Source organism: Geodermatophilus sp. Leaf369 (assembly GCF_001424455.1).
Taxonomy (GTDB): Bacteria; Actinomycetota; Actinomycetes; order Mycobacteriales; family Geodermatophilaceae; genus Klenkia.
Window position 1 is genome coordinate 1 of sequence record NZ_LMQA01000004.1, and the last position, 56328, is coordinate 56328.

55 protein-coding genes and 1 riboswitch (1 of these 56 only partly in view) are annotated in these 56328 nt (G+C 74.8%); of the genes, 24 read left to right on the plus strand and 31 right to left on the minus strand.

What is annotated here, in order from left to right; translation table 11 throughout:
• Together ASG36_RS16355 and ASG36_RS16360 are read right to left on the minus strand one after the other, a co-directional pair.
• Positions 1-525, minus strand: a 525-nt coding sequence (locus tag ASG36_RS16355; protein WP_157498873.1) for a DUF222 domain-containing protein, incomplete at its 3' end; no start/stop codon positions are given.
• Between the two features lie 132 nt (positions 526-657).
• Complete coding sequence (locus tag ASG36_RS16360; RefSeq protein ID WP_055766374.1) at positions 658-1104, minus strand: hypothetical protein; 447 nt, start codon at positions 1102-1104, stop codon at positions 658-660.
• An 83-nt stretch (positions 1105-1187) separates the two neighbouring features.
• Here ASG36_RS16360 and ASG36_RS16365 point away from each other — a divergent pair, with 83 nt between their 5' ends.
• Together ASG36_RS16365 and ASG36_RS16370 are read left to right on the plus strand one after the other, a co-directional pair.
• The gene (locus ASG36_RS16365; RefSeq protein WP_055766377.1) at positions 1188-2651 is read left to right on the plus strand and encodes a YdiU family protein; all 1464 of its coding nucleotides are present in this window, start codon (positions 1188-1190) and stop codon (positions 2649-2651) included.
• Positions 2652-2716: 65 nt separating this feature from the next.
• A complete protein-coding gene (locus ASG36_RS16370) occupies positions 2717-3088 on the plus strand; it encodes a hypothetical protein (RefSeq protein ID WP_055766380.1) in 372 nt (123 codons plus the stop codon).
• Between the two features lie 51 nt (positions 3089-3139).
• Here the strand turns inward: ASG36_RS16370 and ASG36_RS22015 are convergent, their stop codons facing one another.
• The 3 genes from ASG36_RS22015 to ASG36_RS16385 all read right to left on the minus strand — a co-directional run bounded on the left by ASG36_RS22015 (position 3140) and on the right by ASG36_RS16385 (position 6165).
• Entirely contained in the window at positions 3140-4042 is a 903-nt protein-coding gene (locus ASG36_RS22015) for a hypothetical protein (RefSeq protein WP_235495146.1), read from the minus strand.
• Between the two features lie 24 nt (positions 4043-4066).
• A riboswitch (cyclic di-AMP (ydaO/yuaA leader) is annotated at positions 4067-4219 on the minus strand.
• 115 nt (positions 4220-4334) lie between these two features.
• The gene (locus ASG36_RS16380) at positions 4335-4934 is read right to left on the minus strand and encodes a pentapeptide repeat-containing protein (RefSeq protein WP_157498875.1); all 600 of its coding nucleotides are present in this window, start codon (positions 4932-4934) and stop codon (positions 4335-4337) included.
• A gap of 67 nt (positions 4935-5001) precedes the next feature.
• Positions 5002-6165 carry an RNA polymerase sigma factor gene (locus ASG36_RS16385; RefSeq protein ID WP_235495148.1) on the minus strand — a complete coding sequence of 388 codons (1164 nt, stop codon included), beginning with the start codon at positions 6163-6165 and terminating at the stop codon, positions 5002-5004.
• 250 nt (positions 6166-6415) lie between these two features.
• On the opposite strand from ASG36_RS16385, the gene ASG36_RS16390 reads away from it, so the two are divergent.
• Positions 6416-7786: a carboxylesterase family protein gene (locus tag ASG36_RS16390; RefSeq protein WP_200944531.1), complete on the plus strand. Its 1371-nt coding sequence runs from the start codon at positions 6416-6418 to the stop codon at positions 7784-7786.
• Here the strand turns inward: ASG36_RS16390 and ASG36_RS16395 are convergent.
• A complete protein-coding gene (locus ASG36_RS16395; RefSeq protein ID WP_055766386.1) occupies positions 7776-8696 on the minus strand; it encodes an aldose 1-epimerase family protein in 921 nt (306 codons plus the stop codon). The two genes, ASG36_RS16390 and ASG36_RS16395, sit on opposite strands and share 11 nt — an antisense overlap.
• A 94-nt stretch (positions 8697-8790) precedes the next feature.
• Here ASG36_RS16395 and ASG36_RS16400 point away from each other — a divergent pair, with 94 nt between their 5' ends.
• From ASG36_RS16400 to ASG36_RS16410, 3 genes are all read left to right on the plus strand, one after another.
• Positions 8791-9816 carry a LacI family DNA-binding transcriptional regulator gene (locus tag ASG36_RS16400; RefSeq protein ID WP_082523225.1) on the plus strand — a complete coding sequence of 342 codons (1026 nt, stop codon included), beginning with the start codon at positions 8791-8793 and terminating at the stop codon, positions 9814-9816.
• 82 nt (positions 9817-9898) lie between these two features.
• Positions 9899-10852: a Gfo/Idh/MocA family protein gene (locus tag ASG36_RS16405; RefSeq protein ID WP_055766389.1), complete on the plus strand. Its 954-nt coding sequence runs from the start codon at positions 9899-9901 to the stop codon at positions 10850-10852.
• A complete protein-coding gene (locus ASG36_RS16410; protein WP_055766392.1) occupies positions 10849-11931 on the plus strand; it encodes a zinc-binding alcohol dehydrogenase in 1083 nt (360 codons plus the stop codon). Before ASG36_RS16405 ends, ASG36_RS16410 begins: the two co-directional genes overlap by 4 nt.
• Here ASG36_RS16410 and ASG36_RS16415 read toward each other — a convergent pair.
• From ASG36_RS16415 to ASG36_RS16435, 5 genes are all read right to left on the minus strand, one after another.
• Positions 11876-13096 carry a glycosyltransferase gene (locus ASG36_RS16415; RefSeq protein ID WP_055766395.1) on the minus strand — a complete coding sequence of 407 codons (1221 nt, stop codon included), beginning with the start codon at positions 13094-13096 and terminating at the stop codon, positions 11876-11878. The two genes, ASG36_RS16410 and ASG36_RS16415, sit on opposite strands and share 56 nt — an antisense overlap.
• On the minus strand, positions 13093-14043 hold the full coding sequence (locus ASG36_RS16420; protein WP_055766398.1) for a glucosyl-3-phosphoglycerate synthase: 951 nt from the start codon (positions 14041-14043) through the stop codon (positions 13093-13095). The genes ASG36_RS16415 and ASG36_RS16420 overlap by 4 nt, the downstream gene beginning before the upstream one ends.
• Before the next feature lie 110 nt (positions 14044-14153).
• Entirely contained in the window at positions 14154-14900 is a 747-nt protein-coding gene (locus ASG36_RS16425) for a hypothetical protein (RefSeq protein ID WP_055766402.1), read from the minus strand.
• Positions 14901-14943: 43 nt separating this feature from the next.
• On the minus strand, positions 14944-15765 hold the full coding sequence (locus ASG36_RS16430) for an IclR family transcriptional regulator C-terminal domain-containing protein (RefSeq protein ID WP_055766404.1): 822 nt from the start codon (positions 15763-15765) through the stop codon (positions 14944-14946).
• Complete coding sequence (locus ASG36_RS16435) at positions 15765-17219, minus strand: amidohydrolase family protein (RefSeq protein ID WP_055766407.1); 1455 nt, start codon at positions 17217-17219, stop codon at positions 15765-15767. The genes ASG36_RS16430 and ASG36_RS16435 overlap by 1 nt, the downstream gene beginning before the upstream one ends.
• Positions 17220-17424: 205 nt before the next feature.
• Between ASG36_RS16435 and ASG36_RS16440 the strand changes: the two genes are divergently transcribed.
• The 4 genes from ASG36_RS16440 to ASG36_RS16455 are packed head-to-tail and all read left to right on the plus strand — an operon-like array spanning position 17425 to position 20588.
• Positions 17425-18567 (plus strand): CaiB/BaiF CoA-transferase family protein, encoded by a 1143-nt coding sequence (locus ASG36_RS16440; protein WP_055766410.1) that lies wholly within the window; start codon positions 17425-17427, stop codon positions 18565-18567.
• Complete coding sequence (locus tag ASG36_RS16445) at positions 18564-19376, plus strand: citryl-CoA lyase (RefSeq protein WP_055766414.1); 813 nt, start codon at positions 18564-18566, stop codon at positions 19374-19376. The genes ASG36_RS16440 and ASG36_RS16445 overlap by 4 nt, the downstream gene beginning before the upstream one ends.
• Complete coding sequence (locus ASG36_RS16450; RefSeq protein ID WP_055766416.1) at positions 19369-20232, plus strand: extradiol ring-cleavage dioxygenase; 864 nt, start codon at positions 19369-19371, stop codon at positions 20230-20232. Before ASG36_RS16445 ends, ASG36_RS16450 begins: the two co-directional genes overlap by 8 nt.
• Complete coding sequence (locus tag ASG36_RS16455; protein WP_055766419.1) at positions 20229-20588, plus strand: hypothetical protein; 360 nt, start codon at positions 20229-20231, stop codon at positions 20586-20588. Before ASG36_RS16450 ends, ASG36_RS16455 begins: the two co-directional genes overlap by 4 nt.
• A gap of 3 nt (positions 20589-20591) precedes the next feature.
• Here ASG36_RS16455 and ASG36_RS16460 read toward each other — a convergent pair whose 3' ends face one another.
• Positions 20592-21521, minus strand: a complete 930-nt coding sequence (locus ASG36_RS16460; RefSeq protein WP_055766422.1) for a 3,4-dioxygenase subunit beta — start codon at positions 21519-21521, stop codon at positions 20592-20594.
• A gap of 89 nt (positions 21522-21610) precedes the next feature.
• On the opposite strand from ASG36_RS16460, the gene ASG36_RS16465 reads away from it, so the two are divergent.
• A complete protein-coding gene (locus tag ASG36_RS16465) occupies positions 21611-23272 on the plus strand; it encodes a bifunctional 3'-5' exonuclease/DNA polymerase (protein WP_082523226.1) in 1662 nt (553 codons plus the stop codon).
• Positions 23273-23279: 7 nt separating this feature from the next.
• Here the strand turns inward: ASG36_RS16465 and ASG36_RS16470 are convergent, their stop codons facing one another.
• Positions 23280-23570, minus strand: a complete 291-nt coding sequence (locus ASG36_RS16470; protein ID WP_157498877.1) for a hypothetical protein — start codon at positions 23568-23570, stop codon at positions 23280-23282.
• Between the two features lie 93 nt (positions 23571-23663).
• Between ASG36_RS16470 and ASG36_RS16475 the strand changes: the two genes are divergently transcribed.
• Positions 23664-25061: a recombinase family protein gene (locus ASG36_RS16475; protein WP_055766427.1), complete on the plus strand. Its 1398-nt coding sequence runs from the start codon at positions 23664-23666 to the stop codon at positions 25059-25061.
• A 170-nt stretch (positions 25062-25231) separates the two neighbouring features.
• Here the strand turns inward: ASG36_RS16475 and ASG36_RS16480 are convergent, their stop codons facing one another.
• From ASG36_RS16480 to ASG36_RS16490, 4 genes are all read right to left on the minus strand, one after another.
• Positions 25232-25972, minus strand: a complete 741-nt coding sequence (locus ASG36_RS16480; protein WP_082523227.1) for a hypothetical protein — start codon at positions 25970-25972, stop codon at positions 25232-25234.
• 456 nt (positions 25973-26428) lie between these two features.
• Positions 26429-26800, minus strand: coding sequence for a hypothetical protein (locus tag ASG36_RS16485; protein ID WP_055766434.1), 372 nt, complete (start codon positions 26798-26800; stop codon positions 26429-26431).
• A gap of 1 nt (position 26801) precedes the next feature.
• Entirely contained in the window at positions 26802-27329 is a 528-nt protein-coding gene (locus tag ASG36_RS22020) for a hypothetical protein (protein WP_157498879.1), read from the minus strand.
• A 161-nt stretch (positions 27330-27490) separates the two neighbouring features.
• The gene (locus ASG36_RS16490) at positions 27491-28891 is read right to left on the minus strand and encodes an HNH endonuclease signature motif containing protein (RefSeq protein ID WP_162245205.1); all 1401 of its coding nucleotides are present in this window, start codon (positions 28889-28891) and stop codon (positions 27491-27493) included.
• 153 nt (positions 28892-29044) lie between these two features.
• On the opposite strand from ASG36_RS16490, the gene ASG36_RS22745 reads away from it, so the two are divergent.
• The 3 genes from ASG36_RS22745 to ASG36_RS16505 all read left to right on the plus strand — a co-directional run bounded on the left by ASG36_RS22745 (position 29045) and on the right by ASG36_RS16505 (position 32000).
• Positions 29045-30229 (plus strand): CdaR family transcriptional regulator, encoded by a 1185-nt coding sequence (locus ASG36_RS22745; RefSeq protein ID WP_055766438.1) that lies wholly within the window; start codon positions 29045-29047, stop codon positions 30227-30229.
• Between the two features lie 117 nt (positions 30230-30346).
• Positions 30347-31204: an alpha/beta fold hydrolase gene (locus ASG36_RS16500; RefSeq protein WP_055766441.1), complete on the plus strand. Its 858-nt coding sequence runs from the start codon at positions 30347-30349 to the stop codon at positions 31202-31204.
• Complete coding sequence (locus ASG36_RS16505) at positions 31197-32000, plus strand: SDR family NAD(P)-dependent oxidoreductase (protein ID WP_055766444.1); 804 nt, start codon at positions 31197-31199, stop codon at positions 31998-32000. Before ASG36_RS16500 ends, ASG36_RS16505 begins: the two co-directional genes overlap by 8 nt.
• Before the next feature lie 77 nt (positions 32001-32077).
• Here ASG36_RS16505 and ASG36_RS16510 read toward each other — a convergent pair whose 3' ends face one another.
• Complete coding sequence (locus ASG36_RS16510; protein ID WP_055766447.1) at positions 32078-32668, minus strand: hypothetical protein; 591 nt, start codon at positions 32666-32668, stop codon at positions 32078-32080.
• Positions 32665-33048 (minus strand): VOC family protein, encoded by a 384-nt coding sequence (locus ASG36_RS16515; RefSeq protein WP_055767681.1) that lies wholly within the window; start codon positions 33046-33048, stop codon positions 32665-32667. Before ASG36_RS16515 ends, ASG36_RS16510 begins: the two co-directional genes overlap by 4 nt.
• A 10-nt stretch (positions 33049-33058) precedes the next feature.
• On the opposite strand from ASG36_RS16515, the gene ASG36_RS16520 reads away from it, so the two are divergent.
• Positions 33059-33649, plus strand: a complete 591-nt coding sequence (locus ASG36_RS16520) for a DUF1349 domain-containing protein (protein ID WP_055766450.1) — start codon at positions 33059-33061, stop codon at positions 33647-33649.
• Between the two features lies 1 nt (position 33650).
• Here ASG36_RS16520 and ASG36_RS16525 read toward each other — a convergent pair whose 3' ends face one another.
• The 4 genes from ASG36_RS16525 to ASG36_RS16540 are packed head-to-tail and all read right to left on the minus strand — an operon-like array spanning position 33651 to position 40862.
• On the minus strand, positions 33651-36251 hold the full coding sequence (locus ASG36_RS16525; RefSeq protein WP_157498885.1) for an FtsX-like permease family protein: 2601 nt from the start codon (positions 36249-36251) through the stop codon (positions 33651-33653).
• The gene (locus ASG36_RS22025) at positions 36248-39286 is read right to left on the minus strand and encodes an FtsX-like permease family protein (protein WP_055766457.1); all 3039 of its coding nucleotides are present in this window, start codon (positions 39284-39286) and stop codon (positions 36248-36250) included. Before ASG36_RS22025 ends, ASG36_RS16525 begins: the two co-directional genes overlap by 4 nt.
• Positions 39283-39963 (minus strand): ABC transporter ATP-binding protein, encoded by a 681-nt coding sequence (locus tag ASG36_RS16535; protein WP_200944532.1) that lies wholly within the window; start codon positions 39961-39963, stop codon positions 39283-39285. The genes ASG36_RS22025 and ASG36_RS16535 overlap by 4 nt, the downstream gene beginning before the upstream one ends.
• The gene (locus ASG36_RS16540) at positions 39960-40862 is read right to left on the minus strand and encodes an ABC transporter ATP-binding protein (protein WP_235495150.1); all 903 of its coding nucleotides are present in this window, start codon (positions 40860-40862) and stop codon (positions 39960-39962) included. The genes ASG36_RS16535 and ASG36_RS16540 overlap by 4 nt, the downstream gene beginning before the upstream one ends.
• Before the next feature lie 212 nt (positions 40863-41074).
• Between ASG36_RS16540 and ASG36_RS16545 the strand changes: the two genes are divergently transcribed.
• From ASG36_RS16545 to ASG36_RS16550, 3 genes are all read left to right on the plus strand, one after another.
• A complete protein-coding gene (locus ASG36_RS16545; RefSeq protein WP_055766459.1) occupies positions 41075-41350 on the plus strand; it encodes an isoamylase early set domain-containing protein in 276 nt (91 codons plus the stop codon).
• A 155-nt stretch (positions 41351-41505) separates the two neighbouring features.
• A complete protein-coding gene (locus ASG36_RS22925; protein WP_255354650.1) occupies positions 41506-41637 on the plus strand; it encodes a hypothetical protein in 132 nt (43 codons plus the stop codon).
• Positions 41638-41665: 28 nt separating this feature from the next.
• Entirely contained in the window at positions 41666-41896 is a 231-nt protein-coding gene (locus ASG36_RS16550) for a hypothetical protein (protein ID WP_055766462.1), read from the plus strand.
• A gap of 60 nt (positions 41897-41956) precedes the next feature.
• On the opposite strand, the gene ASG36_RS16555 is transcribed toward ASG36_RS16550, so the two are convergent.
• Positions 41957-43183, minus strand: a complete 1227-nt coding sequence (locus ASG36_RS16555) for an acyl-CoA desaturase (protein WP_055766465.1) — start codon at positions 43181-43183, stop codon at positions 41957-41959.
• A 31-nt stretch (positions 43184-43214) separates the two neighbouring features.
• On the minus strand, positions 43215-44321 hold the full coding sequence (locus ASG36_RS16560; RefSeq protein ID WP_055766468.1) for a ferredoxin reductase: 1107 nt from the start codon (positions 44319-44321) through the stop codon (positions 43215-43217).
• A 115-nt stretch (positions 44322-44436) separates the two neighbouring features.
• Between ASG36_RS16560 and ASG36_RS16565 the strand changes: the two genes are divergently transcribed.
• The 3 genes from ASG36_RS16565 (at position 44437) to ASG36_RS16575 (ending at position 47883) form a co-directional block, all read left to right on the plus strand.
• Entirely contained in the window at positions 44437-45612 is a 1176-nt protein-coding gene (locus ASG36_RS16565) for a CdaR family transcriptional regulator (protein WP_055766471.1), read from the plus strand.
• A 168-nt stretch (positions 45613-45780) separates the two neighbouring features.
• Positions 45781-46419, plus strand: a complete 639-nt coding sequence (locus tag ASG36_RS16570; RefSeq protein ID WP_055766474.1) for a hypothetical protein — start codon at positions 45781-45783, stop codon at positions 46417-46419.
• A gap of 42 nt (positions 46420-46461) precedes the next feature.
• Positions 46462-47883, plus strand: coding sequence for a LamG-like jellyroll fold domain-containing protein (locus ASG36_RS16575; RefSeq protein ID WP_055766476.1), 1422 nt, complete (start codon positions 46462-46464; stop codon positions 47881-47883).
• Between the two features lie 15 nt (positions 47884-47898).
• Here ASG36_RS16575 and ASG36_RS16580 read toward each other — a convergent pair whose 3' ends face one another.
• From ASG36_RS16580 to ASG36_RS16605, 6 genes are read right to left on the minus strand one after another with little or no spacing between them, the layout of a single operon-like run.
• Complete coding sequence (locus tag ASG36_RS16580; protein WP_055766478.1) at positions 47899-49467, minus strand: methyltransferase; 1569 nt, start codon at positions 49465-49467, stop codon at positions 47899-47901.
• Positions 49468-49486: 19 nt separating this feature from the next.
• Positions 49487-49828 carry a glycerol dehydratase reactivase beta/small subunit family protein gene (locus ASG36_RS16585; RefSeq protein ID WP_055766481.1) on the minus strand — a complete coding sequence of 114 codons (342 nt, stop codon included), beginning with the start codon at positions 49826-49828 and terminating at the stop codon, positions 49487-49489.
• Positions 49825-51663, minus strand: coding sequence for a diol dehydratase reactivase subunit alpha (locus ASG36_RS16590; RefSeq protein WP_055766484.1), 1839 nt, complete (start codon positions 51661-51663; stop codon positions 49825-49827). Before ASG36_RS16590 ends, ASG36_RS16585 begins: the two co-directional genes overlap by 4 nt.
• A complete protein-coding gene (locus ASG36_RS16595) occupies positions 51660-52244 on the minus strand; it encodes a propanediol/glycerol family dehydratase medium subunit (RefSeq protein ID WP_235495152.1) in 585 nt (194 codons plus the stop codon). Before ASG36_RS16595 ends, ASG36_RS16590 begins: the two co-directional genes overlap by 4 nt.
• Before the next feature lie 2 nt (positions 52245-52246).
• Positions 52247-53959 (minus strand): propanediol/glycerol family dehydratase large subunit, encoded by a 1713-nt coding sequence (locus tag ASG36_RS16600; protein WP_055766488.1) that lies wholly within the window; start codon positions 53957-53959, stop codon positions 52247-52249.
• Positions 53956-54444 (minus strand): diol dehydratase small subunit, encoded by a 489-nt coding sequence (locus ASG36_RS16605; RefSeq protein WP_055766491.1) that lies wholly within the window; start codon positions 54442-54444, stop codon positions 53956-53958. Before ASG36_RS16605 ends, ASG36_RS16600 begins: the two co-directional genes overlap by 4 nt.
• Positions 54445-54580: 136 nt before the next feature.
• Between ASG36_RS16605 and ASG36_RS16610 the strand changes: the two genes are divergently transcribed.
• Together ASG36_RS16610 and ASG36_RS16615 are read left to right on the plus strand one after the other, a co-directional pair.
• Complete coding sequence (locus ASG36_RS16610) at positions 54581-54988, plus strand: heme-binding protein (RefSeq protein WP_055767693.1); 408 nt, start codon at positions 54581-54583, stop codon at positions 54986-54988.
• A 95-nt stretch (positions 54989-55083) separates the two neighbouring features.
• A protein-coding gene (locus tag ASG36_RS16615) for a GAF domain-containing protein (RefSeq protein WP_055766494.1) crosses the window boundary here: on the plus strand, positions 55084-56328 show its 5' portion. Its footprint extends 264 nt past the window's final position; the window shows 1245 of its 1509 coding nt (coding positions 1-1245); the start codon lies at positions 55084-55086; its stop codon lies off the right edge, out of view.

Genomic DNA, 56328 nt, shown 5'->3' on the forward strand with positions numbered 1-56328 from the left:
GAACCGACGCTCCTCGGTCGGGTCCGGCTCCGGGCCGTCAGGGTCCAGGGCGTTGCGGAACGCGTTCACCGCCGTCGCCAGCTTCGCGTGCGGCAGCGTGCGTGCGACCTCGGTCCAGGCCTCGTCGAAGGCATCGAGGTCGACGTCCTGCTCGGCAGCCGCCGCGATGTCACACGGCCTGAGCGCGTCGGCCACGACACCGACCTGGGCCGCGGTCACCGCTCCCTCGGCGAACGCCGCCTCCAGCCGCGGCAGGTGCTCCAGCACCCGTCCGGCCCTCACCACCGCCGAGGCGGCACCGGCCGACCAGTGGTGGTGTCCGCGCAGCAGCGACGCCATCGTCCTCAGCCCGTCGTGCTCGGCGGCGTCGACCACGTCGGCGTGCCGCACGGTGCGGGTCAGCTCGGCGTCGAGCCGGTTGATCGACTGCACGATCTCCGCCGTCCGATCGAGCAGTTGACCGGCCACCAGCGAGTGCAGATCGTCACCGGCGAGGGCGTCCAGAGCCGACCGCAGTTCGCTCACGACACCTCCCGGGCTGTTCGATCAGGTGTTCGAAGTCTACCCCGAGGCGGAGTGCTCGGACACGCGAATCCACAGCTCAGGCGCTCGTGCACAGATGCGACCGGGCCCTTGACAGCGCCCGGCAACCGAGGCTCAGCCGCGCGGCGGCCAGGGCACCAGCGGGGCCGACGAGCCGTGGCTGCCGCCGGCGTGCGCGACGGCCGCGAGCAGCAGGGAGAGGTCGCCCCGGTCCAGGCCCCCGGTGAGGTCGGCCAGGTCGACCGGGCGCCCCTCGGCCAGGGACTCCGCGGCGCGCAGCACCCGGCGCTGCCCGGAGTCACCGGCGACGTGCCCGGCGGCGAGGGCGGGATCGACCCGGGACCAGTCGACGGCGGCGAACACCTGCTCGCCCTGGCCGGGGTCGGCCTCGTACACGGTGAGGTCGACCAGGCCGGCCGCCCGCAGCTGGGGCACCCAGTGCCCGTGCACCGACAGCAGGAGCACGGCGGCCTCGGCGGCGTAGTCGCCGACGGCGGCACGGAGCAGCGCCGCCTCCACCTCGTCGAGGTCGAGGTCGCTGGCGCGCGGTTCGAAGAGCACGGTGCCTCCCTGGGTCCGCTCACCACCATGCCCCAGGGGTGTGACAGGACGCCGTCCGCCGGGGGCGGTCGTACCGTCGAGGGGTGAGCATCGCGCCGTCCCCGACCGTCGTCCTCGGGACCTCCTTCGCCCGCGAGCTGCCCGAGCTGGCCCTGCCCTGGCAAGCCGAGGCGGCCCCCGCCCCCCGGCTGCTTGCGCTGAACGACGCGCTGGCCGCCGAGCTCGGCCTGGACGCCGACGCCCTGCGCACCCCCGCCGGCGTCGAGCTGCTGCTGGGCCTGGCGGTGCCCGAGGGCGCGACCCCGGTCGCCCAGGTCTACGCCGGCCACCAGTTCGGCAACTACAGCCCGCGGCTGGGCGACGGTCGCGCGCTGCTGCTCGGCGAGCTCACCACCCCCGACGGCACCGTCCGCGACCTGCACCTCAAGGGGTCCGGGCGCACCCCGGTCGCCCGCGGCGGCGACGGCCTGGCCGCGGTCGGCCCGATGCTGCGCGAGTACGTCGTCAGCGAGGCCATGCACGCCCTGGGGATCCCCACCACCCGCGCGCTGGCCGTCACCGCCACCGGCCGGGACGTCGCCCGGGAGACGATGCTGCCCGGTGCCGTGCTCACCCGGGTCGCCAGCAGCCACCTGCGGGTGGGCAGCTTCCAGTACGCCCGCGCCCTGGACGACGTCGACCTGCTGCGCCGGCTGGCCGACCACGCCATCGCCCGGCACCACCCGGAGGCCGCCGACGCCGAGCAGCCGTACCTGGCGCTCTTCGAGGCCGTCGTCGCCGCGCAGGCCGAGCTGGTCGCGAGCTGGATGGCCGTGGGCTTCGTGCACGGGGTGATGAACACCGACAACACCACGATCTCCGGCGAGACCATCGACTACGGCCCGTGTGCGTTCATGGAGGCCCACGACGCCGACGCCTCCTTCAGCTCGATCGACTCCGGCGGCCGCTACCGGTACGGCAACCAGCCGCTGGTCCTGCAGTGGAATCTGGCCCGGCTCGCCGAGGCACTGCTCCCCCTGCTGCACGCCGACCAGGAGCAGGCGATCGCCCTGGCCGTCCCCGCCCTGGAGCGGTTCGTGCCCGCCTACGAGGCTGCCTGGGCCGGGCGCATGCGGGCCAAGACCGGGCTGCCCGCCGGCCTGGCCGACGACGTCGCCGGCCCGCTGGTCCGAGACCTCCAGGCGCTGCTCCAGGCCGCCCACCCCGATCACACCACCTTCTTCCGGGCCCTGGGGCAGGCCGCCCGCGGGGACGTGGAGCCGGTGCGCGAGCTGGTGCTCGACCTGGCCGCGATCGACGAGTGGCTGGCCCGCTGGCGCGCTGTCGGTCCGGACGCCGACGCGATGGACCGGGTCAACCCCGCGGTCGTCCCGCGCAACCACCTGGTCGAGGAGGCCCTCGTGGCAGCCACCGACGGCGACCTCGAGCCGTTCACCCGGCTGGTCGCTGCAGTGACCTCGCCGTTCGACGTCCGGCCCGGGGACGAGCGGTACACCGAGCCGGCCCCGACCGACTTCGGCGCGTACACCACCTACTGCGGCACCTGACCCCCGGCGAGGCCGGTGGGGCTGCTGCGGTTGACGGACGGGCCCCCGACCAGGACCGTTCCCCCATGACGGCCTCCCCGCAGACCCACCGTCCCGGTGGCTGGGTGCTGGACCGCCGCGGCCTGGGCCGCGGGGTCCGGGTCACCCACCACCCCGAGCTCGGGGTGGTGAACCTCAGCGTCTGGCGGGAGAGCACCTGCGTGGGCACGGTGCACCTGACCGGTGCGGCGACCGCGCAGCTCATCGGGGCGCTGTCCACCGAGCTGGCGCACCTGGGCGCCGCGCCCTCCCCCACCGTCGGGCTGGTCGCCCTCGAGGAGCGGATCACTGCTCTGGAGGGCCGCCGTCCGGCCTGGCGGCGGGCGATCGACCGGGTCACCGGCCCGCGGCGGAGACCGCTCCCGCCACCGCCGTACCCGCTGCACGTGGTGCGCTGAGACGCAGCCGGGCCCGCCCCCACGAGGAGGACGGGCCCGGGGCGCGCTGGGTCAGCGGTAGTTCACGTGCACGTGGTCGAAGTGGTTCGCGGTCGTGCCGCCGCGGTCCTCCATCATCGACCAGGAGCCGTTGGGCGACCCGAGGTAGCGCTGCTCGTAGATCAGGTAGTCCACGCCGAGCTCGTCCCAGTGCGCGATGTGGTAGGCCACGATCGCGTCACCGAGGCTCTGATCGGTCATCACCATGTAGTCCAGCGCCCTGCCCGACGGGTGGCCGCCGGGGTCGGTGGCGCTGGGCCGGGTGCCGCCCAGGGTGATGCTCCCGGCGCCGGGCACGTTGCTCACCACGGCGTCGGCGGCGGCCCGCACCGAGGAGGCCACCGGGCCGGAGGTGTTGGAGATCCGGGCGACCGAGCTGGCCGAGGTCGACGAGGACGCGGTGACCGCGCCCGACCCGGCGGAGGACGAGGACGGGGACGACGCGGCGGCCTCGGCGGCGGCAGCAGCCTCGGCCTCGGCGGCAGCGGCCGCTTCGGCCTGGGCAGCGGCGGCAGCTGCGGCCTCGGCGGCCTGCGCGTCCAGCACGGCCTGGTCGGCGGCGGCCTGGACCTGCTGCGCGGCGGTCTGCTGGTCCTCGCGGGTGCTGCGGCTGGCGGCCATGTCCTGGAGGGCGGCGATGCTGCGCTCGGTGTCCAGCGAGGCGGGGTCGGCGCTGAGGCCCAGCTGCTGGGCGACGCTGGCCGGCTGGGAGGCGGCGGCCGACGCGTCGGCCTGCTCGGCCGGAGCGGAGGAGAGCACGACGTTGGCGATCAGCGCGCCGGCAGCGACGACGCCGAGGTACAGGCTCGGGCGGCGGCGGAGGGCGGCGATCCGGAACGCGGTGCCGGTGGCGCGACCACGCCCGGAGGCGGTCGATCCCGTGCGGGTGGTGCTCGAGGTGGAGCAGGGTTCCATGGGTGCGGTGGCTCCGTGGGGCAGGTGTCTTCCGACGTGCCGCCTACCAGGTCAGCTGACGGGTTCGGGCGGAAGCAGCCCTACCTGCACACCGGACGGAGGTCCGGAGCGCGGGATTCACCCCAGTGGATCGGTGGGTCCCCGGCTCGCCCGAAGGCGACTCAGCGGCGTCCGACCGGGCTCCCCGGGTGGGGACGTGACGGTCGGTCGGACCCGGCCACGGTAGCCGGGGCACCGGCTCCTGCCAATGCCGACGCGCGTTTTCGTCAGGTGACGGTGCTCGCGCACGACGTCAGCGGACGGCGATGCCCGCCGCCGCGGCCAGCGCGGGCGCCAGCGTCGTCAGGGTCGCTGCGTCCACGACGCCGTCCCGCAGCCCGGTGACGCCCTGCACGGCCGAGAGGTCGCAGCCGGTGAACGAGGTGCGCACCAGGGTGGCCTGGGCGAACCGGGCCTGGGCGAGCCGGCAGTCGACGAACTCCACGCCGTCGAGGGAGGCGGCGGTGAGATCGGCCTCGGTGAGGTCGCAGCCGGTGAACCGGACCGCCCGCAGGGTGGCGAACCGGGCGTCGAGACGGGCGCCGCGCACCTGCGTGAACGCCACGTCGCGCAGCCCGGCGCCGGCCAGCGACACCCCGGCGAGCCGGCTCTCCCCGACCGCGACCCGCTGCCACTGCGCCTCGCCCAGGTCCAGCCCGGAGAGGTCGCAGGCCTCGACCTCCAGGTCGGTGAACCGGGCCCGGCCCAGCCGGCCCCCGATCAGCCGCAGGTCGGCGAACCGGGCCGCGACGACCTCGACGTCCTCGGCGTGCAGCTCGTCGGCGTCCCCGCGCACCGAGACGCCGGTGACCAGCTGCTCGAGGTCGACGTCGGCCAGGTCGACGGTGCCCACACGCGACGGCACCACCGGCGCCTTCGGGCCGGTGGTGCCGGAGCGGGTGGTGCGAGGTGCCAACTGCTCAGTCGAGGTAGTCGCGCAGGACCTGCGAGCGGCTGGGGTGGCGCAGCTTGGACATCGTCTTGGACTCGATCTGGCGGATCCGCTCACGCGTCACGCCGTAGACCTGACCGATCTCGTCCAGCGTGCGCGGCTGGCCGTCGGTGAGGCCGAAGCGCAGCCGGACGACGCCGGCCTCGCGCTCGGACAGGGTCTGCAGGACCCCGGTGAGCTGCTCCTGCATGAAGCCGTAGCTGACGGCGTCCACGGCCACGACGGCCTCGGAGTCCTCGATGAAGTCACCGAGCTGGCTGTCGCCCTCGTCGCCGATGGTCTGGTCCAGCGAGATGGGCTCCCGGGCGTACTGCTGGATCTCCAGCACCTTGTCCGGGGTGATGTCCATCTCCTTGGCCAGCTCCTCCGGGGTGGGCTCGCGGCCCAGCTCCTGGAGCATCTCGCGCTGTATGCGGCCCAGCTTGTTGATGACCTCGACCATGTGCACCGGGATGCGGATGGTGCGGGCCTGGTCGGCCATCGCGCGGGTGATCGCCTGGCGGATCCACCACGTCGCGTAGGTCGAGAACTTGAAGCCCTTGGTGTAGTCGAACTTCTCCACCGCGCGGATCAGGCCCAGGTTGCCCTCCTGGATCAGGTCCAGGAAGGCCATGCCGCGGCCGGTGTACCGCTTGGCGAGGGAGACCACGAGGCGCAGGTTGGCCTCGAGCAGGTGGTTCTTGGCGCGCTCGCCGTCCCGGATGATCCAGTTCAGGTCGCGCCGCATGGTCGTGGACACCTTGGTGTCGGTGTCGGCCAGCTTGTGGGTGGCGTAGAGCCCGGCCTCGATCCGGCGGGCCAGGTCCACCTCCTGCTCGGCGGTCAGCAGCGCGACGCGGCCGATCAGCTTGAGGTAGGCGCGGACGGCGTCGGTCGAGGTCGCCATCGCGGCGTCCTTGCGCGCCTTCTGCAGCGCGAGCGACTCCTCCTCGTCCCACTCGAAGGACCCGGCGGGAGCGGCGTTCTTGTCCTCCTCCTCCGGGGTGTCCGTCGAGTCGGTGTCCTCGTCGGTCTCCGTGGGGGCGATCTGGACGGCCTCGACGTGGTCGCCCGCCAGGCGGGCTCCGGCTCGACCCGCGGTGGGAGCGGGAGCGGTCTCGGGGGTGTTCTCGTCGACGACGGTCTGGGTCATCTCGCCTCTCTCGTTCAGAACATGCGGCATCGCGACGACGCGGGGCGTCTGCGCGGAGGGGCCGGCCGGGCAGGGCGGTGGGTACCGCCGGAGCTGGAGTGGGGGGCGGGAGCGGCATCGCCGTTCCTGACTCACTGGACATGGTAGTCCGCTCCGGGCCGGAGTTCGACGATGCAACCACTTCCGTCCCCGTGGACACCTGTGTCCGGACTGTGCGACGGGGCCGACGGGGCTCGTAGGGTGCCCCGTCGTGAGCTCCCCGCACCAGGACACCGGGCCGGACCAGCAGGCCGCTGAGCTGCACGTCGTCGACACCCCGGTCGGTCCGGTGCGGGCCCGGCGGGACGGTGCCGTGCTCCGGGCGACGGGCATCCGGTACGCCCGGGCCGGGCGCTTCCAGGCACCGGTCGCCGAGCCGCCGTCGACCACGCCGCTCGACGCGACCCGGCCCGCGCCCGCCTGCCCGCAGCTGCCGGTGCCGCTGCTGGACCAGGTGCTGCCCGGCCTGTCCGCCGGCCTCGGGGCCGACGAGGACTGTCTGCGGCTGTCGGTGACCGCCCCCGCCGACGTCGTCCCCGGCGAGGACCTGCCGGTGCTGGTGTGGCTGCACGGCGGGTCCTACGTGTCCGGCGCCGGCGACCTCCCGGTGTACGACCCGACCGCGATGGTGTGCGAGCAGCGGGTGGTGGTCGTGGCGGTGACGTACCGGCTCGGGGTGCTCGGCTTCGTCGGGGACGGCGGGGACCGCCCGGCCAACCTGGGCCTGCTCGACCAGCTGGAGGCGCTGCGGTGGGTGCAGCGGGCGGTCACCGGCTTCGGCGGCGACCCCGGGAACGTCACCGTCTGGGGGCACTCGGCGGGGGGCGACGCCGCTGCGCACCTGCTGGTCGCCGCCGGCTCCCGGGGGCTGGTGGCCCGGGTGATCGCCCAGAGCGCCCCGTTGGGCATCTCCCGCGGCCGGGCGGCGATGGGCGACGCGATGGCCGCCCGGGCCCGCGAGCTCGTCGACGTCGACACCCCGGTGGAGGACGCCGTCGCCGCGCAGCCGGCGGTCGCGGCCGCCGCCCGCCGGGCCGGACTGCGGGCCACCATGCCCTTCGGCACCCGGTACGGGCACGCCCCGCTGCCCGCCGAGGACGAGGTGGACGACGCCTGGCGGGCGGTGGCCCCCGGCGTCGACGTGCTGATCGGGCACACCGACCGGGAGGTGGCGCTGTTCACCGGCGCCCTGCCGCCGCTGGTGGCGCTGTCCCGGGTCCCGGTGCTGGGTCCGCTGGTGCTGCGCGGGGTGGTCGGGCTGCTGACCCGCCGGGTCTACGGCGCGGCGTCCCGGGTGTTCGCCCGTCGGCACGCCTCCGCCGGGGGCAGGGCGTTCCACTACGTCCTGGACTGGGGTCCGCCGGGCAACCCGTGGGCCGGCGCGCACACCGTGGAGCTGCCGCTGCTGTTCGGCGACCGGGACACCTGGACCGGTGTGCCGCTCGTCGATGGAGCCCCCTGGGCGGAGGTCGACCGGCAGGGCCGGGCGCTGCGGGCGCTGTGGGCCGGGTTCGCCCGTACCGGCGAGGTGCCGGTCGGGCGGCACCCGGGCCTGCTCACCGTCGAGCGGGTCAGCGGCTGAGCGCCTCGATCTCCCAGCTGGTCGCGTGCGTCTCCCCGGGGGCCAGCACCACCAGGTCGGTGCCGGAGCTGAACGCGTCCGGCGGGCAGGTCATCGGCTCGACCGCCAGGCCCACCCGGTCGTCCTCGGGGTCGGGGCGGTCGGCGGTGTGCACCTGCACCCAGGGCATCTCGGCCGGCGACCAGTGCACGGCCACCCCGGTGCCCTCCGGTGCCCACACGGTCGCGGTGGCCCGGTCGGTGGCGGCCAGCCCGGTGTAGGCGTGGTCCACCTCCAGCCCGCGCAGCGAGCGGGGACGGCGGAAGTCCAGGTCGGTGCCCTCCACCGGCACCAGCCCCGTGGGCAGCAGCCGGACGTCGTCCACGGTCAGCACCCGGTCGGCGTCCAGCTCGAGCTCCCAGTCGTCGACCCGGCCCGCCCCGGCACGCACGTAGGGGTGCACCGAGCTGCCCCAGGGGGCCGGCGTCGTCCCGGCGTTGGTGCCCGACAGGGACCAGCGCAGCCCGGTCGGCGTGAGCTCGTAGCCGACGACGAGGTCCAGCACGTGCGCCCAGCCCTGCTGCGGCCAGACGCGCACCCCGAGCCGGACGGCGGAGGCGGTGCGGTCCAGCAGCTGCCAGGGCAGCCAGCAGGCCAGCCCGTGCAGGGCGTTGCCCCGGTCGGGCTCGGTGAGCGCCAGCTGCCGGGTCACCCCGCCCTCGACGTAGCGGCCGTCGGCCACCCGGTTCGGCCAGGGGGCGAGCACCGACCCGCGGTAGTGCGGCCGGGGCTCGGCGGCGTCGAAGCCCTGCACGAGGTGCCGGCCGGCGACGGTCAGCTCGCGCAGGCCGCCGCCGACCTCGGTGACCACCGCGGCGACGTCGCCGAGCGCGAGCTCGTGCTGGGTGCCGCTGGGGTTCGGTGCAGACATGCGGTGCGCTCCTGGGTGCCGGTCGGACGGGCGGGACGGTGCACCATGCCACCACGAGCACCGGCGGCGGCCCGGGTGCGGGCGGGAGGTCGGCATGGGCGAGCGGCCCTCGCGCCCTGCGGTGATGGCCGACGTCGCCGCGCTGGCCGGTGTCTCCCACCAGACCGTCTCCCGGGTGCTCAACGACCACCCCTACGTGCGGGCGGAGACCCGGCAGCGGGTGCTGGCCGCGATGGCCGAGCTGGGCTACCGGCGGAACCTCACCGCGCGGGCACTGGCCCGCCGGCAGTCCGACACGATCGGCGTCATCGCGTTCGACACCACGCTCTACGGGCCGGCCAGCACGCTGTCCAGCCTCGAGCAGGCAGCCCGCGCCCGGGGGTACGAGGTGCAGGTGGTGACCCTGCCCGATCCCGACGAGCAGGCCTTCGCCGACGCCGTCGACCGGCTGCTCGCCCAGTCGGTGACCGGTGTGGTCGTGCTGGCCCCGCAGGCCGCGGCGGTCCGCGTGATGGCCGGGCTGCCGCCGGACCTGCCGGCCGTCGCGGTCGAGGGCGGGGCCGCCCCCGGGGTGCCCTCGGTCGTCGCCGACCAGGTGGACGGCGCCCTGCTCGCCACCGGCCACCTGATCGGGCTCGGGCACACCGAGATCGCGCACCTGCGGGGCCGGGCGGACTGGTGGGAGGCCGCCGCCCGGCTCGAGGGGTGGCAGCAGGCGATGACCGGCGCCGGGCTGACCGTGCGGGAGCCGCTGCCCGGGGACTGGAGCGCACGCTCGGGCTACGCGGCCGGCCGGGAGCTCCTGCAGCGCTGGCCGGAGGTCACCGGGCTGGTCGTGGCCAACGACCACATGGCCCTCGGGGTGCTGCGCGCGCTGGCCGAGGCCGGGGTCGACGTGCCCGGCGACGTGAGCGTGGTCGGCTTCGACGACGTCCCCGAGGCCGCGTACCTGCACCCGCCGCTGACGACGGTGCACCAGGACTTCCCCGAGCTCGGCCGCCGGTGCGTCGACCTGCTCGTCGCACGCATCGAGGACCCGGCCCGCGCGCCGGCCGGCACCACCGTCGTCGTCCCGGTGCACCTGGTCCGGCGCGCGTCCACCGCGGCGCCCCCGACCTGAGGTCCTGGGGTGCGCGCCGGGCCGCGGTGGGGAACGGTCTCCCCATGCCCCTCACGACCTCCCCCACCACCGGCCTGCCCTCGTGACGGCCCGCGTGGGCCTGATCGGCGCCGGCGGCGTCGGCGCCCGGCACGCCCGGGTGCTCGCCTCCTTCGACGACGTCGAGCTGGTCGGCATCGCCGACCCCGCCCCGGACGCCGCGACCGCGCTGGCCGGTGACCTCGGCGTCGCCGTCCGCAGCATCGACGAGCTGCTGTCCGCCGGCCTGGACGGCGTCTGGCTCTGCGTGCCCCCCTTCGCGCACGGCGAGCTCGAACGCCGCGTCGTCGCCGCCGGGCTGCCGTTCTTCGTCGAGAAGCCGATCGCCGCCGACCTCGCCGTCGCCGAGTCCGTCGCGGCCCTGGTCGCCGAGGCCGGGCTGCCGACGGCGACCGGCTACCACTGGCGGCACATGGACACCGTCACCGCGGCCCGCGAGGCGCTGGCCGGCACCACACCCCGACTGGTGCACGCCCGCTGGTGGGGCACCACCCCCCCGCCGGCCTGGTGGAGCGACAGCTCGCGCTCGGGCGGTCAGCTGGTGGAGCAGGCGACCCACGTGCTGGACCTGGTCCGGCTGGTGGCCGGCGAGGTCACCGAGGTGGTCGGCGGCTCGGCGGCCTCCACCCGGGACGGCCGGGACGTGCCCGACGCGACCGCCGCGGTGCTGCGGATGGAGTCCGGCGCGGTCGGCTCGGTGAGCACCTCCTGCGTGCTCCCGGTGCTCACCGCCGCAGGGCTGGACGTCGTCGCCGACGACCTGGTGGTGTCGCTGACCGAGACCACCCTGAGCGTGCGCGGCCGCACGGTGGACGAGCGGACCGAGCCCACCGTGGACGCCCGGGACGCCGTCGACCGGGCCTTCGTCGACGTGCTGGCCGGGAAGCCCGCCGCCCCCGGGCTGGTGGACGTCGCCGAGGCCCTGCGCACCCACCGGCTGGCGTGGGCGCTGGCCGAGTCCACCCGGACCGGCGCCGTCGTCCGGGTCGCGCCGTGATCAGCACCCTGGTGGTGCCCCGCGCGGGCGAGCTCGCGTGGGAGGAGACCGCGGAGCCCGAGCTCGCCGACGGGCTGTTCCGCGCCGAGACCGTCCACACCGGGCTGTCCGCGGGCACGGAGCTGACCTGGTACCGCGGCACCAGCCCCTACTTCGCTGCCGGCTGGGACGCCGACGTCGGCCTGTTCGAGCCGGAGAAGCCGGCGCAGTCCTTCCCGGTGCGGCGGCTGGGCTACATGGAGGTCGCCCGGGTCACCGACACCCGCACCCCCGCGGTCGCCCCCGGGGACCTGGTCGCCATGGCCTACGGGCACTCCACCGTGGTGCACGGCGACCCGCTGGGCCAGAACGTCGTCCCGCTGCCGGCCGACCTCGACCCGCTGCTGGGCGTGTACGTCGCCCACCTCGGACCGATCTGCGTCAACGGGCTGCTGCACGCCGCGGCCGACGTCGGCGGCCGGGAGCTGGCCGACGGCGTCCGGGGCCGGATGGTGCTGGTCACCGGCGGCGGCGCGATCGGGCTGCTGGTCGGGCTGCTGGCCCGGGTGCACGGTGCCGCCGAGGTGGTCGTGGTCGACCCCACCCCGGAGCGCCGGGCGGCCGCCGAGGCCCTCGGGCTGCGGGCGCTGGACGACACCCCCGACCTGGCCCGGGACCTCAAGACCCGCTGGCGGCACGCCGCCGGCGACCGCGGGGCCGACGTGGTCTTCCAGTGCCGGGGCACCGCGGCGGCGCTGGCCACCGCGCTGCGCTGCCTGCGCCCGCAGGGCACCGTCGTCGACCTGGCCTTCTACGTCGGCGGGGCCGACGACGTCCGGCTGGGCGAGGAGTTCCACCACAACGGGCTCTCGCTGGTCTGCGCGCAGATCGGCCGGGTGCCCCGCGGCCTGGCCCACCTGTGGGACCGTCGCCGGCTGTCCACCGCGACGCTGGACCTGCTCGCCGACCACGGGCCGCTGGTGCGCGACACCCTGGTCACCGACGTCGTCCCGCTGGAGACGGCCCCCCAGGTGTTCGCCGACCTCAGTGCGCGGAGACGGCACGCCCTGACGGTGGTGTTCGAGGGCCCGGCACGGTGAGCGGCCGGGTCTGGGTGCCGGCCCGGCCCAGCACCCGCTCGTAGAGCCGCTCGTAGGCCCCGGCCATCACGGCCGGGGCGAACCGCTCCCGGGCCACCGCGGCGCACTGCCCCGGGTCGATCTCCTCGACCCGGCGCAGCCCGTCGACGAAGCCGTCGAGGTCGGTGGCCAGGAAGCCGGTCACGCCGTGCTCGACGAGGGTCGGCAGGCAGCCGCGGGCCATCGCGACCACCGGGGTGCCGGCGGCCAGCGACTCGCACACCGCGGTGCCGCCGGGCTCCTCCCAGTCGATCGGGAACAGCGACACCCGGGCGGTGCGGATCAGCTCGGCCTTCTCCGCACCGGCCACGCTGCCCAACCAGCGGACCCGGTCGCCGTCCAGGTGCGGGCGGACGTGCTGGCAGAACCAGGCCACGTCGGCGTTGTCGTGCGCCCGGTGCTCGGGGTCGGCCAGGGCGGCGTCGAGGGCGGCCGCGTCGGGCAGCCCGCCGACCGGGCCGGCCAGCACCAGCGGCACCCCGGCCGCGGCGCACGCGGCGATCGCGGTGTCGGCGCCCTTGCTGGCGGTCAGCCGGGCCAGCAGGAGCGCGTGCGGTGCGCGCACGCCTGCCGGGAGCGGCGGGACCTCCGGCAGCGGCACGGCCAGCGGCACGAAGCCCAGCGCCTGGGCCTTGAGCCGCTCGGGGCCGCGGTCGAGCTGGCTGGCCGAGACCCCGACGTAGGAGACCCGGCCGTGGCCGTCGAACTGCTCGTAGAAGTCCGGGTTGCGGTGCAGGTCCCAGTGCAGGGTGTGCACGACCGGCGGGGCGGACGGGCCCAGCGCGGCGAGGACCGCGGGGCCGACGACCTCCAGGTGGGTGTGCACGACGTCGAAGGGGGTGCCGGCGGCGGCGTACCGGGTCAGGGTGTCCAGGACGACCTGGGCGTGGGCGTGCGCGACCCCCACCACCGAGGGGTAGCTGCCGGCGAGCCGGGCGAACTGGCCGGTGGGGAACGCCCACACCCGCTCCTCGGCGGCCAGCGTGGACTCCCCCACGGTCACCAACACGACCTCGTGCCCGCGGGCCCGCAGCTCGTCGGTCAGCGTGGCCACGACGTTCTCCAGCCCGCCGTACCCGACCGGGGGCACCGGCAGCCAGGGCCCGGCGTCCATCAGGACCCTCATCGGGTGGACCGGGCCAGCACCTGCGCCATCGGCGGGCGCTCGCTGACCGCGACGTCCCACCCGACGGCCTCGACGTCCTCCCCGGTGCGCACGAACTGCAGCAGCTGGTCGGTCGTCGTCGGCCCGCCGCCGGGCAGCCGGGCCAGCGCGGTCTGCAGCACCTGACCGGCCATCCGGCCCAGCGCCGCGTCGCTCTGGTGGCCGTGCCGGCGGACGCCGAGGTCCACCTGGGCCAGGGCCTCGATCCCGGCCAGCCGGGTCAGGTCGACCAGCAGGCCGAACTCCACGCCGTAGCCGGAGACGAACGGCACCCGCTCCAGCAGCGAGCGGCGTCCGGCGTACTCCCCGCCCAGCGGCTGCACGACGCCGGCCAGGTCGGGCCACAGCGCGTTCAGCAGCGGCCTGGCGAGCAGCTCGGTGACCCGGCCGCCCCCGGTGGGCACGAGGCCCTCGGTGGTGGCCAGCGGCCGGTCGTAGAAGCCCTTGACGAAGCCGACCCCGGGGTCGGTGAGCAGCGGGCCGAGCAGCCCCAGCACGAAGCCGGGGTCGACGTCGACGAGGTCGGCGTCCAGGAAGACCACGAGGTCACCGGTGGTGCAGGCCAGGGACTTCCACAACGCCTCGCCCTTGCCGGGCACCGAGCCCAGGTGCGGCAGCACGTCCTCGACGTGCACCACCCGGGCGCCGGCCGCCGCGGCGACGGCGGAGGTGGCGTCGGTGGAGTTGCTGTCCATCACGACGAGCTCGTCGACGAGCGGGACGTCGCGGGTCCAGGCCCGCAGCAGCGTCTCCACGATGGGGCCGACGGTGCGCTCCTCGTCCTTGGCGGGGAGCACGACGCTGACCGTCGTCCCCGAGGCCTGCTTGGCGGCCAGCAGGCGCTGCGGGTCGTGGTCGGCGGTGCGGGTGGTGCGCTGGGTCAGGAACTGCTGGACGTCTGCGCGCATGCGCGGGACCCCCTGTCGTCAGGTCGCGGCAGGAGCCGGGACGGTTGCCCGTGAACTACCGGAGTGCCCGCTGAGGACCGGCCGCACACCTCGTGCCGGTGCCGGGGAGGTCACCCTGCCGGCGGCCGGTACCGGTCGGCGTCGCTGAAGTCGCCCCGCTCGGCGTCGGCGACCAGGAGCGTGGCCAGGTCGTCGACCGGGGTGCGGGTGGCGCTGGCACGGGTGGCCACCGCGTCGCGGGCCTGCTCGACCGACAGCCCGAAGCGGCCCACCAGCACCCCGTGCGCCCGGGCCAGCAGGGTCTCCCGCGCCATCGTCGCCTGCATCGCGACCTGGGCCCGCTGGCACTCGTGCAGGGCGTGCATGTTGGCCAGCGGCACGCTGACCTCGCGCACCAGGGCCTCCGCGGCCGCCCGCCCGGCGGACCCCAGGCCCGAGGGACGGCTGCTGTAGACGTCCAGGGTGGCGCGGGCCCCGCGCAGCGGACCGGGGACCGGCAGCGCCAACCAGCTGAGCATCCCGAGCTCGACGGCCCTGGCCGCGAACGGCGGCCACCGGGTCTCGGCGTGCATGTCGGGGACCTCGGTGACCATCTCGATCCGCGCCGACTCGATCCGCCGCGGGTGGATCGGGCCGACCAGGTCCTCCGACAGCTGCTCGGACACGGTGCCGGTGCGTCCGAGCACGGTCTCGCCGTCCTCCCCGACGACCAGCACCGAGGCCTCGACCGCCCCGGGGACGACGTCCCGGGCGGCCTCGGCGATGCGCTGCAGCAGCTCCGGGAGGGTCTGCTCGGCCAGCCGCACCGAGGACAGCTGGGCGGAGACGGCGGCGATGGCGGGGTCCCGGTCGATCATGGACCCATGGTGTCCCATCCGGGACCGCAACGGGTCGCCGGGATCAGGCGGGTTCGGCGCGCCGGGCGGCCAGCTCCGCGTACGGGCGGCGCTGCCAGGTGGCCCACTCCCCGCTGATCTCCCCCGCCGTCCGCAGCAGGGCCGGCAGGTGCTCGGCGAGCAGCACGTCCCGGGAGGTCTCCGCGGCGTGCACGGTGACGTTGGCCGCAGCCCGCACCGCCCCCGTCCCGTCCCGCACCGGGACGGCGACCGAGCGCACCCCGGGGGCCAGCTCCTCGTCGGCCAGCGCCCAGCCGCGGGCCCGCACCTCGACCAGCTCGTCGGCCAGCTGGGTCGCCGTCCGGCCGATGTAGGGGGGCAGCCCCGACCGGCTGGGCTCGGCGAGGACGGCGGCCAGCTCGTCGGGGTCCAGCGCGGCGAGCAGCACCTTGCCCTGCGAGGTCTGTGCGGCCGGGAAACGGGTGCCGATGTCGACCCGCAGGGTGATCAGCTTGGGCACCGCGACCCGGGCGACGTAGACGATGTCGCTGCCGTCGAGCTGGGCCATCGAGGAGGACTCACCGGTGCGGGCGACCAGAGACTCCAGGTGCGGGCGGGCGATGTCCCACAGCCCCAGCGCCCCGACGTAGGCCATGCCCAGGTCGAGCACCCGGGGGGTCAGCGTGTGCGTGCCGTCCCGGGTGCGGACGTACCCCAGCTCCTCGAGGGTGAGCAGCAGCCGGCGGGCGGTGGGCCGGGCCAGGTCGGCCGCGGCGGCCACCTCGCTGAGGGTCATCGCCGGGCGGTCCGGGCCGAAGCAGGCCAGCACGTCCAGCCCGCGGGCCAGCGCCTCGACGAAGTCCGGCCCGGTCCCCCGCCCGGCCATCAGAAGAGGCTGCCGCGGGCGCCGTGCGTGTCCTCGGACTTGTACTCCGTGTAGGTGTACGGGTTGTCCAGCACGGCGGCGCCGGCCTCGGGCATGGCCGGGTTCATGCCGGCCTGCCAGGTCTCCTCGCCCATCGTCGTCCGGAGGTGCTCGACGGTGGCGTCCACCTGGGAGCGGACCGCGCGCAGGTCGGCGCCCACCAGCTTCCCGTCGCTCTTCACCACGCGGCCGTCGACCAGCACGGTGTGCACGTCGCCGCGCTGGGCCTGGAAGGCCACGTGGCCGTAGGGGTTGAGGACCGGGAAGGACACCGGGGAGTCCTCGTTCTTGAGCAGCACGACGTCGGCCTTCATCCCGGGCGCCAGGGTGCCCAGGTCGTCGCGGCCCAGGGCCTTCGCCCCGCCGCGGGTCGCCCAGTCCACGACCTGCTCGGCGCGCAGGCTCAGCTGGGTGACGGTGTTCCCCTCGACGTGGGCCTCCAGGTGCTCGCGCGAGCGGTCGGCGCCCAGCGTGGTGCGCATCGCGGAGAACAGGTCGGCCGACCACCACACGCTGGTGTCCATCGACAGCGACACCGGGATGTGGTGCTGGCGCACCTGCCAGGTGGGCGGGTAGCCCTGCCCGGCGCTCTGCTCGGACTCGGTGGAGACCGAGATGGACCCGCCGGTGGCCGCGATCCGGTGGTAGCTGTCGGTGGACAGCGAGGCCGCGTGCACGTAGACGGTCTCCGGGGTCATGAACCCGCCGTCGTGCATGAGCTGGATGCTGGCGTCGCTGGTGGCGCCCCAGACACCGGCGTGCGTGGTGACCGGCAGGCCGAGCTCGCGGGCGACCTCGAAGGCCGCCTTCTCCGGGAAGGCCGGGTCGCCGGTGACGTCGAAGGCCAGCTGAAGGCCGAGCTTGCCCTCGTCCCGCCGGCGGGTCAGGAACGCCTGGACGGCGGGGTCGGCGGTCCACTCCCAGGGCCCGGCCTGGATGTTGCCGTAGGCCAGCACGAACCGGCCGGGGACGGCGAGGAGCGCGTCGGCGGCGGCCTCGGCGTGGTCGACGGTCTGCAGCCCGTGGCTCCAGTCGACCGTCGTGGTGACGCCGGCCTCCAGGCCCTCCCAGGCCGACAGCAGGTTGCCGGCGTGCACGTCCTCCGGGCGGAAGGTCTTCCCGTGCTCGAGGTAGTACCAGACGAAGTACTGGGTGAGGGACCAGTCGGCGCCGTAGCCGCGCATCGCGGTCTGCCACATGTGCCGGTGGGTGTCGATCATCCCGGGCATGACGATCCCGCCGGTGGCGTCGACCTCCTGCGTGCCCTCGGGGACGTCGAGGTCGGTGCCGACGGCGGCGATCCGGTCACCGACGACGAGCACGTCGCCGCGGGTGAGCACGGTGTGCGCGTCGTCCATCGTGAGGACCGTCCCGCCACGGAGGACGATCGGGCGGCCGGGCTCGGGGGTGGACATCGACGTCGCCTCCTGGACTGCCGGGTGGTGTGCGGACGTCTGTCCGCTGCACGGTCACCGGTCCGGCGCCGCCACTGTGGGCGTGACCGGCGCCACCTGTCAAGAGGGCGCGGCGGCGGTTGACACGGGTGTGCGCGCGTGGTGAGACTGCGGCACCGATCACACCGGACAGGTGTCCGCATCACCCGAGGAGCGCACCGAGCCGATGGCTGAACCGAACCCCACCGGCCCGCTGGCCGGCCTGCTGGTCGCGGACTTCTCCCGCATCCTGGCCGGGCCCTACGCGACCATGCTGCTGGCCGACCTGGGCGCCGAGGTGGTCAAGGTCGAGGGCCCCGGCGGCGACGACACCCGCACCTGGGCGCCGCCCGTGCGGGACGGCGTGGCCACCTACTACCTGGGCGTCAACCGGAACAAGCGCTCGGTCGCCCTGGACCTCAAGGACGAGACCGACAACGCCGCGGCCCGCGAGCTCGCCCGCCGCGCCGACGTCGTGGTGGAGAACTTCAAGCCCGGCGGGCTGGCCCGCTTCGGCCTGGACTACGACACCGTGGCCGCCACCAACCCCCGCGTGGTCTACGCCTCGATCAGCGGCTTCGGCAGCGGCCCGGGTGGTGCAGCACTGCCCGGCTACGACCTGATCGTGCAGGCCATCTCCGGGCTCATGTCCCTGACCGGCCCCACCGACGGCGAGCCCTACCGGGCCGGCGTCGCCGTCTTCGACGTGATGGCCGGGCTGCACGCCACCATCGGCGTCCTGTCCGCGCTGAACCTGCGACACGAGACCGGGGTGGGCCAGCACGTGGAGGTCAACCTGCTGGCCTCGGCGCTGTCCGGGATGGTCAACCAGACCTCGGCCGCGGTCGCCGGGGGCCAGGTGCCCTTCCGGATGGGCAACAGCCACCCCTCGCTGTTCCCCTACGAGCCGCTGCAGTGTGCCGACGGCGAACTGATCATCACCGCCGGCAACAACGGCCAGTTCCGCAAGCTCGTCGAGGTGCTCGGCGTCCCCGAGCTCGCCGACGACCCCCGCTTCGCCCGCAACGAGGACCGCACCGCCAACCGCGACGAGCTGCGGCCGCTGCTGGTCGAGCAGCTCTCCCGCAAGGGCAAGCAGGAGTGGTTCCGGGAAATCATCGCCGCCGGCGTGCCGTGCGGGCCGATCAACACCGTCGACCAGGGCGTCGCCTTCGCCGAGGAGGTCGGGCTGGACCCCGTCGTCCAGGTGGGTGGCGTGCCCTCGATCCGCAACCCGATCACCTTCTCGGCCACCGCGGCGTCCTACCGGCTCCCCCCACCCGGCCTGGACGAGCACGGCGACGAGATCCGCACCTGGTTGCAGTCGTGACCGAGCCGCGCAGGTACGAGACGGCGCTCGGCGCCTCCAGCCGGGACTCGATCACCCTCCTCGGGCAGGACCTGGCCCGCGACGTGATGGGCTCGGTCGGCTTCGGCGAGCTGGCGTTCTGGCTGGCCACCCAGCGCAAGCCCACGTCCGGGGAGACCCGGGTCTTCGAGGCGGTGCTGGCGGCGCTGGCCGACCACGGGTTCACCCCCACGGCGATCGTCACCCGGCTGACCTACCTCTCGGCCCCGGACTCCGTGCAGGGCGCACTGGCTGCCGGCCTGTTGGGTGGCGGCTCCCGGTTCCTGGGCGTCACCGAGGACTGCGGACGGTTCCTGGACGACGTCCTGGTCGCCCAGGACTCCCTGCCCACCGACGACGCCGGCTGGGACGCCCTCGCGCTGGCCACCGTGCAGCGCGAGCGGGAAGCGAAGCGGTTCGTGCCGGGCCTGGGGCACCACGTGCACAAGGACGGCGACCCGCGCACCCCGCGGCTGATCGAGATCGCCACCGAGGAGGGCGTGTTCGGCCCGCACCTGGCGCTGTTCACCGCCATCGGCCGGGTGCACTCCCAGGTGCTCGGCAAGACCCTGCCGCTCAACGGCGCCGGCGTCTGCGGGGCGGCCCTGGCCGACCTCGGGCTGCCGCTGGAGCTGCTGCGCGGGTTCGCCCTGCTGGCCCGCACCGCCGGGCTCATCGGTCAGCTGGCCGAGGAGCTGCGGCACCCGGTGGCCAACGACGTCTTCCTGTCCGTGGACCTGAACAACCGGTCCGTCGCACCCGACCCGTACGAGAGGGGCCCCCGTGGCTGAGGTCTGCGCCGTCATCGCCTCCACCCACCACCCGTTCTACTACCGCACCTCGACCATGCCGGTCGAGGAGCGGCCGCCGTTCGCGGCGGAGTGGATCGCGAAGATCGAGTCGTTCCGGGAGACGCTGACCGCGGCCCGGCCCGACGTGCTGGTGATGGTGGGCAGCGACCACTTCCACCAGCTGTGGCTGGACAACATGCCGCAGTTCCTGGTGGGCAAGGCGCCGTTCTTCGACGCCAACTTCCACAACGAGGAGCGCGAGTTCGGGCTGCCGAAGATGCGGCTGGTCGGGCAGGAGGACCTCGCCGCGCACCTGCTGCGCGACGGGCTGGACCGAGACTTCGACCTGGCGTTCTCCAACGAGCTGCGGATCGACCACAGCATCACCTGCCCGATCATCACGCTGCGGCCCGAGGCCGACCTGCCGATCGTGCCGGTCTACACCAACATCTTCGCCCCGCCGCTCCCCCAGCCCCGCCGGTTCGTGGCGCTGGGGAAGGCGATCCGGGAGATGGTCGAGTCGTGGGAGTCCGACCTGCGGGTCGCGATCATCGGGACCGGTCACCTGTCCCTGGAGCTCGGCGGCCCGCGTCAGTTCGGGCCCACCGGCCCGGACCCCGTGTTCGACCGGCGCGCGGTGGACTGGATCGCCACCGGCGACGTGGCCGGCTGCCTGGCCGAGGTGTCGCTGGAGTCCCTGCACGCGCCCGGCAACGCCACCCACGGGTTCATGGACTTCATGCTGATGATGGGCGTGGCCGGCGAGGGCGTGGCGGCCGACTTCGTGGAGACGGTGGACCTGTTCCACACCATGGAGGCCTACTTCACCTGGTACCCGGGAGGCGACCCGCGATGAGCAAGTACCTGTTGGACAAGTTCCTGTTCTCCGTCGACCGCGACCCCGAGCTCACCGAGCGCTACCGGGAGGACCCGGTCGAGCTGGTGGCCTGGTGGGAGGCTGAGTTGGCCGGCTCGCTGTTCAACTGCATCCCCCACGAGAAGACGACCTGGCTGGCCTTCGACGAGGAGGAGCGGCGGGCGCTCCGCGAGCACGACCACGTGGCGCTGTTCGCGATGGGTGCGCACCCGTTCCTGACGCTCACCCTGTTCATCGCCCTCTTCGAGCGGGACCACGGGCCGATGGAGTACCAGCTGGCGTACGCGCGGGCGCTGGACCACGTGACCCAGCCCTACCCGGACATCTCCACGTAGCGGTCAGCCGGTGGGGCCTCCGGACGGCGGAGCCCCACCGCCCCCGGGGCCCCCGGACGGCGGGGTGCCACCCATCCCGGCCCCGCCCATCCCGCCGCCACCGGCCTCCGTCGTGGTGTCCACGGCCACCGACAGGGAGACCGCGTAGCCGGCGGCCACCGAGCCGGTGACCGTCGGGGTCTGCAGGTCGGCCCCGTCGGAGAAGACGCCGTCGGTGTCCAGGCTGACCGCGGCCAGGTTGGCCACCGAGGCGTCGTAGCCCTCTTCGGCGTAGACGGTCTCGCAGACGTCCTGCGGCAAGGCGATCTGCGAGGTGGCGATGACGTTCGCGGAGTCGGTGATCGAGTGGACGTCCGGGTACACCTCGAAGTGCACGTGCGGCCACCGCCCGTTGTAGCAGGCCGGCCAGATGCTGGTGAAGGTGACGACCCCGTCGGCATCGGCGACCTGCACCCCGCGCAGGTAGTTCTGGTCGGTGACGCCGTCGGAGTAGAGGGAGTAGCCCCCCTCCCGGGTGCAGTGCCAGACGTAGACGGCGGCGCCCTCGAACGCCCCGCCCGCGGCGAGGTCCTCGACGGTGAGCGAGAGCGTCACGGGCACGCCCTCGGCGGTGCCGGTCAGGTCACCGAAGCTGGTGGTGATGTCGCTGCGGACGACGCCGCTCTGCTCCAGCACGTCCGGGCCGTTGGACCCGTCGCCTGGGTAGGGGCCGGCGGTCTCCTCGGGGATCTCACCGGCGGACGTGCTGGCGGCTGCGGACGCCGTCGTCGAGCTGCCGGTGCCGCAGGCGGCCAGGCCCACGGTGGCCGCGCCGATGCCGAGGAAGCCGAGCACGCGGCGGCGGCTGAGGAGGGTGTCCAGGTCGAAGCGGAGGCCCTGGTCCACGACCTCGTCGTCGGGTCGGGCGAGCGGGCGGCCCTCGTAGGTCGTCATGCCGTTGATCGTGTCGGCCGCTCCCCGGCGTCCGGCCAGCGCGAGCTGTGCGTCGCCTGGGTGTCGGACCCCTCGACCACACTGGGCGGGTGCTCCGGTCGGTGGTCCTGCTGCGTCGCGGGGACGACGTCGTGGCACACGAACGGACCGACGACGACGAGACGGTGACCGTCCTGCCGCGCGCTGCCCTGCCCGGCTGGGTGAGCGAGCGGGAGCCCGCCCGGCCGCGCTGGGTCTGGGACGACGCCACCCGCTGGTACCCGGAGCTGCTGGCTGCCGGGGTGCGGGTGGAGCGCTGCACCGACCTGCGGCTGTGCCACGACCTGCTGCGCCGCAGCGCCCACGTGGACCAGGAGCTGCTGGTCGGTGCGGACACCGCGGGCTGGGACGCCCTCGCCCCCACGACCGCCACCGAGCCGGCGCTGTTCGCCCTCGACGACCCGGCCGACCGGCTCGACCCGCTGGCCGAGCTGACCCGGCAGCAGGCCGCGCTGGCCGCGAGCCCGGAGCGCGGCCGGCTGGGCCTGCTCGCGGCCGCGGAGTCGGCCGGGGCCCTGGTGGCCGCGGAGATGCAGCACGCCGGCATGCCGTGGCGGGCCGACGTGCACGACGCGATCCTCACCGGGCTGCTGGGCCCGCGGCCGGTGTCCGGGCAGCGGCCGGCGGTGCTGGAGCAGCTGCTGCCGGAGATCCGGGCGGCGTTCGGGCAGCCGGCGATGAACCCGGACTCCCCCACCGACCTGCTGGCCTCGCTGCGCGCCGCCGGGCTGCAGGTCGACGACACCCGGTCGTGGACGCTGCAGGAGATCGAGCACCCCGGGGTCGAGCCGCTGCTGCGGTACAAGAAGCTGCTGCGGCTGATGCACGCCAACGGCTGGTCGTGGCTGGACGCCTGGGTGCGGGAGGGCCGGTTCCGGCCGGTCTTCCTCCCTGCCGGGGTGGTCACCGGGCGGTGGGCCAGCCAGGGCGGGGGTGCGCTGAGCGCGCCGGTGCAGCTGCGGCCGGCTGCGGTCGCCGACGAGGGGTGGCGGTTCGTCGTCGCCGACGTCGCGCAGCTGGAGCCCCGGGTGCTGGCCGGGATGAGCCGGGACGCCGCGATGGCCGAGGCGGCCCGGGCCCGCGACCTCTACCAGGGGATGGTCGACAGCGGCGCCGTCGAGACCCGGACCCAGGCCAAGCTGGGCATCCTCGGCGCGATGTACGGCGGCACCCGCGGCGAGTCCGGCGCGATGCTGCCCCGACTGACCCGCCGCTATCCGGCCGCCGTCGGGCTGGTCGAACAGGCCGCCCGGGCCGGCGAGCGCGGCGAGGTGGTGTCCACGCTGCTGGGCCGTGGGTCGCCGCGGCCGGGCCCGTGGTCCCGCGGTGGTGTCGACGACCCGGCGGCCGGCCGCGCCGCTGACGCCCGGCGCCGTGCGTGGGGCCGGTTCACCCGCAACTTCGTCGTGCAGGGCACCGGCGCGGAGTGGGCCTCGTGCTGGCTCGCCGACCTGCGCAACCGGCTGTGGCGCCTGGGCGACGGCGTGCTCACCGAGCGCCCGCACCTGGTCTTCTTCCTGCACGACGAGGTGGTCGTGCACACCCCGCGGGCGCTGACCGACGAGGTGGCCGAGGCCGTCCGGGCCTCCGCCGTCGAGGCCGGGCGGCTGCTGTTCGGCACGTTCCCGGTGGACTTCCCGCTCGACGTGGCCGTCGTCCGGTCCTGGGCCGACGCGGACGCCCCGCCCGATCTCGCGTCGGACGACGACTGACCTCGCGTCAGAAGGGCGGCGGGTCGCCGTCCTGGCTTCCTGCCGCTGCGTCGTGCCAGCGCATGGCCAGGGCAGCGTCCAGCTCCGCCTCGATCTCGGCTGCCAGCCGGGCCCGCTCGGCCGCGGCGGCGCGGCGGTCGGCTCGTTCCTTCGGGGTGGGGCTCCGGTAGCGCGTCGGCGTGCGGCCGAGGAGGTCCGTGACCGCCTGCCGGGTGCAGGCCTCGGCGAGACAGCTGGGCCGGGTCGTGCGGGTGCGCCCGCCGGGTGGGGTGACGTGCAGGGTGCCGTCGGGGTCCATGCCGAACACCCAGCCCGGCGCGTGGGTCTTGAGCCGGTGGTGCCGCCGGCACAGGCAGACCAGGTTCCTGACGCGTGGTTAGTCTGCCCTCTTATGACGACGCCCAGCTCGGCTGCGATCTACGCCCGGATCAGCAGCGACCAGGCCGGTGAGGGCCTCGGCGTGCAGCGCCAGCTGGAGGACTGCCGCAAGCTGGCTGCGGAGCTGGGCTGGCAAGTCGGGCGGGAGTACATCGACAACGACGTTTCCGCCTACTCCGGCAAGCCGAGGCCTGCCTACCTGCAGATGCTCACCGACATCAGTTCCGGGGACCGGGACGGGGTACTGGTCTACCACCAAGATCGGCTCACTCGCCGCCCCCTCGAGTTGGAGGAGTTTGCGGCCGTGGTTGACGCCGCCCAGCTCCGACATGTCCGGTTCGTCTCCGGGGCCAGCCAACTGGGTGCCGGTGATGGTCTGCTGGTCGCACGCATCATGGGAGCGGTCGCGGCGGAGGAGAGTGCAGCCAAGAGCCGACGGGTCAAGCGCAAGCTGCTGCAGAACGCTGAGCGGGGTCTGCCGCACGGCCGGTCGGTGCGCCCCTTCGGGTTCGACGATGACGCGATCACCCACCGTCCCGCCGAGGTAGCGCTGTTGCGCGAGCTGGCGGCCCGGTTCATCGCCGGGGAGTCGCTGCGGTCGTTGTGCACCGACCTCGACCGGCGGGGAGAACGCACCGTCAAGGGCGCCCCGTGGCAGACGCACTCACTGCGCTACATCCTGTCCAACCCCCGCATCGCAGGGCAGCGGGTGCACAACGGTGAGGTCCTGGGGCCGGCTGTCTGGGCCCCGATCTTGGACGAGGCAACATTCCGCAAGGTCGTGACCACGATTGAGGGCCGCCGAGCCTCCGGCCGCCGGGCACCACGCCGCTACTTGCTGTCTGGGTTGCTGCGCTGCGGCAAGTGCGGCGGGAAGCTGTTCGCCTCGCCTCGGGCAGACTCCCGCCGCTACGTCTGCCTGTCGGGGCCAGATCATCGCGGCTGCGGGAAGCTCACGATCACCGCACCGCCGTTGGAGGAGCTGGTCATCGCCTACGTGCTGCACCGGCTGGACAGTCCCGCCCTAGCCGACTCGATCGCCGGACGCAGCGCCAGCGACGCCGAGGCCGCCGCACTGACCGTCCAGCTCGCCGCGGACCAGGACCGGCTGGACTACTTGGCGCGGCAGTGGGCGGCCAAGAAGATCAGCACGCGGGAATGGGAGCAGGCGCGCACCGTGGTCGAGGGCCAAGTGAAGGCAGTGCAACGGCAGCTCAGTCAGCTCACCGGAACCGACGCACTCACCGGCCTTGGCGTCGGGGGCGAGCTACGCAGCCGATGGACCGGCCTCAACCTCGACCGACAGGCCGCCATCGTCCGCACCCTCATCACTCACATCACCATCGGCCCAGGCACTCCCGGAGCCCGCAGCCTGAACCCCGATCGGGCCGAGGTGGCCTGGCGACTGTGAGCCCCGCCGGCCACCCGCGCGCGTCGCCCTCCGGGCATCCGCACGCGGCCGCTCCGCCGGGCACCCCAGCAGCGCAGCTACCTGACCGAGCGCGACCGGATCAGCCACCAGCAGCGGCACGCCCGATGCGCGCGCAGACGCCGCCACCCGCGCAGCGACCTCCGCCGGGCTCATGACCACGCCAGCCACGCCGCCGGCGGGCCCTCCCACCCCAGCGACTCGGAGGACCTCCACACCTCTGCGGGGTCGGGGCCCATGTGCGCGATCGCCAGCAGCAAGACGTCGACAAAGGTGCGCCCGCGCAGCACCAACGCAGCCGGCTGGAAGCCCTGCCCGACCTCATACCGGTGTAGACCCGGGATTCGGCGCACGTCGAAGCCCTTGCGGACGTATTTGGACAGATACCGAGCGGCCAACCGAGCCTCATCCCGCGAAGTCGACCCGGTCGGCAGATCGCCCAGCAGCTTGATGTGCACGAACCCGTGCGGCCACGCCGTCTTGATCAGCGAGCGTGGGACGAAGCGGCCAAGAGCGAAATGCACGTGCAGCCCGTGGTCGGTCTTGTGCCACTCCGGCACCCAGACGTACGGCAGCGGCTCACCGCCCAGCAGCCCGCGCAACGTACGGAAGAACTGGCCCACGTCCCGGCGGACCTGCTTGGGGTCGTGACAGCCGACCCCAGCGTAGGTCAGGGTGCCCAGCCGGTTCAGCCTGTTGTCGGCGCAGTAGCGACGCACCTTGGCAGCAGCTCGACGGGCCGCCTCGCTACGGGACCGCTCGGGGTCACCACCACCGCCGGGGGTGTGCGGCTTGGTCAGCGAGTAACGGAACGAGCCGCCAGCCTCCCCGGCACCGGGGTAGAGCGTGAGCGACCAGCCGGCATCGCTGGCGAGGAGTGGGGACAGATCCACGGGGAGCCTCCGAGGCAACCGATCAGCAAGTGATCGGCCCCGGCGGCTACGCCCTCGCGTTCGTCTACCGCTCCAGCGTCAGCGGCCTGCTGCCCATGCATCTAGGTCTGTGTGCTCGCGGGAATTGGGGCCCTACTCCGGTCGTGAGGGCATGAGATACACGACCGTTGATCCGCGAACGGGCAGCAGCTTCACTGACCAACGGTCGGCCTGTCAACCTCGGCCGGCGGACCGGCGACCCCTCCGGCCCGAGCATGCGCCACCCACACCCAGGGTCAAGGGCCACCGCCCACGCACGTACCCCACCCCGCACGGCCCTCGACCCTGGGCGCGGCTGGCCGGGGTGCACAGTCCTACAACGCCGCCTCGGGGATGGATCGGGGAGGCAGACCCGTCCGAGTTATGTTGCTACTTCAAGTCAAGAGCGCGCCTGCGGCGCGCTCCAAGGGCGGCCAGCTAGTTCGGTCCTCCATCGAGCTTGTCCAGGTCACTGAACAGCTGTCCGGCGATTTCATCGATGTTCAGAACGCGGCGCTTTACCTTGCCGTACAACTCTTCCAGCCCGGAAAACGTACCGCTCGTGTTGTCAGTGTCTACCTCCTGCAACTTCTTCCATGACTTGTCTTCGTTCAGGAGATAGATCTCAAGGATGAAAGGATTGAAGTCGTCGTTGTCCCGAGAGTGCAGCCCAAATCCAAATTTCTCAGTGATGCTCGCGAAGCGGTACTCGCTATCCCGATTGGCTTCCCACGTCAAGGCGCCCTCGTCGGTCAAACGGTTCAAACGACCGATGAGTTGCTCGACTTGCTGATTGCTCAGATATTGCATCTCAACTCGCCTTCACTTGGAATTGGGCAACTAGACCCCCGCAATAGCTTGAAATCTCGCCCACTTCCTCAACAGCTGCCTTAGTGACCGTGCGCACCGTTTGCCGGTTGCTGGTGACTAGCGTGGACTTGGCCGACCCGGCTGTCTTGGCGCTGGCCCGAAGCTTTTCGATCATGGCTATATCAACCTCGCTGTCACCTTCAAGTAGCGAAGCAACCTGGTTCGCAGTGTGGCTGTACGAGACCAGTGAACGGATTGCTAATCGACGATCGTCGTCGGCAGCTGCAGCGTCAAGGTCACCTTCGATGACCCGCAATTGGGGTAGCAATACAAGCAGGTGATTGAGGCTCATACGACGAGAAGTCTCTTCGATTGCGCTTTTGGTTGCGACTGATGCCTTCGCAGTCTTTTTGAGCTGCTGAATCGCTAAAGCGAAACCAACCACCGACACAATGAGACCCGCGACACCAAGTTGATCGCTGAATGTGAGAGCTTTCCACCAATCGACTATCCCAAAAATGTCCATCACCCCCGTGACCCCAGGCCGCTTCACTTAGGGCCAAGTTTGAAGACGGTAACACTACCGAAAGCAAGATCGGCGATGAATGCTGCTCCTTCGGCAAGTTGGACGCCAGGAGCCCGGGTCGCCCTCCGCCGGGCAGTGGCTGAGGGTCAGTGACTACAGAGGGTCTATTTGCCACTAGCCAGGTTCGTCACACACGTGGGCCCGCCGGCGGCCGGGTCGTCGTGGTCGCGTGGGACGACGTGGTCGAGGTCGGTGTACTGGGCCGGCCGAGCACAGCCGGGGAACCGGCAGTGCCGGTCTCGGGCCTGCACGAAGCGGACCTGAGCCGCACTCGGTTCGTACCCGTCGACCGCCGGTGGCGGCCCGAGTCCCCTGCCGCGGCGGACGGCGGCACGAGCCTCGGCGGGCGAGCTGATCGCACGCAGCCTGCCGGAGCCGTCGACGACCTCGAACCACACGGAACCCCCACCGGCCGGGCCCGTGGGTACGAGGGCGTCGAACCCGGCCAGCAGTTCGGCCACCGCGGCGGGGCCGACCGGCAGCCTCCCCATCGCGCCCACGCCCGTACCCGGTCCAGGGCCGCGGTCGTCCAGGTCGGCCAGGTCCACCCGCAGTCGCAGGTCCCAGCACGTCCGAGCCACCTCCTCGGGCAGCGTCTCCCACGGCCGGGTCAACAGTTGCTTCAGCGCCTCCACCCGCAGCTGCCCGATCGGCCGGTGGTCACCGCCCCTGCGCATCACCGCGGCCAGGGCATCGACCACGCCCTGCATCGCTGCTGCATCCGCTGCGTCGAGCAGGTCCGCCCGGAGCCCCGCCAGTCCGTCACCGGCACCGACGGTGGTCACGTTCTGCTTCCGCCTACGACGCTCGGCTCGCCTGTCCGCCTCGGCCGGGTCGGCGGCGATGAGCGCTCCACCCACCCGGTCCGCCAACGGGGTGGGCCCCACGCCCTCACCGATCCAGGCCAGCCCCTGCGCTGCCACCGCGTCCACGACGTCGTCGGGGAGTCCGCCCCCGGCGGACTGCTTCCGGTGCGCCAGGGCGTCGACGAGGACCTGACAGCGGCGGACGTCGATCTCCCCGTCCGCCAGTGCTCCCCACACCCGCGGCAGCTGTTCGACCAACACCCGCTGCCTGTCCACCAGCACCGAGGCGGACCCGATCCCGATGCCCAGCACCACGGCGACCTCGTCGGCCACCCAGTCGTCCGGACGGTCGGGATCGGCCGGGTCGTCGGCCCGGGCACCGGGCAAGGACTGCTGCGCGGGCTGCAGCTCCGCCAGCCGGGAGATCGCGGCCGCCTGGAGGGCGTGCAGCTGGGCCTGGGCATCGGCGACGTCCCGCAGCACGGCGTGCACGCCGGCCCGGTCGGTGTCCTCGGTGACCAGGAGCTCCGCCAGCCGCGTGGGCCGGGAGGTGGCATCCGGGGGCAGCAGCCCGGCCGACACCTGCGCGATCCGCTCGGCCTCCTCCACCGCCGCCTGCGCCGCAGCCGAGGCGAACACCTCGACCCGGGCGATGCTGAGCGAGACGCCGAACCGGGTCCTCGCGACCACTCGAGCCACGCTCGTCACCTCCTGGAATGCTCGAACACCTGTACGAAGAGTACTGGACAGCGGGCGTGCGGGCAAGACAAAAGCGCAGCTCAGGGCGCTGAGGTGTACCTTCGACGAGGCGTCGCGCAGGACGACCCAGTGGCCCGCCCCTAGGATCCGCGGGTGCCCTCCGACCGGGTCCAGCAGCTGGTGGACGCCCTCGCCGAGCAGCTGCAGCGCTCCGTCGTGGTGGACGACCCCGACGTGCGGCTCCTGGCCACCAGCAGGCACTTCGGCGACGAGGACGACGTGCGGGTGCGCGCGGTCCTGCAGCGCGACGCGGGCAGTGCCGCGGTCGCGCACGTGCTGGGGGCCGGCGTGCGCACCTGGCCGCAACCGGCCTGGATCCCGGCCGAGCCGGCGATCGGCATGCACCCGCGCTGGTGCGTCCCGCTGCGGTGGCGCGGGGAGCTGCTCGGCCTGCTGATGGTCATCGACGCCGACGCCCGGCTGACCGTCGACGAGGTCGCGCTGATCGGCGCCGCCTCGGGCGAGGTCGCCGCCGTCCTGGTCGGTGACCGGCACGCCGCCGACGCCGCGACCGCCGCCCGGGACGCCGACGTGGCCGCGCTGCTGTCCCGGGTGGCCGAGGAGCGCACGCGGGGCCTCGCAGCGCTGGCCGGCACCGCCGGGACCCAGGTGCGGGCGGTGGTGCTCGCACTCCGCGACGTCGGGCCCGACGACGGCGAGCACGCCCGGGCCGCCGTCCGCCGGGGTCTGGACGCGCTCGGCACCCGGGGCGGCACGGTGCTCGCCACCGTCACCGACGCCGGCGGCACCGGCCTGCTGGTCACCGCCGGCCCCACCGACGACGCCACCGTCGCGGGGCTCGCCGCTGCCGCGGTCGGGACCGTGGCCGAGGTCGCTGCCGGCCGGTTCACCTGCGTCGCGGGCACCGGCCCCGCGGTGGTCGGGCTCGACCGGGGCTGGGTGTCGCACCGGACGGCCGAGCTGGCGACCCGCGCCGTCCCCCGGCTGCAGCCCGGCCCGGTCGTCGACGGCACCGCCCTCGGAGTGCAGGCCGTGCTCCTGCGGGTGCCCCCGGAGGACTGGGACGAGACCGCCCTGCCGGCCGAGCTCACCGCGCTGCGCGCCGGGGACCCGCAGGGCCGGCTCACCGCGACGCTGGCCGCCTGGCTGGACGCCGGCGGCAACGCCCCGGCCGCCGCCGACGCCCTGCACGTGCACCGCACGACCCTGCACTACCGGCTGGACCGGGTCCGCGAGCTCACCGGCGCCGACCTGGACGACGGCGCCACCCGGCTGCGCCTGCACCTGGGGCTGGCCGTCGCGGAGCTGCTCGGCTGACCTCCGACGCAGCGAGCAACCGGCCCGCCGGCTCTGCTCGCTGCGGCCGTGGTGGCCCGCGTCACACATCACCGATGATCACCCGGTGGGTCGACGGCGACCCGGCAGGAGGCCCCGATGAGCACGTTCACGACCACCGACGGCACCGACCTCGACGTCCGGGACACCGGCCCCACGGACAGCGGCCGGACGCTGGTCCTGATGCACGGCTGGTCGCAGTCGCAGTCCACCTTCGACCGCGTCGTCCCCACCCTCGCCGCCCAGCACCGGGTGGTCACCTACGACCACCGCGGGCACGGCCGGTCCGGCAAGCCCGACCACGGCGCCCGGGTGGCCCGGCTGGCCGCCGACCTCGCCGAGCTGGTCGCGCACCTGGGGCTGACCTCCTACGACCTGGTCGGGCACTCGATGGGCGCCTCGGTCGCCTGGAGCCACATCGACACCCACGGCACCGGCGCCCTGGACTCCCTCGTGGTGATCGACCAGCCCAGCGCCTGCGTGGTGCTGCCCTGGATGACCCCGGAGGAGGGCGCCGCGGCCGGCGCGATCCTGGACTTCCCGAGCACCGAGGGCTTCGTCGGCGCGGTCGGCGCCGCCGACGCCACCGAGACCCGCCGGGCGTTCCTGGCCTCGATGCTGTCCGACGTGCTGCCCGAGGAGGACATGGCGTTCCTGTTCGGGGAGAACCTGCAGATGCCCGGACCGTGGGGTGCCCGGTTGCTGCTGGACCACGCCATGCAGGACTGGCGCGACGTGCTGCCGCGCATCGACGTCCCGACGCTCGTGGTGGCCGGAGAGGTCAGCCACGTGGCCCCGGCGTCGCAGCAGTGGACCGCCGAGCACGTCCCGGGTGCGCAGCTGCGCACGTTCAGCGCCGACGAGGGCGGGTCGCACTTCCCGTTCTACGAGGGACCGGAGCACTTCGCCCGGGTGCTGCTGGACTTCCTCGCGGGCACGCCCGGCCCCCGTGGCTGACCCCCGGCTGGCCAGGAAGGTCGCGATCGTCTTCGGCGGTGGGCTGAACACCGGCGGTCCGGACGGCGTCACCAGCATCGGCGCGGCCACCGCCACCACGTTCGCCCGGCACGGCGCGCAGGTCGTCGTCGTCGACCGGGACGAGGCGGCCGCCCAGCGCACCGTCGACGCCGTCCGGACCGAGGGCGGGACGGCGCTGGCCCTCGTCGCCGACGTCACCGACGCCGACCAGGTGCAGGACGCCGTCGCCGCGGTGATCGACGAGTTCGGGCAGCTGGACGTCGTCCAGAACACCGTGGGCGCGACCCGGCTCGGCGGGGTGGACGAGCTGACCCTGGACGACTGGCACCGCACCCTCGCGTTGAACCTGGACAGCGTCTTCCTGTCCGCGCAGGCGACGCTGCCGCACCTGCTCGACCGCGGCGGGTCGATCGTCAACGTGTCCTCGACGGCGTCGATCCGCTGGACCGGCTACCCCTACCCCAGCTACGCGGCGGCGAAGGCCGGGGTGAACCAGCTGACCCGCAGCCTGGCCCTGCAGCACGCCGACCGCGGGGTCCGGGTCAACGCCGTGCTGGCGGGGCTGATCGACACCCCGCTGGTCTACCAACAGCTGGCCGGGGGCTCCTCGGTCGCGGAGATCCGCGCCGAGCGGGACGCACACAGCCCGACCGGGCGGATGGGCACCGCCCAGGACGTCGCCGACGCCGCGCTGTTCCTGGCCTCGGACGAGTCCCGCTACGTCACCGGCGTGCTCCTGCCGGTGGACGGCGGGCTGTCGGTGCGGGCGGCCTGAGGCTCGACACCAGGGTGGGGCCGCGGTGTGGGGGGTCGAGCCGCGGTAGACCGCGGACCACCCCACACCAGGGCGGCTCAGGGTGCCGGGACGAGGAGCGCGGCGACGTCGGCGCGGGGCCACGTCGAGGCAAGAGCAAGGTGGTCGACCACCTCGGCCGCCGGCCAGCCGGCCTCGACCAGCCCGGCGGCCAGCACGCGCAGGTAGGCCGCGGACGGCGGGGCGGGGGGCGGCGGTTCCGGGCAGGTCAGCGTGAGCACGGGGACGCCGTCCCGGTCACCGAGCCGCACGACCGTCTCGTACCGGCCCAGGCCCAGGTGGTGCCGCCCGACCGGGACCGCGTCGAGGGCGACGGTCCCGGGAGCAGCGTGCATCTCCTGCGCGGCGACGTCGGCGAACTGCCCGGCCGTGACCAACCAGGCCCGGGCCGGCGCGGTGCCCGGCGCGACGTCGTCCAGGAAGGCCATCCCGCCGCCCCACACCGTCGACGTCCCGCCGAAGACCAGCCGGCCCGGCACCCGCAGCGCCGTCGAGGCCCGCGGCGGGGCGGTGTCCCGGCAGCCCGGGTACGTGCGCGCTCCGCCGGCGGGCCGACCGCCGCGCAGGTAGCAGTCGAACCGGGCGGCGAGGGTGTTCGAGCCGTAGGCGGCGTACCAGACCGGCGTCACCGCTGGTCGCGGCGCAGCGGGTGGTCGGCCGGGATCTCCACCAGAACCACCGGGACGCCGTCGGGGTCTGCCAGCCAGCACTCGACCAGGCCCCACGGCTCCTGCACCGGGGCGCGGGTGACCACCCCCAGCGGGGCCAGCCGCTCGTGCTCGGCGCGCACGTCGCGGACCTGCAGCCACAGCGCCAGCCCGGTGGGCGGGGTGGCCGAGGAGCCGGAGACCTCCAGCAGTCCCCCGCCGCCGGTCAGGTAGACCACGCCCCGGTGCCCGGGCGGGCCGAACTCGCGGTACACCGCCAGGCCCAATACGTCGCGGTAGAACCCGTGCGACCGCGCGGGATCGGTCGGGCGCAGCAGCAGCCGGCTGGTGAGGACCTCCACGACGGCCATCATGGCCCGTGTGATCGACCCCGACCTCCTCGCCGCAGCCGCCTGGACCACCCCGCCCGCCGCCACCGAGCACACCGACGACGGGCTGCGGGTGACCGCCGTCGAGGGCAGCGACGCCTGGCGGCACACCTCCTACGGCTTCGTGCACGACGACGCGCACGCCCTGCTCGCCCCCTTCGGCGCCCGGGACGCCCTCGAGGTGGCGTTCCGGCTCGACTACACCGAGCAGTTCGACCAGGCCGGGCTCGTGCTCCGCGCCGGGCCCGAGGAGTGGGTGAAGGCCGGGGTCGAGGTGTCCGACGGCGTGCCGCAGGTGGGCGCCGTGGTCACCCACGGCACCTCGGACTGGTCGGTCGCCCCGGTGCCGGACTGGGCGGGTCGGACGGTCACCGTGCGCGCCAGCCGGGACGGCGACGCGGTGACGCTGCGGGCCCGGGTGGACGACGAGCCGTTCCGGCTGGTCCGGGTCGCCCACGTCGACTCCGGGCTGGAGCTGCGGGCCGGGCCTTACTGCTGCGCCCCCACCCGCGCCGGGCTGACCGTGCTGGTCACCGGCTGGCAGCGGTGCGCCCCGGACGACGCCCTGCACTGACTCAGCCCTCGCGGAGCACCTCGGCCAGGGTCACCCGTCGGCAGGCCCGCGCCTCGCCCACCACGAGCGCCGCCACGGCCAGCACCGGGGGGACGACGAGGACGAGCACCGTCCAGGGCACGACGAGGGCCGGGTCGGCGTCCTGACCGGTGACCAGCCGGAGCCCCAGCGGGCCCGTGACCAGGGCGGTCACCAGCGCCCCGAGCGCCACGCCGGGGACGACGGTGGCCAGCACCCCGGGCAGCAGCTCCAGCAGCGAGACCGCCCGGGCCTGCCGCTCCCCCAGCCCCACGGTGCGCAGCACGCCGGAGGTGGACCGTCGTCGGCGGACCCCCGCGCTGCCGGACAGCAGCACCACCAGCACGGTCAGCGCGAGCAGCACCCCGGCGACGCCGAGGACGAGACCGGCGAGCCCACGGGTCAGCGGGGCCTGCTGCACCTCGGCCAGCCGGTCGGCGCGCAGCACGACGTCGGCCCCGGGCGCGGCCGCGGCGACCTCGGCGGCAGCCTGCGCCGCGCCCGGCCCGGTCAGCCAGAGCGTGTTCGGCACCGCGAGGTCGGCGGGCACCGCGGCCGAGGACAGCAGGACCGTCGTCGGCCCGGCCGGGAGGGTGCCGACGACGGTGAACGACACCGACGTCCCGTCCTGCAGCACCGAGCCGGTCGCCCCGGTGAGGTCGGGGGTGACCAGGGCCAGCACGGTGTCCCCCGCCAGGTCGCCCAGGCCCTCGACGTCGGGCAACGGCGTGCTGTCGACGAGCTCGCCGTAGGCGGCGGGGTCGACGACCACGAGCCGGGTGCGGTCGCTGCCCGACGGGGTGGACAGCTGCACGCCCTCGGTGACCCGGGCCGGCACGGCGAGCCCGGCACCGGCGACGGGGAGCTCGGGGAACGAGCCGCCGGTGACCGTGGCGTCCGACCCGACGGCGGTCCAGGAGGCCTCGACCTGCCCGGCCCACGCCGTCGCGCCCAGCGCCAGCACGACGGTGACCAGCGCGGTGACGGCGGTCAGCGCGAGGGGTCCGAGCACCGCGGTGGACCGGGCACCGGCCGCGGCCAGCAGCGGCACCGCTCCGCGCGAGCGCACCGCGCCCCGCAGCAGCAGCCCGGCCAGCGCGGGCTGCACCCGGGCCACGAGCACCGACCCGGCGAGCACGGCCACCGCGGGCGCGGCGACGGTCAGTGCCCCGCCGGACAGCCCGCGGGCCCGCAGCGCGGCGACGGCGCCGACGGCCAGCAGCACCAGGGCCCCGTCGACGGCGACCCGGCGGAGCAGCCGGTCGCGGTGCGCCCGGGTCCGGCCGCGGCGGTCCAGCGGCACCCGGCGTCCCCCGGTGGCGAGGTCGGCGGCCCGGACGCCGAGCACCGGCAGGGCCAGCAGCCCGGCCAGCGCGACCGGCACCACCCCGGCCAGGGCCGCCCCGACCGGCACCGGGCCGGGTGCGAGCAGGGTGCCGACCAGGAGGCCCAGCCCCAGGCCGAGCGCGGTGAGCACGGCCGACTCGGCCAGGAGTGCGACCCCCAGCCCGGGCAGCGACCCGCCGCGGGCCCGGGTGCCGGCGAGCACGCCGGCCCGGCGGGAGACGAGCACGGTGGCGCCGAGCAGCAGCACCAGGGCGGTCGCCAGCCCCACCGCGGTGACCAGCACAGCGGCCTGGGCGCGGGCGGCGGCCAGCCGGTCGGTGGCCGACAGGAGCACCGCGTCGAGTCGGCTGTCCACCCGGGGCACCGGCGAGATGCCCAGCACCACGGGGGCGGCGCGCAGCGCGGTGACGGCGGCGGCCACCTGCTCGGCGTCGTCGGCTGCCACCCCGGCCGGGCGGGCGGCAAGCGTGAGGGTGCGGATCAGGTCGCCCTCGCCGACCGCCAGCCGGGCGTCGGGCAGCGAGGTGTCCGACAGCAACGCGGCCACGTCGGTCTGCCGGGCCCCGCCCGCACCCCGGGTGCTGGGCGCGAACAGGTCCGGCGTCGTCGTCCAGGCCCGGTCGTCCGGATCGGCGACGGCGAAGACCCCGGTGACGAGCACGTCGACCAGCGACCCGTTCGGCGCCCGCCCGGCCAGCCGGTCGCCCACCCCGACGCCGAGGGCCGCCGCGACCGGGGCGGAGAGCCCGGCCTGCACCTCCTCGCCCGCTGCGGCCGCGGGGGCCGTGCCCGCGGTCCAGGTCGGTGCGGGGTCGGCGAGCCAGTCCAGCCGCAGCGTCGTCGGGCCCAGTGCCACGGCGACCGGGGCCGGCAGTTCCAGCGTGAGCTGCCGGGTGCGCACGGTCGCCACCGGGGGGGCCACCGCGGCGGCGAGCTCGGCCGGCAGGGCGCCGGGCACGTCGGCGGCCAGGGCCCGGGTCTCGGCGGCGGAGTCGTCCTGCCGGGCGGTGGGCGACTCCAGGTCGGCGGTGAACGGGACGGTGAGGACGGTGTCGGCCGCCGTGCCCGCGTCCGCGACCGCGCTGCGGACGGCGTCGTCGGCGGTGGCCGCGACCGCCGACGGCACGAGGACCGCGAGCACCGCGGCCAGCGCGAGGACGACGACCGACAGCAGCCACGGCCCCGGCGCCGCGACGACCCGGGCCCGGGTGCCCACCCACGGGACGCCCCACCTCACGGGGCGCCCTCCCGCAGCGCGCCGGCGACGTCCACCCGCAGCAGCGCCCGGACGGCGGGCAGCACCACCGCGGTGCCCACGACCGCGAGGCCGGCCACCAGGAGGGCCCAGGGCACCCAGGGCAGCGCGACGGTGGGCTCCGGGACGGCCGCACCGGTCAGCGCCGGGCCCACCAGCACCGTCCCGGCGACCCCGACGACCGCGCCGAGGAGGACGGCGAGCACGGTGCCCACCGCGTGCTGCAGGAGCAGGACCGCCCGCACGGTGCGCCGCGGCACCCCGGTGCCGAGCAGCCGGGCCACCTCGGCGCGGCGGCCGCTGCGCACCGCGGCGGCCTGCAGCACCGTGCCGGTCACGCCCAGCGCGACCGCTCCGGCGGCGAGCAGGCCGAGGGCGGTGGGCAGCCCGACCTGCAGCGGACCGGTGCGCAGCTGGTCGGTCAGGGCGGCGCGGGACTGTGCGCCGGGCACGTCGGTGGTCGTCGGGTGCCCGACCCACCAGGCCTGGGTGAGCGGGGCCAGGTCGCCGGTGGCCAGCACGGCCCGGGCCAGGGCCTCGACGTCGGTGAGCACGGCCGGACCGCCGGGCACCGAGGGCACGTCGGGCACGACCCCGGCCACCTGCGCCTGCACCGGGGCGTCGCCGACGGTCAGCCCGACCCGGTCGCCGGCCGCCGCCCCCAGGTCCGCGGCGAGCCCCGCGGACAGCACCACCGGCAGCAGCGCGGGGGCCGGGTCGGCGGCCAGCACCACCCGGGCGTCGCCGGACGTGAGGCCCTGGGGGAACACCCGGCCGGTCAGCTGGAGCCCGTCGTCGGCCAGCTGCGGGTCGGTGATCGTGCCGTCCTCGCCGGGCGCGGTCGCCGTCCAGTCCGGTGCCGCGCCCGGCAGCGTGACGTCCAGGGTCAGCGGGGCGGTGGACTCCTCGTCGGCCACCGGCCCGTCCAGCGACAGGTCCAGGACCACGCCGACCACCGAGCGACCCGCCGGCACGCTCACCCCGGCCTCGTGCGGGGCGCCGTCCAGCGGCACCTCCGCACCCTCGATGGTGCTGCGCGCGCCGGTGGGGTCGGCCAGCACCAGGGTCGGGGTGGCGGTCACCGACGCCCCGCGCACCGTGCCGGCGACGCTCACGGCGCCGGGCCCGGGGATGCCGCGGGCGGGGCTCGGCACCAGGCCGGCGGTCACCGACGACCAGTCGTCGCCGTCCGGCAGCCGGCCACGGAGCACCTCGCCGGCGTGTGCGGTGTCCACCGCGACCAGCCGCGGCACCGCGCCGTCGTCCCCGGTGCCGAGCACGCTGCCCAGCGACACCGGTTGCTCGGTGACCGGGGAGACGGTGCCCCCGGTCGCGGCGAGCACCGCGTCGCCGTCCACGCCGGGGACGGCGGGCACGGCCAGGTCGCTGCCCACCCGCAGGTCGGCCTGGTCGGCCTGGGACACCCGCCAGGTGGCGTCCACCCCGGTGGCCGCGACGGCCGCCGCGGTGGCCAGCACCAGCAGCGCCGCCGCCCCGGACGCGAGCGGGCGCCGGGCGAGGTCACCGGCCACCAGCACCGGGACCAGGGACCGGCCGCGGACCGCGCGGCGGTCGGCGGCCCCGGCCAGCAACGGCGGCACCCGCAGCAGCAGCGCGGCACCGGCGAGCAGCACCAGCGCCGGGGCCACGACCAGCAGCGGGTCGGCACCGGTCGCGCCGCCCAGCCCGAGGACGGCGACCACGGCCAGTCCCACCAGCAGCAGGTCCGTGCCCGACCGGGCCACCGGCCCCCGCCCGGCCGACCGTCCTCCCGCGGGCACGCGGGTGGCGGCCACGGCCAGGCCGACCGCGAGCAGCACCGCGACCACGAGCACCGGCAGGAGCAGCCCGGCCGGCAGCAGCGGGCCGGCGTCGGAGCCGGGCAGCCGGTCGGCGAGCAGCAGCCGGGTGACCAGCACCGCGAGCGGGACGGCGACCAGGGCCCCGAGCGCGACCAGCACCACGGCCTCCGGCAGTGCCCGGGTCACGAGCTGACGGCGGGTGGCCCCCCGGGTGCCGAGCAGGGCGGTCTCCCCGAGGCGGCGGTCGCCGAGCACCCGGGCGGCGGTGCCCAGCGCGGCCACGGTGAGCAGCCCGACGACCAGCCCGACCGCGAGCACGGCCCCCCGGGTGTCGGCCTGCCGGTCCGCGGTCCCGGCCAGCGTGGTGGCCAGCGGGGCACGCACCCGGCTGGTCGCGTCGGTCGTCGCCCGCACCGCCCGGGTGAGCCCGGCCAGCCCGGCGGCCACCCGGTCGACCGCGGCGGGCGCCGCCGCGGCCACGTCGGGGGCGGCGAGCAGGCTCACCCGTTCCACCCCCGCGCCGGCGGCGAGCAGGGCCGCCGGATCGACCAGGAAGGGGCCGGCAGCGGGCACCCGGATCCGGCTGAACACCCCGAACTCCAGGTCCCGGACGCTGCCGGCACCGTCCAGCCGGTCGCGGTCCCACCCGCCGTCGGCCCGTGGCTCGACCAGCCCGACGAGGACGACGGTGACCGGCGCGGTGTCGCCGGCGTCGTCCAGGCCGGTGCTCGGTTCCAGGGTCACGGTGTCGCCCAGGGCCAGCCCGAGCGCCTGGGCGGCGGCGACGGGCAGCACCGCCGGCCAGGGCGCGCCGTCGGTGGGGGCCCCGGCCCAGCTGCCCGCGACCAGGTCGGCCCGGTCGGTCAGGTCGTCGACCCCGGCCAGCCAGCCCAGCCGGCGGGGGTCGGCGCCGGGGGGCAGGTCGCGCAGCGTCGAGGTGACCCAGGTCGAGGTGCGCGGCAGCACCGGGGCCAGCGCACCGGTCAGCGCGTCGCCCGCCGCGGAGACGTCGGGCAGCGGGTCGGCGGTCAGGTCGGTCAGCACGACCTCGACGGCCAGCTCGTCGGCCGGTGCCTGCGCCAGGCTCGACTGCCGGGCCCGGTCGGCGCCCCCGGTGAGCAGCAGCGCGCAGCTGCCCAGCACCGTCAGCCCGGCGACCAGGACGACGAGCACCACGACCAGCAGCCGCGCCTGGACCCGGCTGCGGGCGATCACCCGCCGACCAGTCGGCCGTCGACCACCTGCACGGCCCGGTCGGCCAGCGCGATCATCACCGGGTCGTGCGTGGAGACCAGCGCGGTGACGCCCTCGGCCTCCACGATGCCGCGCACCAGCGCCATCACGGCCAGCCCGGTCTCCCGGTCCAGCTGCCCGGTGGGTTCGTCGGCCACCAGCAGCCGGGGCGACCCGGCCAGCGCCCGGGCCAGGGCCACCCGCTGCTGCTGGCCGCCGGAGAGCTCGTCGGGCCGCTGGGTGGCGTGCGGGGTGAGCCCGACCAGGTCCAGCAGCCGGGCCACCCGCTGCTCCCGCTCCGCCGCGGGCAGCCGGCGCAGCCGCAGCGGGACGCCGACGTTCTCCGCCGCGGTCAGCACCGGGACCAGCCCGAAGGTCTGGAACACCGAGGAGACGACGTCGCGGCGCAACGTCACCAGCCCGTCGTCGTCCAGGGCCCCGACGTCGGTGCCGGCGACGGTCACGGTGCCGGCGTCGGGCCGGTCCAGCCCGCCGACCAGGTTCAGCAGCGTCGTCTTGCCCGACCCCGACCGGCCCACCAGCGCCACCAGCTCGCCGGGCGCTATCTGCAGGGACACCCCGCGCAGCGCGTGCACGGCCGTCGCGCCGTGCCCGAAGGAGCGGTGCACGTCGACCAGCTCGACCATCGGGTCGCTCACGCGCCACCGTCGCGGTGCACGGCCACGTGGTCGGCCTCCAGGGTCAGCCGCACCCGTCGGGTGAGGTCCAGCGCCGTCCGGTACTCCGCGGGCAGCTGCATCCGCCCGGCCCGGTCCAGCACGGCGAACTCCTCGGCGACGGTGTCCTCGCCCTGGGTGCGCCGGAGGACCTCGCTGGCGGTGCGGCCGTCCCGGATGGCGACGGTGCGCTCGACCTGGTCGCTCACCGTCGGGTCGTGGGTGACGACCACGACCGTCGTCCCCAGGTCGCGGTTGACCGTGCGCAGCGCCTCGTAGACCTGCTGCGAGCTGGTGGTGTCCAGCTCGCCGGTGGGCTCGTCGGCCAGCAGCAGCGCCGGGGCGTTGGCCAGCCCCACGGCGATGGCCACCCGCTGCTGCTCACCGCCCGAACAGGCGGCCGGACGACGGTCGGCGACGTGCGCCACGCCGACCAGCTCCAGCAGCTCGGCGGCGCGGGCGGCCCGGGTGCCCCGCGGCGTGCCGGCCAGGGCCAGCGGCAGGACGACGTTCTCCGTGGCGGTCAGGTACGGCACCAGGTTGCGCGCGGTCTGCTGCCAGACGAAGCCGACCACCTCGCGGCGGTAGGCCACCCGGTCGCGGCGGCTGAGAGCGGTCAGGTCCCACGGACCCACGGTGACCCGGCCGGCGGTGGGGGCGTCGATGCCCGCCAGCACCGCGAGCAGCGTGGACTTGCCCGAACCGGAGGCGCCGACGACGGCGAGCACCTCGCCGGGGTCGACCACCAGGTCCAGCCCCTGCAGTGCCTGCACCTCGACCGAGCCGGTGCGGTGGATGCGGACCAGGGACTCGCAGACGACGAGGGGCTCCCCCGCCAGCACCGCCGTCATCACGCTCCCGTCCGGGTGCGCGACCCGCACCGGGCCGGGATGTTAGCGCGCTCACACCACCGGTCGTTGCGTCGCGCACCCGTACCGGTCCCAGCCGTCCCACCCGCACCAGGTCCACCCGGGGCCCGGTGCGCCTCCCCCGGCGGCTCGGCCGTCGTCCCTAGCGTCGGCCGCGAACCCGCAGGACCGGCCGACGACGCCCGGCTCCGCACGTCCGAGCCCCGCCTGATCCGGAGAACGACATGATCCGTCTCAAGAAGTCCCCCGCCGACGTCGCCGTCACCTTCGCCCTCGAGGAGCAGGCCGTGCCCGGCCCGGTCTCCGTCGTCGGCGACTTCAACGGCTGGACCCCCGGCACGCACGTGCTGAAGAAGCGCAGCAACGGCACCCGCAGCGTCGTGGTCAAGCTGCCCGCCGGCGAGCCGGTGCGCTTCCGCTACCTGGCCGACGGCGGCCTGTGGTTCGACGACCCGCAGGCCCACGCGCACGACACGCAGGGCTCGCTGCTGCACCTCTGAGGGTCCCGCCCGTCGCCGGACAGCCCCCGGACCAGCACGTTCCGCAGTCGCCGCGCGCGACGGTCCCGTTCCGGCGGCGCGGCACCCGCCGTTCCCGGAACCCCACCCGAGACTCCAGGGGCCTGGAAGTCGGGGGCGGTCGGACGGGGGACGACGTGACGGACGTGCTGTGGACGGTGCTGGGCGCCGGTGCGCTGGCAGGCTTGCTGGTGGGCTTCGAGTGGGGCAACTGGCGCGGCGCCCGCCGGGCGGCGAAGGCGAGCTACCGCACCGTGCGGGGTCGCTGACCGAGGCGTCCTGGCAGGCTCTGGCGTCGTGATCACCCTCGCCTCGACCGTGACCGCTGCCGCCGCGCAGACCGCCGGCTTCGTCCTGGGCGCGGTGGTCTTCGTGGCCGTCGCGGTCGTGATGATCGTGGGCGGGCTGCGGATCCGCCGCCGGGGCACCGCCGGCGCCCAGGTGGGCGGCATCGTGCTCGTCGTCCTGGGTGCGCTGCTGGTCCTGGGGGCGCTGGCGAACCTGGCCGGCGGGACGACCGCCCCCTGAGACACGACAGAGCCCCCGCGACCGGCCGGTCGCGGGGGCTCTGCTGTCGTGCGGGTGCCGTCAGGCGGCGGCCTTCAGCTCGGCGGTCTGCCGCTGCCACTCGCGGTGCGCCTCGCGACGGACCTTGGGGCCGCCGGTGGTCAGCTTGTAGAGCTTGGCGACCTGCACCGGGGCGTTCTTCGGCGTCGTCGCGGCCATCCAGCCGTTGGGCAGGGAGAGCCGGAAGACCTTGTGCCAGGCGCTCGCGACCTGCTTGGGGAGCGAGGCCGTGTGGTAGCGCAGGCCGTACTCGTCGAAGATCGCGCGGACCTTCGGGGCGATCTCGGCGTACCGGTTGCTCGGCAGGTCGGGGAACAGGTGGTGCTCGACCTGGTGGCTCAGGTTCCCGGTCATGACGTGCATGGCCTTGGAGCCGGAGATGTTCGCCGAGCCCAGCATCTGACGCAGGTACCACTCACCGCGGGTCTCGCCCTCGATGGAGGTCTTCTCGTAGGTCTCGACGCCCTCGGGGAAGTGCCCGCACATGATCACCGAGTGCGACCACAGGTTGCGCACCAGGTTGGCGACGAAGTTCGCGGCCAGGGTCGGCACGAAGCTGGGGCCCGACAGCGCCGGGTGCACCAGGTAGTCCTTGGTGGCCTGCTTGCGGATCTTGTTCAGCACGGCCTTGCCGCGGGCCCGGAAGGCCGGGTCCTTGCGGCGCTCCTCGGTGGCCAGGTTCTTGCCCAGCTCGAGGTCGTAGGCGGCGATCCCGTACTCGAAGAAGCAGGCGTTGACGAAGTTCCACAGCGGCTGCAGCAGGTAGAGCGGGACCCACTTCTGGTCCTCGTCGACCCGCATGATCCCGTAGCCGAGGTCGTTGTCCTTGCCGATCACGTTGGTGTACGTGTGGTGCAGCTCGTTGTGCGAGTGCTTCCACTGCTCGGCCGGGCTGGCCATGTCCCACTCCCACGTCGTGGAGTGGATCTTCGGGTCGCGCATCCAGTCCCACTGCCCGTGCAGGATGTTGTGCCCGATCTCCATGTTCTCGAGGATCTTGGCGACCGAGAGGCCCGCCGTCCCCACGACCCAGGCCGGCGGGAACTTCGACACCAGCAGCACGGCCCGGCTGGCGATCTCGATCTTGCGCTGGACGTCGATCACCTTGCGGATGTAGGCGGCGTCGTCGGCACCGCGGCTGTCCACGATCTCCTGGCGGATGGCGTCCAGCCGACGGCCGATGTCCTCGACGTCGGTGGCCGACAGCGCGGCGATCGGGTTCTCGGACTTCTTCTGCAGTGCGGTCACGGGGTTCTCCTCGGCAGGGGGTCGAGCAGGGTCAGTGGTCGATGTCGCAGGCGCCGGCGGCGGCGCTGATGCAGGTCTGCACCAGCACGCCGTCCCCGGGCGCGGCGACGGTGAGCTCGCCGGTGCGCAGGTCGCGGACGGCGCCCTCGCGCAGCGGGAGCACGCAGCCGTAGCAGATGCCCATCCGGCAGCCGCTGGGCATGAGGACGCCGGCGTCCTCCGCGGCGTCCAGGATCGGGGTGGCGCCGTCGGCCTCGACGACGGAGCCGGTGCGGCCGAAGGTGACCGTGCCGCCCTCGCCGGTGACCAGCACCCGCGGGCGGAAGCGCTCGGTGTGCAGCCGGTCGGCGGCGTCCTCGGCGGCCCAGTGCTCCTCGAGCGCCTCGAGCATCCCGACCGGGCCGCAGGCCCAGGTGGTGCGCTCGGTCAGGTCGGGCACGAGCTCGGCGAGGTCGGCGGGCTTGAGCAGCCCGTCGACCTCGGTGTGCCGCTCGACGAGCCGGATCGACCCGGCCGCGGCCAGGGCACGCAGCTCGGCGCCGAACACGACGTCGGCGGCGGTGGGTGCCGAGTGCACGACGACGACGTCGACGAGCTCGGTGAGGTGGTTGCGCAGCATGCCCATCACGGGGGTGATGCCCGAGCCGGCGGTGACGAACAGCGCCTTGGCGGGCCGGTCCTCCGGCAGCACGAACTCACCCGTGGCCTGGTCGAGCTGGACCACGGTGCCCGGCTGGAGCCGGCGCACGAGGTGGTTGCTGACCACGCCGTCCGGGATGGCCTTGACCGTGACGGTGATGCAGCCGTCGGTGCGGGTGCGGTCGGAGGTGACCGAGTACGCCCGCCACTGCCGGACGCCGTCGACGTCCACGCCGAGCCGGACGAACTGGCCGGGGACGTGCTCGCGCCACCCACGACCGGGCTGGATCACCAGCGTCGCGGCGTCCGCGGTCTCCGGACGCACCTCGACGACCCGGCCGCGCAGGTCGGCGCCCGAGCGGAGCGGGGCGAACACGTCGAGGTAGTCGGTGGGCAGCAGCGGGGTGGTCGCCGCCTCCACGAGGCCCAGGACGCGGTCGCGCACCCGGTCACGCAGGCCGGGACGGGTCCCGGTCGGTCGCGGCTCGGTGGTGGTCATGGTCTGAGTCTGGTCGTTCGCACGGGCGAACTCCTGTGCCACCATGGTGAATCGGGACGGGTTTTTCACACCCGGCGAACAACGAACCCGGGAACTCCCCGGTCAGGAGGGTCCTGTGACGTTCGACGGCACCGTCGGGGAGGACCCCGCGTCCTCGGGCCTGCCCGTCGCGGTCGCCGCGGCCATCCGGGCCGACCTGCCCGGGGTCGCCGAGGCCACCGTGTCCGCGATCGTCGCCGAGGTCCCCGACTACGACGCGGCCTACTCCGACGGCATGGGCGCGGTGATCGAGAACGCCGTCCAGCTGGCGCTCGGCGGGTTCCTGGAGCTGGCCACCACCGGGGTCGAGGACGCCGCGAGCACCCCGATCCAGCCGGCGCTGGACGGCGCCTACGCGCTGGGCCGGGGCGAGGCCCGCGGCGGCCGCTCCATGGACGCGCTGCTCGGTGCCTACCGCGTCGGGGCCCGGGTGGCCTGGCGTGGGCTGGCCGCCAGCGCGGTCGCGCACGGGCTCACGGTGCAGCAGCTGGCCCGCTTCGCGGAGCTGGTCTTCGCCTACATCGACGCGCTGTCGGCCTCCAGCGTCGCCGGGCACGCCGACGAGCGGAACGCCAGCGGCCGGGTGCGCCAGCGCGTGCTGGAGCGCCTCGGGCTCCGGCTGCTCGCCGGCGGCACGGTCGAGGAGCTGACCGGCGCCGCCGAGCGGGCCGACTGGGACCCCCCGCGCACGCTGACCGCCGTGCTGCTGCCGGCCACCCGGGTCCGCGGCACCCTGGCGATGCTCGACCCGCGCACCCTCATGCCCAGCCTGGACGAGGTCGCCGTCCTGCTGGTGCCCGACGCCGAGGGCCCGGCCCGGGCAGCGCTGGTGCACGCGCTGCACGGCCGGGAGGCGCTGCTCGGCCCGGCCCGGCCGTGGTGGGACGTCGTCGCCTCGCACGCCCGCGCCGCCCGGGTGGCCGAGCTGCAGCTGCCCCGCCCCGACGCCGCCCCGCTGGACACCGAGGCGGTGCTGCCCGAGCTCGTGCTGCGCGCCGACGAGGCAGCCCTGGCCGACCTGCGCGCGCAGGTGCTCCAGCCGTTGGCCGACCTGCCCGAGGGCACCCGCGACAAGCTCACCGAGACCCTGCGCGCCTGGCTGCTGCACCACGGTCGCCGCGAGGCCGTCGCCGCCGAGCTGTTCGTGCACCCGCAGACCGTCCGCTACCGCATGGGCCAGCTCCGCGACCTCTTCGGCGACCAGCTCGAGGACCCCCGCGCCGTCCTCTCGCTGACCCTCGCGCTGGCCTGACCCCACCTGTCGGTTCCCGGGATTCCGGAACAGCAACGGCTCCACTCAAGCGGGTGAGCTGGGGAAACTCCCCTTCACGGAGACCTGGGAGTCCCGATGTGAGCGACGGCGCACCAGGCGTCGGCAGCCGGACGGATCCGGCTGGGCCCACGATCACGGGAGACCCGCATGTCCAGCACCGACCGTCCAGCCGCAGCGCCCGCGTCGTCCCGGCGGCCCGGGCGCCGCGCCGCCCACCTGGCCACCGCAGGGGCGTTGACCCTGGCGGTCGCGGCGTCCGGCGGGCTGGTCTGGCAGTCCAGCAACGCCGCCTACTCCGCCCGCACCGCCAACCCGACCACCAGCTGGGCCACCGGCACCGTCGTCCTGACCGACGACGACACCGGCAGCGCCCTGTTCGCCGTCGGCGACGTGAAGCCCGGCCAGGACGGCTCCCGGTGCATCACGGTGACCTCCACCGGGTCGCTGCCCAGCGACGTGCGGCTCTACGGCCTGGGCCTGCACAGCACCAACGGACTGGGCGACCACCTGGGCCTGCGCATCAGCATCGGCCAGGGCGGTGGGTTCGCCGACTGCACGGGCTTCACCGAGACCGACGTCGTCTACGAGGGACCGCTGTCCTCCTTCACCACCTCCAGCTACTCCGCCGGGCGTTCCCTGTGGCGGACCTCGGGCACACCGGCCGGGTCGGCGCAGGGCGAGCAGCGCACGTACCGGTTCTCCTACGTCCTCGATGCCGCCACCCCGGACTCCACCCAGGGCTCCCTCGCCTCGGTCGAGTTCGTCTGGGAGGCCCAGAACGACTGACCGGCCCCGTACCGACCCGACCCGACCCAGCCAGGAGGACGCGTGACCGACCCCCGCGACGTCGCCGACCCGCGCCCCCCGGGGTCGGGACCCGTCGGGAGCTGGCGGCAGGGCTGGACGGCGCTGCTGCTGACCTCCCTCGCCCGGTCGGTCCTGGCCGCCGTGGTCGTGCTGGTGGCCTGGTCGGTGGTGCCGGTCCCGTTCGGCGCGCAGAGCCACGTCGTGCTCACCGGCTCCATGGCCCCGCGGCTGGAGGTCGGGGACGTGGTCGTCTCCCGGGACGTGCCCGTCCCCACCCTGGCGGTCGGTGACGTCGTCGTCGCCGCCGACCCCGACCGGCCCGGCGGCGTGCGCGTGCACCGCCTGGCCGGGTGGGAGGACGGCCGACTGCGGCTGCGGGGGGACGCCAACCCCGCCCCGGACTCCTCCCTGGTGTCCCCCGCGGACGTGGTGGGGGTCGGCGTCCTCCGGGTCCCGTGGATCGGGGCACCGCGGGTGTGGGTCTCCACCGGCGACTGGGTTCCGTTGACCGCCACCGGCGTGGGCCTGGTGGGCCTGCTGGCGGCGAGCAGCGTCTTCCGGCCGCCGGGGGCGAGCCTCCCTGCCCGCGCCGGCTCGCACCGGGCGCCGGTGCGGCTGACCCGACGTGGGCGGCGCGTGCGCGCCGCGACGGTGCTCGGCCTGCTCGTCGGGGTCACCGTCACCACCCACCACGCCGCCTCCGCCGCCTACGCCTCCACCACCGGCGGCGGCCTCTCGACCCTGGCCAGCGCCCAGCACTTCCGGTGCGCCGCGGCGGTCGCCGACGCCGGTGCCGGCCGCTACTACCCGCTGCAGGAGACCGACGGACCCACCGCGGTGAACCTGGGCACCGACCCCGACGCCGACGCCACCTTCCACGGCGGGGTCGCCCTGGGCTCGCCCGGACCCGACTGCCTGGGTGCCGACCGGGCGGTGACCCTGGACGGCTCCTCCGGCTGGATCGGCACGGCCAGTCCCGTGAGCAACCCGACCGTCTTCAGCATCGGCGTCTGGTTCCGGACCACCGTGGCCGGCGGCAAGATCATGGGCTTCGGGACCAGCGCGAACGCCACCTCCGGTCAGTACGACCGGCACGTCTACATGTCCGACGACGGGCGGCTGACCTTCGGCGTCTACAACGGAGCCATCCAGACGATCACCACCCCGGGCTCTTACGCCGACGGCGCGTGGCACCTCGCCGTGGGCACGCTGGGGCCGGCCGGCCTGGGCTTCTACGTCGACGGCGCGCGGATCGGCCTGCGGCCGGAGGTGACCACCGCCGAGCAGATCACCGGCTTCTGGCGGCTGGGGTTCGACACGCTGGGGGGATGGCCGGGGGCACCGGGCAACTCCTACTTCACCGGCTCGCTGGCCCACGCCGCGGTGTACCCCACCCAGCTCGGCCCCGACGAGGTACGTGAGCTCTACGTCACCGGCGCCTGAGCCGAGCCCGGGGCCTCACGGGGTCTCGGGCCTGCGGGCGACGAGGAGGACGTGGGTGTCGGGCCAGTCGAGCTGCTCGCCGTTGACGGGGTCGAGGAGCTCGGCGACCGGTGCGAAGACGTTCTCCACCAGCCAGTCGTTGCGCCAGGCGCCCGAGCGGGGGTCGACCTCGAGGCCGGCGGCGGTGACCAGCGCGGTCCAGCCGGCGCCGTCCAGGGCGCAGAACTGCTCGTGGGTCTCGGACAGCCAGTTGTCGGTGTAGCTGACCTTGGAGAGGAACTCCATCGCGTCGGCCAGCCGGAGCAGGACGTCGTCCCCGTCGGTGCTGAACGCGAACGGCACCCGGGCGTGCCGGCGGAAGTCGACGGCGAACTGGTCGAACCGGGCCCGGGTGCTCAGGCCCTCCAGGTGTCCGGCGACGTCGGCCAGTGCGGTCAGGTCGACGGGGTCGGCGGCGGCGCCGTCGTCGGTGCGCAGGCGCAGGCGCACCTGCCGGTCGCCCTCGGCCGGGCCGCAGACGTCGGAGTTGATCCACACCCCGCCGGGCGCGGTGTGCGCGGCGATCTCTCGGGCCAGGGCGTGCAGGGCGGCCACTCCCCCGCCGTAGCTGAGGATCTCGTGGGTCAGCGCGAAGGTGGTCGTGGTGTCCACGGTGGCCGGCGGGAAGACCGACCCGTTGAGCACGTTGGCCTGCACGAAGAACGTGTTCGGGTTCGCCGCGAAGGCGCCCTGGGCCTTGCGGTGCTCGCACTCGTCGAACAGGTGCCGGGCCACCTCGACCCCGAACAGGTCCGACTCGTGCAGCGTGGGCTCGGCCGCGGCGAGCTCGAGCATGGCGCCGGTCGCGCAGCCGATGTCCACGATCCGGCCCGGCTGCACCCACGGCCTGGCCTGGGCCCACTTGCGCTCTGCGGCGGACTCGAACGCCGCGATGTAGGAGCGGTACTCCCGGGTGGCGGTCAGCCCGCCCTCGGAGCCGACCACCGGGTCGGAGCAGATGACGACGGTGGAATCGGCCAGGCCGTACCGGTCGAACACCGACACCGTGGCCGGGTGGGCCAGCTCCCGCCAGGTCGGGTCGCCGGCGACCAGCAGCTCGAGCACGTCCCACGGGCGGGCCGGGTCGGCGTCGTCCCCGGCCTCGACGGGCACCACCCGGTAGCCCAGCTCCCGGTACATCGCGGTGACCTCGGCGGTCGAGCAGGCGACGACGGTGTCGGCCGGGGTCGGTGACCGTCGTCCGGCGGTCTCGTGCGCGACGGTCTTGACCGTCAGCTCGGCGAACCGCGGTGTGGGTTCGACGTCCACGACGCCGACGACGACGCCCTCGATGCCCTCGGTCAGCGCGAACCGCTCGATGGCGGCCTCCCGCCGGTGGAAGGGCACCGGGTTGCGCCGGGTGCCGCGGTGGTTGGCCGAGGTGACGGCCCAGACGACGGTGGCGTCCTCGGCCAGCACCACCGGGTCGCCCTCGGTGTCGCGGGTGTGCCCGGCCAGGACCGCCCGCAGGTAGTGGGCCTGGAAGCGGGTGAGCACGTGGTGCCGGCCGGGGAACAGGACGGTGCGCAGGGGGCTGTCGACCACGCGGCCATCCTGCCGGAGCTCAGACCAGCGGCAGGCCGGTGACGACACGGGCGGCGACGCGGCCGGCGCGGCGCCCGTCGGCCGGGTCGTCGCCGGCGACCTCCAGGGCGGGCCGGTCCACCGGGAGCTGGGCGTGGTGCACCGCGACGGCGGAACCGGAGACCCCGACGCCGACCGACAGCCGGGAGGCCTGCGCCGCGGCGGCTGCCAGTACGACCGCGTCGGCGCCGGCGACGGCCACGACCCGCAGCGGGACGCCCTCCTCCTCGGCGCCGGCGGCGACCTCCCGGAGCACCACGGGGTCGGCGTCCGGCCCGTGGTGCAGCACCAGCGCCGGCTTCTCGACCGGCTCGTCCCTCACCGACCACGCCCCGCGAACGCCGCGACCAGACCGGTGGCCACCGCGTTGCGTGGTCCCTGGTCGCCGAGCACGTTGCCGGTGCCGCAGACCACGCCGTGCCCGGCGAGGGCGTCGGCGATCTGGTCGGGGATCTCGAAGTCCAGCGCCGAGCCGCCCAGCAGGACGACGAAGTCCAGCGCCCGCAGCTCCCCGCCCGGGGCCACCTGGCGCAACGCCCGCAGCGTGTTCACCACGAACACCCGCCGCTTGGCCTCCCGGCGCACCCGGCGCACGTGGTCCAGGCCGTACCGGGTGCCGATCGGCACCGGGCCCTCGGCGGTCAGCGCGACCACCCGGGCGAAGACGTGCGGGGGCAGCGGCTCGTCGAAGAACTGCACGGTGCCGTCCTCGTGCCGGACGTGGAAGAAGCTCTCCACCTTGGCCAGCGGCCAGCGCTTGACCAGCTCGGCGACCTCCCGGTCGCCCAACGCCAGCTCGGAGTCGATCAGCTTGGTGACCAGCTCGCCGGCGCCGGCCACGTGCACCGCGGTCGAGGTGCCGTCGGCGGTGAGCAGCGCCGCGTCGGTCGACCCCCCGCCCAGGTCGACGACGACGACCGGCGCCTGCACGCCCGGGGTGGTCAGCGCCCCGAGCGCGGCCATCTCGCCCTCCACCCCGCCGATCTCGGTGGTGGTCGTCAGCGAGGTGGCGACCCGGTCGGCGACGGCCTGCATCCGGCTGCGGCTGGTACGCACCATGGCGGCCAGCCCGACGGCGTTCTCCAGCGCGATCTCCCCGGCCAGCCCGCCGCGCACCTCGGCCGGGACGAAGGTGTCCACCGCCAGCACGTCCCGGATCGCGATGTCGCCGGGGTCCGCGCCCCCGAGGGTGTCGGCCATGGTGTCGCGCACCGCGGCGAGCATCCCGCCCACGTGGGTGCCGGGTTCGCCGTGCGCGTCCTCCAGCGGCTGCACCCGGGCCAACGCGGCCATGATCGCCTCGGCACCGGCGTCCACGTCGACCTTCACCGTGCGCCCGGCCCCGCGCAGCTCCAGCACCCCGACCGGGATCCGCCGGTCGGTGACGTCCCCGGCCGGCGTGCGGACGACCACCGCCGACCGGTTGCCGGTGAGCGCCCGCGCCACGGGTGAGACCTGCCGGGTCTGGTCGGGGTCCAGGTCGAACACGGTCGCGATGCCGTAGGTGTTGGACAGCGTGCGGATGGTCCGGCCCGGGCCGGCCACCTCGACCGCGGCACGCATCCCGAGGGGCACCTTCTCCACCGCGGACACCTCGTCGACGACGGGGACCTTCTCGCGCAACCGGTTGGTGACCAGCACGGCGTCGTCCCCGGCGAGCACGGCGGCCACCACCGGCACCCCCCGGGCGACCGCGGCGTTCAGCGCGGCCGCGACGTCGTCGAAGTCCCACCCGGGCGGGACGACGACGACCGCCGGCTCGTCGACCGGGTGCTCACCCAGGTCGGCCACCGACACCGTCACACCGACGCCGAGCCCGACGCCGCCGGGGGTGGCCGGGTTGTGCCCGATCATCGTGGACTCGGTGATGACCGTCTCGGTGATGGTCTCCATCGCCAGCCCGCTGATCACCGGGGTGGCCTCGTTGAGCAGCACGACGTCGAGCTCCTCGGCCCGCCGTCCGACGTCGACAAGGGCCCGGCGCACCGCCGTGAGGGCACCCTCGGTGGAGGCCGGGGTGCCCTTCACGCCGGTGGTCCGGGTCAGCGCGGTGCCCAGCCAGCGCACGTCGCCGTCGGCACCCAGCACCGCCAGGCACGCCTCGGTGGTGCTGTTGCCGATGTCGACGCCGACGACCAGGCGGTCGCCGCCGCTCACCCCGCGGCGCGCTCGATGGTGGCCTCCAGCTCCACCGGGCCGGCCCCGTCCCGGATGCACTCGAACTCCTTCAGGTGCAGCAGCGCGGCCTTGGCCTGCCAGCGCGGGCGGGCCATCTGGTCGTTGCGGGTGGGCACCGGCTGCGGGGACTCCCCCTTGGCGTACTGCGCGGCGTTGGAGCCGATCGCCCGGAACACCTCGGCGTCCAGCAGCGGGGACTGCGGGAAGAGCTCCAGGTTGGACAGCCGGGCCAGGTCCTTCTGGTGGATCATCGTCGTCCCGCGGGACAGCAGGCCCACCGAGATGCCCGACCCGGAGAGCTTGGCCGCGACGTGGGAGATGGCCGCGAGGTCGGCGGTCGCCCACACCCGCACGATCCGCACCCCGACGCCCTGCTCCTCGATGCCGGCCATCAGCTGCCGGAGCACCTCGGCGTGCGGGACGCCGACGATCGTCTGGGTGAAGGTGTCCCCGAAGGCCGGGGAGACCGCGATGACCACCTCGTCGGGCCGGGTGCCGCGGCGGGCGGGGCCGGTCTCGGTCAGGGTGAGCGTGCGCTGCGGGGTCTCGAGCGATGTCACGGTCAGCGCACCTCGGTCTCGGGGTTGGTCGCGGAGGTGACGTGCCGCAGCTGCTTGAGCTGCTCCCACCGTTCACCCTCCAGCCGGTAGCCGGTGCCCGGTCCGGCGTAGTCGTTGGCGTCGTTGATCGCCGACAGCGGCACGAAGTCCGCGGTGAGGATCGCCGAGGTCTGCAGCAGGTCCCCCGACACCCGCTGGCGCAGCACCGACAGCAGGTTCTCCGCGACGTCGTGGAAGCCCGAGGCCTCGAGCCCGCGCACCAGGTCCAGCCCGGTGATGCCCCGGTCCATCACGGCCTGGGCGCCGGTGAGGTCGGCCAGCACGTCGCGGAACGGGTAGTCGTTGGAGCTGTTGGCGTAGGTCGCCGCCTCCACCTCGGCGTCGGTGATGGCCGGGAGGTCAAGCTGGGCAAACAGCGCCTGCAGCGCCCGGGCCGCCTTCGCCCGCACGGCGAGGATCTCCGGCTCCCGCACGTGCCGCAGCCCGCCGTCGACCTGGAGGTCGCGCTGGATGGTGTTCCAGTCGTCGTAGTCGTCGGTGTCGAAGTTCGAGCCGGCGAACATGTTGTCCTGGTTGGGGACGGCGGAGTACCCGGAGCACACGAAGTCGGTGCCCGGCAGCAGCTGCGGCAGCATCCGCGCCGTGCGGCGCATCGCCGAGTGGGAGAAGGACTGGTCGTTCCCCGACGCGCACTCCAGGTCCATCATCGAGGCGACCAGGTTCTCCGCGGCCACCGCCCGGATCCCGCCGGGCACCGCCCCCGGTACGCCGATGCAGCTGATCGAGCCGTTCTGCAGCCCCTGCACCCCGGCGCCCTTGGCCATCAGGATGCAGCGGATCTCCAGGTACAGCATCGAGCGGCCCTCGGCGTTGCCCATCTGCACCTCGGACCCGGTGCCCGAGGTGAAGCGCATCTTGATGCCGCGGGAGGCGTACGCCGAGGCCAGGAAGGTCTTGGACCAGGGGGTGTCGTCGCCGTCGACGAACACCGACTCGGTGCCGTAGATGGAGATCGTCTCGGCGTAGGCGGTGATGCCGCGCATGCCCAGGTCGAGCTCGGTGGCCTCCTCCAGCGCGCACTGGGTGAGCACGCCGCCGCGGCCGACCTGCCCGCCGACCTGCAGCGCGATCGCCACCAGCGGGGCGTAGCGGACGACACCGAGCGTCGTCTCCAGCTCGGCGAAGCCGCGCAGCGCGCCCTCGGCGGCGTCCACGGCGACCTGCAGCGGGTTGTCCCTAGCGCTGGTGGAGTGCGCCTGGTTGGCCGGCGTGCGGCGGGCCCGCATCTTCTGCATCGCCTGCATGATCTCCACGACGTTCATCAGCTTCACGACGTCGAGGACCTTGGCCGGGGTGAGCCCGCGGGTCACGGCGAGGACGTCGGAGCGGCTGACGCCGGGGTCGATGAGCATCCGGGCGATCTGCCCAGAGTCCAGCGCCACCGAGGCCTCGGTGGTCGCCACGTCGAGGGCGTGGTCGGCGATGAAGCTGTCCATGAAGTCGAAGTCGGCGCGCTCCCGGCCGTCCATCTCCACGACCCGGCCGTCCTCGACCCGCACGCTGGGCTGCGGGTCGAAGTCGCTCTCCATCGCGACCAGGCCCTTCTCGGGCCACTCCTCGACGAACCCGTCGAGGTTGACCGGGCGCTCCTCGAGCACCTCGGTGCGCAGCGAGTGTCGCGTGTCGGTGGCGTTGCGGGGCTGGACGGCGGTCATGCGCGGGTCTCCTCGTCGGTCGCGACGGCGGGGGTGAGCGCGCCGTCCTGGGCTTGCTCGGCGTCGTCCTCGGCCAGCAGCCGGCGGCGGCCGTAGACCTCGGCGGCCTCCCGCACCAGGGCGGCGTTCACCGGGGCCGCGTAGGTGGTCTCCAGCCGGTCGGCCATGGCCAGCAGCTGGGCCTCGGTGGAGGCCCGCGGGCGCAGCGCGTTGTACATCGTGAGCACCTCGGCGTCGGGGATCGCGGTCATCTCCGCGGCCCGCCGGAAGTTCGCGGCCAGCTGCGGGCGGCCGGCGGACTCGGCGAGCTGGGCCTGCAGCTCGAGGGTCTCCGGGGCGATCCGCAGGTCCTCGGCGGTCAGCTCGCCGGAGACCACGGCCTCCATCGTCAGCGCGGTGACCGGCTTGCCGGTGGGGGTCTTCAGCAGCTCGGGGCGGTTGATCGACAGCGGGTAGTCGGCGGCGGTGAGGGGTGCGGCGGTCATCGGTCGGTGCTCACGGGGACGCTCCTGGGGATCGGCGGACCGGGCTCACGCGCAGTGTGACCGCTGACACGTTGCACGTTCGTTGCCCGGGCGTGGGGGCTGGCGGACGCCGCCCGGAGGGGGTGTGATGCCCGCCATGAGCGCATCCCTGACCCATGCCGCCGCCCGCGCCGTGCTCGACGCCGGCATCGCCGAGGCCGACGCGATCGGCCAGCCGATGAACATCGCCGTCGTCGACGACGGCGGCCACCTGGTCGCCTTCGCCCGGATGGACGGCGCGATCAAGGCCAGCATCGACATCTCCACCCGCAAGGCCGTGACCTCGGTGCTGATGAACGCACCGACCGGGGCGCTGACCCCGCTGGTGCAGCCCGGCGCCGAGCTGTTCGGCCTGGGCGCGAGCTCCGGCGGGCTGGTCACCTTCGGCGGCGGCATCCCGCTCTCCCGGGACGGCGTCTGCGTCGGTGCCGTCGGCGTCAGTGCGGGCTCGGTGGAGCAGGACACCCGCGTCGCCGAGGCCGCCGTCGCCGCCCTCCCCGCCTGAGGACCCGGCGGGGCCTTGTCGCGGGTGGCCGGGGAGTCGATGATCACGGGACGGCGTCCAACGGTGGGCGGCGGCGAGCCGGCCGGGGGTGGGACGTGAGCCCGCGGCCCGAGCGCACCGTGCAGCCCGACGACGACCCCGTCGCCCACGCGAGGGTGCTGGACGGCGTCTTCGACCGCGTGCTGTCCGACGACCCGCGCGGGCCCCGGCCGCGGCCGGTGGTGTCGGCGTCCTGGCAACGCAGCCTGGCCGCGCACGTCGACCCCGAGCACCGCACCCCGCCGGTGGTCTTCGACCGGGCCCAGCTCGACGCCGCCCGCGAGGCCCACCCGCTGGCCGAGGTGCTGCCGCTGCTGCGCAGCACGCTGGCCAGCATCGCCGACGAGGCCATGCACGTGATGCTGGTGACCGACGGGTCGGGCAACGTGCTGTGGCGCGACGGGGCGGCGAAGCTGCTGGTGACCGCCGACAGCGTGGGGCTCTTCCCGGGCACCAACTGGAGCGAGCAGGCCATCGGCACCAACGCGATGGGCACGGCGCTGGCCGTCGGGCGCCCCGTGCAGATCCACTCCGCCGAGCACCTGGTGCGCACCTACCACTCGTGGACCTGCGTCGCCGCCCCCGTGCACGACCCGGACACCGGCGCCGTGCTGGGCGCGGTCGACGTCAGCGGCCCGCTGCACACCGTGCACCCCGCCCTGGTGCAGCTGGTCACCGCCACCGCGCAGCTCGCCGAGCACCACCTGCGCGTCCGGATGGCGATCGCCGACGAGCGGCTGCGGATGGAGAACATGGCGCACCTGACCCGGCTGGGCCCGGCGGCCGGGGCGCTGGTCACCCGCACCGGCCGGTTGCTGGCCGGACAGCCCTACGGCTGGTGGCCCGAGCGGGTGCCGATCGAGGACGGCCGGCTCGCCGACCGGCTGCTGCTCGCGGACGGGTCGGAGGTGGTGGTCGAGCAGCTGGAGGAGGGCTGGCTGCTGCGCTCGCCGGCCACCCGGCGCCGCACCCCCACCCCGCCGGACACCCCCGCGCTCACCCTGCGGTTCCTGGGCGACGGCCCGCCGCGGGCCACCCTGGACGGACGCCCGCTGGCCCTGACGCTGCGCCCGGCCGAGGTGCTCACCGCGCTGGTCGTGCACCCCGACGGGCTCACCGGCGGCCAGCTGGCGCAGCTGCTCTACGGCGACGAGGGCAACCAGACCACCGTGCGCGGCGAGGTGCACCGGCTGCGCGCGCTGATCGGCGCCGACCTGCTGCTCACCCGGCCCTACCGGGTGTCCGCGGCGGTCGACAGCGACGTGGTCACCGCGCGGCGGGCGCTGGCCGAGGGCCGGATC

Bases quoted from the DNA above. Each gene is read 5' to 3' on its own strand.
- ASG36_RS16370 (WP_055766380.1), top strand. From the start codon at position 2,717: ATGACGGCCTCCCCGCAGACCCACCGTCCCGGTGGCTGGGTGCTGGAC.
- ASG36_RS22015 (WP_235495146.1), bottom strand. From the start codon at position 4,042: ATGGAACCCTGCTCCACCTCGAGCACCACCCGCACGGGATCGACCGCC.
- ASG36_RS16385 (WP_235495148.1), bottom strand. From the start codon at position 6,165: ATGACCCAGACCGTCGTCGACGAGAACACCCCCGAGACCGCTCCCGCT.
- ASG36_RS16395 (WP_055766386.1), bottom strand. From the start codon at position 8,696: ATGTCTGCACCGAACCCCAGCGGCACCCAGCACGAGCTCGCGCTCGGC.
- ASG36_RS16400 (WP_082523225.1), top strand. From the start codon at position 8,791: ATGGGCGAGCGGCCCTCGCGCCCTGCGGTGATGGCCGACGTCGCCGCG.
- ASG36_RS16415 (WP_055766395.1), bottom strand. From the start codon at position 13,096: ATGAGGGTCCTGATGGACGCCGGGCCCTGGCTGCCGGTGCCCCCGGTC.
- ASG36_RS16420 (WP_055766398.1), bottom strand. From the start codon at position 14,043: ATGCGCGCAGACGTCCAGCAGTTCCTGACCCAGCGCACCACCCGCACC.
- ASG36_RS16425 (WP_055766402.1), bottom strand. From the start codon at position 14,900: ATGATCGACCGGGACCCCGCCATCGCCGCCGTCTCCGCCCAGCTGTCC.
- ASG36_RS16430 (WP_055766404.1), bottom strand. From the start codon at position 15,765: ATGGCCGGGCGGGGGACCGGGCCGGACTTCGTCGAGGCGCTGGCCCGC.
- ASG36_RS16435 (WP_055766407.1), bottom strand. From the start codon at position 17,219: ATGTCCACCCCCGAGCCCGGCCGCCCGATCGTCCTCCGTGGCGGGACG.
- ASG36_RS16440 (WP_055766410.1), top strand. From the start codon at position 17,425: ATGGCTGAACCGAACCCCACCGGCCCGCTGGCCGGCCTGCTGGTCGCG.
- ASG36_RS16455 (WP_055766419.1), top strand. From the start codon at position 20,229: ATGAGCAAGTACCTGTTGGACAAGTTCCTGTTCTCCGTCGACCGCGAC.
- ASG36_RS16460 (WP_055766422.1), bottom strand. From the start codon at position 21,521: ATGACGACCTACGAGGGCCGCCCGCTCGCCCGACCCGACGACGAGGTC.
- ASG36_RS16470 (WP_157498877.1), bottom strand. From the start codon at position 23,570: ATGGACCCCGACGGCACCCTGCACGTCACCCCACCCGGCGGGCGCACC.
- ASG36_RS16475 (WP_055766427.1), top strand. From the start codon at position 23,664: ATGACGACGCCCAGCTCGGCTGCGATCTACGCCCGGATCAGCAGCGAC.
- ASG36_RS16485 (WP_055766434.1), bottom strand. From the start codon at position 26,800: ATGCAATATCTGAGCAATCAGCAAGTCGAGCAACTCATCGGTCGTTTG.
- ASG36_RS16500 (WP_055766441.1), top strand. From the start codon at position 30,347: ATGAGCACGTTCACGACCACCGACGGCACCGACCTCGACGTCCGGGAC.
- ASG36_RS16520 (WP_055766450.1), top strand. From the start codon at position 33,059: ATGGCCCGTGTGATCGACCCCGACCTCCTCGCCGCAGCCGCCTGGACC.
- ASG36_RS16545 (WP_055766459.1), top strand. From the start codon at position 41,075: ATGATCCGTCTCAAGAAGTCCCCCGCCGACGTCGCCGTCACCTTCGCC.
- ASG36_RS16560 (WP_055766468.1), bottom strand. From the start codon at position 44,321: ATGACCACCACCGAGCCGCGACCGACCGGGACCCGTCCCGGCCTGCGT.
- ASG36_RS16570 (WP_055766474.1), top strand. From the start codon at position 45,781: ATGTCCAGCACCGACCGTCCAGCCGCAGCGCCCGCGTCGTCCCGGCGG.
- ASG36_RS16600 (WP_055766488.1), bottom strand. From the start codon at position 53,959: ATGACCGCCGTCCAGCCCCGCAACGCCACCGACACGCGACACTCGCTG.
- ASG36_RS16605 (WP_055766491.1), bottom strand. From the start codon at position 54,444: ATGACCGCCGCACCCCTCACCGCCGCCGACTACCCGCTGTCGATCAAC.
- ASG36_RS16610 (WP_055767693.1), top strand. From the start codon at position 54,581: ATGAGCGCATCCCTGACCCATGCCGCCGCCCGCGCCGTGCTCGACGCC.